Source organism: Vibrio sp. HI00D65 (assembly GCF_001635455.1).
Taxonomy (GTDB): domain Bacteria; phylum Pseudomonadota; class Gammaproteobacteria; order Enterobacterales; family Vibrionaceae; genus Vibrio.
On the sequence record NZ_LWEH01000552.1, the window covers coordinates 1 to 57,671 of the forward strand.

51 protein-coding genes and 3 pseudogenes (1 of these 54 running past the window's edge) are annotated in these 57,671 nt (G+C 45.5%); 15 read left to right on the forward strand and 39 right to left on the reverse strand.

Annotation, left to right across the window (positions count from 1 at the left end; genetic code table 11):
• Positions 1-23: 23 nt before the first annotated feature.
• A complete protein-coding gene (locus A3712_RS23395) occupies positions 24-611 on the reverse strand; it encodes a YjaG family protein (protein WP_004737084.1) in 588 nt (195 codons plus the stop codon).
• 71 nt (positions 612-682) lie between these two features.
• Here A3712_RS23395 and A3712_RS23400 point away from each other — a divergent pair.
• A pseudogene (locus tag A3712_RS23400) lies at positions 683-1,009 on the forward strand (D-2-hydroxyacid dehydrogenase); the annotation flags it as partial.
• Positions 997-1,362: pseudogene (locus tag A3712_RS23405) on the forward strand (DUF416 family protein); the annotation flags it as partial. The pseudogenes A3712_RS23400 and A3712_RS23405, both read left to right, overlap by 13 nt.
• Positions 1,363-1,443: 81 nt before the next feature.
• On the opposite strand, the gene A3712_RS23410 reads toward A3712_RS23405, so the two are convergent.
• The gene (locus A3712_RS23410) at positions 1,444-2,595 is read right to left on the reverse strand and encodes a CNNM domain-containing protein (RefSeq protein ID WP_063525201.1); all 1,152 of its coding nucleotides are present in this window, start codon (positions 2,593-2,595) and stop codon (positions 1,444-1,446) included.
• A gap of 270 nt (positions 2,596-2,865) precedes the next feature.
• Between A3712_RS23410 and hupA the strand changes: the two genes are divergently transcribed.
• A complete protein-coding gene (gene hupA, locus A3712_RS23415; RefSeq protein WP_004729753.1) occupies positions 2,866-3,138 on the forward strand; it encodes a nucleoid-associated protein HU-alpha in 273 nt (90 codons plus the stop codon).
• 47 nt (positions 3,139-3,185) lie between these two features.
• Entirely contained in the window at positions 3,186-3,890 is a 705-nt protein-coding gene (locus A3712_RS23420; RefSeq protein WP_063525202.1) for a DUF1481 domain-containing protein, read from the forward strand.
• Between the two features lie 160 nt (positions 3,891-4,050).
• Here A3712_RS23420 and purD read toward each other — a convergent pair whose 3' ends face one another.
• Together purD and purH are read right to left on the reverse strand one after the other, a co-directional pair.
• Positions 4,051-5,340 carry a phosphoribosylamine--glycine ligase gene (gene purD / locus A3712_RS23425; protein ID WP_063525203.1) on the reverse strand — a complete coding sequence of 430 codons (1,290 nt, stop codon included), beginning with the start codon at positions 5,338-5,340 and terminating at the stop codon, positions 4,051-4,053.
• A gap of 85 nt (positions 5,341-5,425) precedes the next feature.
• The gene (purH, locus tag A3712_RS23430) at positions 5,426-7,018 is read right to left on the reverse strand and encodes a bifunctional phosphoribosylaminoimidazolecarboxamide formyltransferase/IMP cyclohydrolase (RefSeq protein WP_063525204.1); all 1,593 of its coding nucleotides are present in this window, start codon (positions 7,016-7,018) and stop codon (positions 5,426-5,428) included.
• Positions 7,019-7,343: 325 nt separating this feature from the next.
• Between purH and zntR the strand changes: the two genes are divergently transcribed.
• Entirely contained in the window at positions 7,344-7,775 is a 432-nt protein-coding gene (zntR, locus tag A3712_RS23435) for a Zn(2+)-responsive transcriptional regulator (RefSeq protein WP_063525205.1), read from the forward strand.
• 128 nt (positions 7,776-7,903) lie between these two features.
• Here the strand turns inward: zntR and fis are convergent, their stop codons facing one another.
• From fis to A3712_RS23480, 9 genes and pseudogenes are all read right to left on the reverse strand, one after another.
• Complete coding sequence (gene fis / locus A3712_RS23440) at positions 7,904-8,200, reverse strand: DNA-binding transcriptional regulator Fis (protein ID WP_004729744.1); 297 nt, start codon at positions 8,198-8,200, stop codon at positions 7,904-7,906.
• 23 nt (positions 8,201-8,223) lie between these two features.
• Positions 8,224-9,192, reverse strand: coding sequence for a tRNA dihydrouridine synthase DusB (dusB, locus tag A3712_RS23445; RefSeq protein ID WP_008219544.1), 969 nt, complete (start codon positions 9,190-9,192; stop codon positions 8,224-8,226).
• Between the two features lie 139 nt (positions 9,193-9,331).
• Positions 9,332-10,219: a 50S ribosomal protein L11 methyltransferase gene (prmA, locus tag A3712_RS23450; protein ID WP_063525206.1), complete on the reverse strand. Its 888-nt coding sequence runs from the start codon at positions 10,217-10,219 to the stop codon at positions 9,332-9,334.
• A 189-nt stretch (positions 10,220-10,408) separates the two neighbouring features.
• A complete protein-coding gene (gene accC, locus A3712_RS23455) occupies positions 10,409-11,752 on the reverse strand; it encodes an acetyl-CoA carboxylase biotin carboxylase subunit (RefSeq protein WP_063525207.1) in 1,344 nt (447 codons plus the stop codon).
• 15 nt (positions 11,753-11,767) lie between these two features.
• A complete protein-coding gene (gene accB, locus A3712_RS23460; protein ID WP_063525208.1) occupies positions 11,768-12,235 on the reverse strand; it encodes an acetyl-CoA carboxylase biotin carboxyl carrier protein in 468 nt (155 codons plus the stop codon).
• A 72-nt stretch (positions 12,236-12,307) separates the two neighbouring features.
• Positions 12,308-12,757 carry a type II 3-dehydroquinate dehydratase gene (gene aroQ, locus A3712_RS23465; RefSeq protein ID WP_063525209.1) on the reverse strand — a complete coding sequence of 150 codons (450 nt, stop codon included), beginning with the start codon at positions 12,755-12,757 and terminating at the stop codon, positions 12,308-12,310.
• A 318-nt stretch (positions 12,758-13,075) separates the two neighbouring features.
• The gene (gene acs / locus A3712_RS23470) at positions 13,076-15,025 is read right to left on the reverse strand and encodes an acetate--CoA ligase (protein ID WP_063525210.1); all 1,950 of its coding nucleotides are present in this window, start codon (positions 15,023-15,025) and stop codon (positions 13,076-13,078) included.
• A 218-nt stretch (positions 15,026-15,243) separates the two neighbouring features.
• Entirely contained in the window at positions 15,244-15,876 is a 633-nt protein-coding gene (locus A3712_RS23475) for a 3'-5' exonuclease (RefSeq protein ID WP_063525249.1), read from the reverse strand.
• A gap of 11 nt (positions 15,877-15,887) precedes the next feature.
• Positions 15,888-17,710 (reverse strand): annotated as a pseudogene (locus tag A3712_RS23480) (DUF294 nucleotidyltransferase-like domain-containing protein).
• A gap of 238 nt (positions 17,711-17,948) precedes the next feature.
• Here A3712_RS23480 and A3712_RS23485 point away from each other — a divergent pair.
• Both A3712_RS23485 and A3712_RS23490 read left to right on the forward strand, forming a co-directional pair.
• Positions 17,949-19,130, forward strand: a complete 1,182-nt coding sequence (locus tag A3712_RS23485) for a 3-phenylpropionate MFS transporter (protein ID WP_063525211.1) — start codon at positions 17,949-17,951, stop codon at positions 19,128-19,130.
• A 130-nt stretch (positions 19,131-19,260) separates the two neighbouring features.
• Positions 19,261-22,692, forward strand: a complete 3,432-nt coding sequence (locus A3712_RS23490; RefSeq protein WP_063525250.1) for a hybrid sensor histidine kinase/response regulator — start codon at positions 19,261-19,263, stop codon at positions 22,690-22,692.
• A 94-nt stretch (positions 22,693-22,786) separates the two neighbouring features.
• Here A3712_RS23490 and A3712_RS23495 read toward each other — a convergent pair whose 3' ends face one another.
• The 4 genes from A3712_RS23495 to A3712_RS23510 all read right to left on the reverse strand — a co-directional run bounded on the left by A3712_RS23495 (position 22,787) and on the right by A3712_RS23510 (position 26,740).
• A complete protein-coding gene (locus A3712_RS23495; protein WP_063525212.1) occupies positions 22,787-24,172 on the reverse strand; it encodes a class II fumarate hydratase in 1,386 nt (461 codons plus the stop codon).
• A 12-nt stretch (positions 24,173-24,184) separates the two neighbouring features.
• On the reverse strand, positions 24,185-24,571 hold the full coding sequence (locus A3712_RS23500; RefSeq protein WP_197465906.1) for a hypothetical protein: 387 nt from the start codon (positions 24,569-24,571) through the stop codon (positions 24,185-24,187).
• Between the two features lie 188 nt (positions 24,572-24,759).
• The gene (locus A3712_RS23505; protein WP_063525213.1) at positions 24,760-26,463 is read right to left on the reverse strand and encodes a sodium:solute symporter family protein; all 1,704 of its coding nucleotides are present in this window, start codon (positions 26,461-26,463) and stop codon (positions 24,760-24,762) included.
• A gap of 10 nt (positions 26,464-26,473) precedes the next feature.
• On the reverse strand, positions 26,474-26,740 hold the full coding sequence (locus A3712_RS23510; protein WP_008219570.1) for a DUF4212 domain-containing protein: 267 nt from the start codon (positions 26,738-26,740) through the stop codon (positions 26,474-26,476).
• A gap of 401 nt (positions 26,741-27,141) precedes the next feature.
• On the opposite strand from A3712_RS23510, the gene A3712_RS23515 reads away from it, so the two are divergent.
• Positions 27,142-28,893: a potassium/proton antiporter gene (locus tag A3712_RS23515; RefSeq protein ID WP_063525214.1), complete on the forward strand. Its 1,752-nt coding sequence runs from the start codon at positions 27,142-27,144 to the stop codon at positions 28,891-28,893.
• On the opposite strand, the gene A3712_RS23520 is transcribed toward A3712_RS23515, so the two are convergent.
• From A3712_RS23520 to aspA, 11 genes are all read right to left on the reverse strand, one after another.
• The gene (locus tag A3712_RS23520) at positions 28,890-29,519 is read right to left on the reverse strand and encodes a response regulator (RefSeq protein WP_063525215.1); all 630 of its coding nucleotides are present in this window, start codon (positions 29,517-29,519) and stop codon (positions 28,890-28,892) included. The two genes, A3712_RS23515 and A3712_RS23520, sit on opposite strands and share 4 nt — an antisense overlap.
• 209 nt (positions 29,520-29,728) lie before the next feature.
• Positions 29,729-31,558: a protein-disulfide reductase DsbD gene (locus tag A3712_RS23525; protein WP_063525216.1), complete on the reverse strand. Its 1,830-nt coding sequence runs from the start codon at positions 31,556-31,558 to the stop codon at positions 29,729-29,731.
• A gap of 174 nt (positions 31,559-31,732) precedes the next feature.
• Positions 31,733-32,221, reverse strand: a complete 489-nt coding sequence (locus tag A3712_RS23530; RefSeq protein ID WP_063525217.1) for an arginine repressor — start codon at positions 32,219-32,221, stop codon at positions 31,733-31,735.
• Positions 32,222-32,548: 327 nt separating this feature from the next.
• On the reverse strand, positions 32,549-33,013 hold the full coding sequence (pyrI, locus tag A3712_RS23535) for an aspartate carbamoyltransferase regulatory subunit (RefSeq protein WP_063525218.1): 465 nt from the start codon (positions 33,011-33,013) through the stop codon (positions 32,549-32,551).
• A 15-nt stretch (positions 33,014-33,028) separates the two neighbouring features.
• Positions 33,029-33,958: an aspartate carbamoyltransferase gene (pyrB, locus tag A3712_RS23540; protein WP_063525219.1), complete on the reverse strand. Its 930-nt coding sequence runs from the start codon at positions 33,956-33,958 to the stop codon at positions 33,029-33,031.
• 481 nt (positions 33,959-34,439) lie between these two features.
• The gene (locus tag A3712_RS23545) at positions 34,440-35,450 is read right to left on the reverse strand and encodes an ornithine carbamoyltransferase (RefSeq protein ID WP_063525220.1); all 1,011 of its coding nucleotides are present in this window, start codon (positions 35,448-35,450) and stop codon (positions 34,440-34,442) included.
• A 141-nt stretch (positions 35,451-35,591) separates the two neighbouring features.
• The gene (gene arcC, locus A3712_RS23550) at positions 35,592-36,503 is read right to left on the reverse strand and encodes a carbamate kinase (protein ID WP_008219582.1); all 912 of its coding nucleotides are present in this window, start codon (positions 36,501-36,503) and stop codon (positions 35,592-35,594) included.
• A gap of 71 nt (positions 36,504-36,574) precedes the next feature.
• Positions 36,575-37,798, reverse strand: coding sequence for an arginine deiminase (gene arcA, locus A3712_RS23555; protein WP_063525221.1), 1,224 nt, complete (start codon positions 37,796-37,798; stop codon positions 36,575-36,577).
• A 767-nt stretch (positions 37,799-38,565) separates the two neighbouring features.
• Positions 38,566-40,014: a YfcC family protein gene (locus A3712_RS23560; protein WP_063525222.1), complete on the reverse strand. Its 1,449-nt coding sequence runs from the start codon at positions 40,012-40,014 to the stop codon at positions 38,566-38,568.
• A gap of 508 nt (positions 40,015-40,522) precedes the next feature.
• Positions 40,523-41,830 carry an anaerobic C4-dicarboxylate transporter gene (locus A3712_RS23565; RefSeq protein ID WP_063525223.1) on the reverse strand — a complete coding sequence of 436 codons (1,308 nt, stop codon included), beginning with the start codon at positions 41,828-41,830 and terminating at the stop codon, positions 40,523-40,525.
• Positions 41,831-42,009: 179 nt separating this feature from the next.
• Positions 42,010-43,461 carry an aspartate ammonia-lyase gene (gene aspA / locus A3712_RS23570; protein ID WP_063525224.1) on the reverse strand — a complete coding sequence of 484 codons (1,452 nt, stop codon included), beginning with the start codon at positions 43,459-43,461 and terminating at the stop codon, positions 42,010-42,012.
• A gap of 284 nt (positions 43,462-43,745) precedes the next feature.
• Between aspA and A3712_RS23575 the strand changes: the two genes are divergently transcribed.
• A complete protein-coding gene (locus A3712_RS23575) occupies positions 43,746-44,270 on the forward strand; it encodes an FxsA family protein (RefSeq protein ID WP_063525225.1) in 525 nt (174 codons plus the stop codon).
• 134 nt (positions 44,271-44,404) lie between these two features.
• Here the strand turns inward: A3712_RS23575 and trmL are convergent, their stop codons facing one another.
• From trmL to A3712_RS23595, 4 genes are all read right to left on the reverse strand, one after another.
• Positions 44,405-44,884 carry a tRNA (uridine(34)/cytosine(34)/5-carboxymethylaminomethyluridine(34)-2'-O)-methyltransferase TrmL gene (trmL, locus tag A3712_RS23580; RefSeq protein ID WP_063525226.1) on the reverse strand — a complete coding sequence of 160 codons (480 nt, stop codon included), beginning with the start codon at positions 44,882-44,884 and terminating at the stop codon, positions 44,405-44,407.
• A gap of 77 nt (positions 44,885-44,961) precedes the next feature.
• Complete coding sequence (locus A3712_RS23585; RefSeq protein ID WP_063525227.1) at positions 44,962-45,579, reverse strand: superoxide dismutase; 618 nt, start codon at positions 45,577-45,579, stop codon at positions 44,962-44,964.
• A 76-nt stretch (positions 45,580-45,655) separates the two neighbouring features.
• On the reverse strand, positions 45,656-47,035 hold the full coding sequence (gene cpxA, locus A3712_RS23590; protein WP_063525228.1) for an envelope stress sensor histidine kinase CpxA: 1,380 nt from the start codon (positions 47,033-47,035) through the stop codon (positions 45,656-45,658).
• A complete protein-coding gene (locus A3712_RS23595; RefSeq protein WP_063525229.1) occupies positions 47,035-47,724 on the reverse strand; it encodes a response regulator in 690 nt (229 codons plus the stop codon). The genes cpxA and A3712_RS23595 overlap by 1 nt, the downstream gene beginning before the upstream one ends.
• A 180-nt stretch (positions 47,725-47,904) precedes the next feature.
• Between A3712_RS23595 and A3712_RS23600 the strand changes: the two genes are divergently transcribed.
• The 3 genes from A3712_RS23600 to pfkA all read left to right on the forward strand — a co-directional run bounded on the left by A3712_RS23600 (position 47,905) and on the right by pfkA (position 50,764).
• Positions 47,905-48,414, forward strand: coding sequence for a CpxP family protein (locus A3712_RS23600; protein WP_063525230.1), 510 nt, complete (start codon positions 47,905-47,907; stop codon positions 48,412-48,414).
• A gap of 162 nt (positions 48,415-48,576) precedes the next feature.
• Positions 48,577-49,485 carry a CDF family cation-efflux transporter FieF gene (fieF, locus tag A3712_RS23605; RefSeq protein WP_063525231.1) on the forward strand — a complete coding sequence of 303 codons (909 nt, stop codon included), beginning with the start codon at positions 48,577-48,579 and terminating at the stop codon, positions 49,483-49,485.
• A gap of 316 nt (positions 49,486-49,801) precedes the next feature.
• Positions 49,802-50,764 (forward strand): 6-phosphofructokinase, encoded by a 963-nt coding sequence (gene pfkA / locus A3712_RS23610; protein WP_063525232.1) that lies wholly within the window; start codon positions 49,802-49,804, stop codon positions 50,762-50,764.
• A 148-nt stretch (positions 50,765-50,912) separates the two neighbouring features.
• Here pfkA and tpiA read toward each other — a convergent pair whose 3' ends face one another.
• Positions 50,913-51,683, reverse strand: coding sequence for a triose-phosphate isomerase (gene tpiA / locus A3712_RS23615; RefSeq protein WP_063525233.1), 771 nt, complete (start codon positions 51,681-51,683; stop codon positions 50,913-50,915).
• A gap of 235 nt (positions 51,684-51,918) precedes the next feature.
• Here tpiA and A3712_RS23620 point away from each other — a divergent pair, with 235 nt between their 5' ends.
• Both A3712_RS23620 and A3712_RS23625 read left to right on the forward strand, forming a co-directional pair.
• Positions 51,919-52,266, forward strand: a complete 348-nt coding sequence (locus A3712_RS23620) for a 5-carboxymethyl-2-hydroxymuconate Delta-isomerase (protein ID WP_063525234.1) — start codon at positions 51,919-51,921, stop codon at positions 52,264-52,266.
• Between the two features lie 64 nt (positions 52,267-52,330).
• Positions 52,331-52,753 carry a DUF805 domain-containing protein gene (locus A3712_RS23625; protein ID WP_063525235.1) on the forward strand — a complete coding sequence of 141 codons (423 nt, stop codon included), beginning with the start codon at positions 52,331-52,333 and terminating at the stop codon, positions 52,751-52,753.
• 65 nt (positions 52,754-52,818) lie between these two features.
• Here the strand turns inward: A3712_RS23625 and A3712_RS23630 are convergent, their stop codons facing one another.
• The 3 genes from A3712_RS23630 to glpX form a co-directional block, all read right to left on the reverse strand.
• Positions 52,819-53,166: a DUF3135 domain-containing protein gene (locus tag A3712_RS23630; RefSeq protein ID WP_063525236.1), complete on the reverse strand. Its 348-nt coding sequence runs from the start codon at positions 53,164-53,166 to the stop codon at positions 52,819-52,821.
• A 117-nt stretch (positions 53,167-53,283) separates the two neighbouring features.
• Positions 53,284-53,910, reverse strand: coding sequence for a helix-turn-helix transcriptional regulator (locus tag A3712_RS23635; RefSeq protein WP_063525237.1), 627 nt, complete (start codon positions 53,908-53,910; stop codon positions 53,284-53,286).
• Positions 53,911-54,089: 179 nt separating this feature from the next.
• On the reverse strand, positions 54,090-55,097 hold the full coding sequence (gene glpX, locus A3712_RS23640) for a class II fructose-bisphosphatase (protein WP_063525238.1): 1,008 nt from the start codon (positions 55,095-55,097) through the stop codon (positions 54,090-54,092).
• A gap of 323 nt (positions 55,098-55,420) precedes the next feature.
• On the opposite strand from glpX, the gene zapB reads away from it, so the two are divergent.
• On the forward strand, positions 55,421-55,663 hold the full coding sequence (zapB, locus tag A3712_RS23645) for a cell division protein ZapB (RefSeq protein ID WP_004737134.1): 243 nt from the start codon (positions 55,421-55,423) through the stop codon (positions 55,661-55,663).
• Between the two features lie 94 nt (positions 55,664-55,757).
• Here zapB and rraA read toward each other — a convergent pair whose 3' ends face one another.
• The 3 genes from rraA to hslU all read right to left on the reverse strand — a co-directional run.
• Positions 55,758-56,276: a ribonuclease E activity regulator RraA gene (rraA, locus tag A3712_RS23650; protein WP_063525239.1), complete on the reverse strand. Its 519-nt coding sequence runs from the start codon at positions 56,274-56,276 to the stop codon at positions 55,758-55,760.
• A 73-nt stretch (positions 56,277-56,349) separates the two neighbouring features.
• Positions 56,350-57,267 (reverse strand): 1,4-dihydroxy-2-naphthoate polyprenyltransferase, encoded by a 918-nt coding sequence (locus A3712_RS23655; protein ID WP_063525240.1) that lies wholly within the window; start codon positions 57,265-57,267, stop codon positions 56,350-56,352.
• 189 nt (positions 57,268-57,456) lie between these two features.
• Positions 57,457-57,671 carry the final stretch of an HslU--HslV peptidase ATPase subunit gene (gene hslU / locus A3712_RS23660; RefSeq protein WP_004737137.1) on the reverse strand. The gene runs 1,126 nt beyond the window's last position, so 215 of the gene's 1,341 nt are visible here — the last part of the coding sequence; its start codon lies off the right edge, out of view — the gene reads right to left on this strand; it ends in the stop codon at positions 57,457-57,459.

The window sequence follows — 57,671 nt, forward strand, 5'->3', positions numbered from 1 at the left end:
TGTACTTTGGTTCGATTACGAACTTATAGAGTAACGCCAATGTTACTTACTGGCTCTTCACGCAGTTCGTGGCGTAAGTCTTTAATCAACTCGATATCACGTTCCGTCGCTTCACGCAGCGGTCGGAAAATGGCCCACTGAACGTCCCATTCTTCACATACCGCTTCGTTTTCTTTCTGATTTTCGTTAGTCACTTCTTCAGCGCCTTGAGCGAACTCAAGCTCAGCAACCGTTTTAACCGACTGTTGGCTTACTTTGATCACAGCTTCAAACATATGCTCGCGGTCAAGCAGACCATGAACAAGCGTTGCCAAACCTTGGCAAGCGTCCATTGCAGGGTAAACACCATAGAAGTCAAAATCGTCTGCGCTAGGGAAAAGTTCTTCAACCTTCTCTAATTGGCGTTCAAAGTTCACCTTCGCCGTTTTAACCGTTAGGATTTCCCAAATACTATCCAAAACATCACGATAGATTCGAGCTTCCGCAAATTCTGTATTCTCACAAAACATGGCATAGTTAGGGTACATACGCTCGCATAGACACGCCATAAAGGTAATTTGTTGCCAAGGTTCTAACTTTTCAAGACGAACCTGCAGTGGATTCTGAAGCATAGTCACTCAATAATTGCAGAAAAAGACAGCGAAAGTGTACTTGATAAACCCTGGGGGGAAAAGGTAAGCCGATGAACAATTTTACTAATAAGCTCTATATTGCTACTGAGCATGACGATACTTACGTACAACTGATTCTAAACCAAGATTTACCCGACCTAGAAATCACTCAAAACCCAGAGTCTGCAGAGCTCGTATTAGCCTCACCTCCCCTCATCGCTGATCGTCTGAATGAATTTACGCAGTTAGATTGGCTACAAAGTACCTACGCTGGTATCAATAAACTCACTCAGCCCAACCTGCGCCATGATTACACCCTAACTAACGTGAAAGGTATCTTCGGGCCAGCGATCGCAGAGTACGTACTAGGTTATACCATTAGTCACTTCAGACACTTTTCCCTAGCGCAGACGATTTTGACTTCTATGGTGTTTACCCTGCAATGGACGCTTGCCAAGGTTTGGCAACGCTTGTTCATGGTCTGCTTGACCGCGAGCATATGTTTGAAGCTGTGATCAAAGTAAGCCAACAGTCGGTTAAAACGGTTGCTGAGCTTGAGTTCGCTCAAGGCGCTGAAGAAGTGACTAACGAAAATCAGAAAGAAAACGAAGCGGTATGTGAAGAATGGGACGTTCAGTGGGCCATTTTCCGACCGCTGCGTGAAGCGACGGAACGTGATATCGAGTTGATTAAAGACTTACGCCACGAACTGCGTGAAGAGCCAGTAAGTAACATTGGCGTTACTCTATAAGTTCGTAATCGAACCAAAGTACATATCAAAACAAAGGCTCCCTTGGGAGCCTTTGTTTTATCTATTGATAACCAATTCAGATTAAGCGTCTTTTTTCTCTTCTTTAGACGGTTGCTCTTTGTCGGTTGCCTTCGAATCTGAAGTGTCGTTATCCGCTTGAGTTTCTTCTTCAAACTCGTCTTCTTCATCGCGGCTCTCAATTACGCCGTGTTTCTCTTTCCATTTTTCCCAGCGTTGGAATGCCAACTCTTGCATGTCGGTCGTTTTATCCGCTTCATCAACAATCTCTTCACCTACTAGGTGCTCAAAGATGTCTTCTAGGGTAATGATGCCCTGAATTGTGCCGTATTCATCAACAACAAGAGATAGCTGAAGGCGTTGAGCCATCATCTGATCGAACGCTTTTGGTAATGGCAGATTATTCAGTAACACGTGAATAGGGCGCATTACGTCACCCAGTGGCTTTTCGCCACAACCCGCTTGTTGCAGCTTAAACAGCTCTAAGCGGTGTACAAAACCGATGATATTGTCGCTTTGCTCGCTGTAAACCAGCGGGCGTGAGAATGGCGTGTCTTTATGGTCAGCAAGGAACTGATTGATGCTCATTTCAGCATCGACACGGAACACAACAGGTCGTGGTGTCATTACTTGAGTCACAGGCACATCTTGAATACCTAATAGGTTGCTTAGGATTTTCGATTCACCTTCTGCAAACTCACCACTCTCTTTTGCCAAAATCGCCATTGCAGATAGCTCGTCACGCATTTTTGGAGCTTCGTGGCCACGAGCCAATCGCTTAGTGATTTGCTCTGAGAACCACACAAACGGAGTTAGGAAGAACACCATCCAACGAAGTACGCTCGCCGATGCTGGCGCAAGTTGACGCCAGTAAGTTGCCCCAATTGTTTTTGGAACGATTTCAGACAGTACTAAGATACCTAGAGTCAGTACGGCTGAGAATACACCTAACCATTGGCTACCAAAAACTACCGCCGCTTGTGCACCTGCGGTCGCAGCACCAATTGTGTGCGCGATGGTGTTAAGCGTTAAAATTGACGCTAGTGGGCGGTCGATGTCTGTTTTCAGTTTGTCTAACGACTCTGCTGCAGGATGCCCATTTTGTTTTAGTTGAGCGATGTAGCTCGGACTAATACTCAAAAGTACAGCTTCCAAAACAGAACAAATGAAAGAAACTCCAATGGCGATGGAGACGTAAATAGTTAGCAGCAGCATGTTTGCCCTTAAATTAAATTGTACGCTTTATCAGCGATTCAGCGTGGATTATAGAGAAAAAGTAGTGGCTAGGTCATCATTAATTTTGCGCTCAGCCCCTTTTAAATAAGGGCTTGCTTAATAAAATCAGTAACAAATTGTGAGTTATTACTCATATTATGGCTAAAACTACGGCATTAGAGTCAAAGATCGGCGACAAACCTTTGCCAGATGGGGCATTTATGTTTTAGAGTGAATTGAATTCAAAAATACAAAGAAGGGAAACCTAAAATGAACAAGACTCAATTAATCGACTTTATTGCTGAAAAAGCGGACCTTTCTAAAGCACAAGCTAAAGCTGCTCTAGAAGCGACTCTTGGTGGTGTAACAGATGCTCTTAAAGATGGCGATCAAGTTCAGCTAATTGGTTTTGGTACTTTTAAAGTAAACCACCGTGCAGCTCGCACTGGTCGTAACCCAAAAACTGGTGATGAGATCCAAATCGCTGCTGCAAACGTTCCAGCATTTGTTGCAGGTAAAGCGCTGAAAGATTCAGTGAAATAATCTAAACTGTACCGAGGTAGTCGTATTCCACCTCGGTACAGGTTTTTATGAAAAAAGCATTTCTTCTCGTTTCACTATTATCTACATTTCTCATTGGCTGTTCTTCAACAAGCCCTCGCAAAAACCTAGAACAATTTGAAACTTACACCGGCGGCCAAGTTATGGGCGACGCGACAAGTTTTTACTGGGTGACCAACAAGCTCACGCAACCTCATACATCAGCAGATTACGTTACCGTCGGTGATTACGGTTGGTATCAAACTGATTACGCCTGGTCGGAAGGTGTGCTTCGCGAATTTATCCGTGAAGGCGAGCAGCGCAACGCATCGAATGAACTGGCTCCATATCGCGTTCATGTACGTTTCAACAAATCAGGCGAAGCTGTATACCAGCAGTTCCGCATTGCTGGCAAAATTCTACCTATCCGATCTTCACAGTTAGAGAGCTATAAGAAAGAAGCCTCACAGGTCTTAGAGACCACGGCTAAGCAGAATGACGAAGGATTCAAATTGGTCCAAGGCTATTGGAACGGTCAGTCTTTTGAAACTTGCTCGGGGAAAGAGTTTTCAAGCATCGATATCAACCAAGCTTTACCCAACTTTGTGATTAACCGTTTGGCATCAGTGGAAAGCTATGCGGCCTTTCTTGGCAGTGATTCACTAGGAAAAATCACTGTAGAGGAGCTATTGATGTTGGCGGAACAAAGCCATGATTGTGTTGTAAGACCATCACTGCTGAAGAGTAGCGAATAGAACATTAAAAGTATTTGGCCTACTGTAGGCTAAATACTTATTAGTCTGTACATTTGTACGTAGGATAATAAAAAAGGCGCCCATTAAGGCGCCTTTTTCTATTCTTGGCTTGCTGTCATTTACCTACTGTTATTGGAAAGTAAGCGAGTGACAACAGTGGTTACTGCTCTTGCTCGCGCGCAATCGCACGGTAACCAATGTCATTGCGATGGAACATACCATTCCAGCTCACTTGCTTAGTTAGCGCGTAAGCACGCTCCTGAGCTTCAGAGACCGTGTTCCCTAGTGCTGTAGCACAAAGTACACGACCACCGTTTGTCACAACATCGCCAGCTTCGTTATTTGCAGTACCAGCGTGGAAAATCTTTTGACCTTCAACTTCGCTTGTTGGCAGTGAAATTACGTCACCTTTTGCGTAGTCAGCAGGGTAGCCGCCAGCCGCAAGAACAACACCGATAGAAGCACGTGGATCCCACTTAGATTCTGCTTCGTCCAGCTTCTCGTCGATAGCCATTAGGCAAAGTTCAACAAGGTCTGACTCCATACGCATCATGATAGGTTGAGTTTCTGGATCGCCGAAGCGGCAGTTGTATTCAATAACTTTCGGAGTGCCGTCAGCGTCGATCATTAGGCCAGCGTATAGGAAACCAGTGTAAGGTGCGCCTTCTGCGTCCATGCCGCGTACCGTTGGGTAGATCACTTCTTCAAGGATACGGTTATGGATTTCTGGTGTTACCACTGGAGCTGGAGAGTAAGCACCCATGCCGCCTGTGTTAGGGCCAGTGTCTTTGTCGCCAACACGTTTGTGGTCTTGGCTGGTGGCCATAGGCAGAACGCTAGAGCCGTCAACCATCACGATGAAGCTTGCTTCTTCGCCTTCAAGGAACTCTTCGATAACTACGCGGCTGCCAGCTTCGCCAAATGCGTTGCCTGCTAGCATGTCTTTGATTGCGTCTTCCGCTTCTTCCAGAGTCATCGCAACGATAACGCCTTTACCAGCTGCAAGGCCGTCAGCTTTAACTACGATTGGTGCTCCTTGTTCACGAACGTAAGCGATAGCTGGCTCAATTTCAGTGAAGTTCGCGTAAGAACCAGTTGGGATATCGTGCCGAGCTAGGAAGTCTTTAGTGAATGCTTTAGAGCCTTCTAGCTGTGCTGCTGCTTGAGTTGGACCAAAGATAGGCAGACCCACTTCGCGGAAGGCGTCAACCACACCAATAACGAGTGGTGCTTCTGGACCAACGATAGTCAGTTCGATTTTTTTCTCTTGAGCAAACGCTACTAAACCAGCGATATCTTCAACGCCGATGTTTACGTTTTCTAGTTTTGGCTCAAGTGCAGTACCTGCGTTACCCGGAGTAACGAATACTGTTTCAACGTTTGGGTTTTGCGCTGCTTTCCAACCCAAAGCATGTTCTCTACCGCCAGCACCAATAATTAATACATTCATGTTTCAATCCTTAAGTCTTTAATTCTTAAAAGCCCCTCAAAGTTGAGAGGCTCGATAATTACTAATCGTTTCGATAAACAGGAAATTAGTGGCGGAAGTGACGCATGCCAGTAAAGATCATCGCCATGCCGTGCTCGTCTGCTGCAGCGATAACTTCGTCATCACGCATAGAGCCACCCGGTTGGATAACGCACTTGATGCCCGCTTCTGCAGCCGCGTCGATACCGTCACGAAATGGGAAGAATGCATCTGATGCCATTACACAACCTTCAACCTGTAGGCCTTCGTCTGCAGCTTTGATGCCTGCGATTTTCGCAGAGTAAACGCGGCTCATTTGGCCAGCGCCTACGCCGATAGTCATGTCACCTTTCGAGTAAACGATAGCGTTAGATTTCACGTACTTCGCTACTTTCCAGCAGAATAGGGCATCTTTTAGCTCTTCAGCGGTTGGTTGGCGCTTAGAAACGACTTTAAGGTCATCTTGAGACACCATGCCTTGGTCGCGGTCTTGAACCAGTAGGCCGCCGTTAACGCGCTTCACGTCAAAGCCAGTTGTCTTAGTTGTCCACTCACCACACTCAAGTAGGCGAAGGTTTTTCTTAGCAGCTACGATTTCTACTGCTTCAGCAGAAACAGAAGGAGCAATGATAACTTCAACGAATTGGCGCTCAGTGATAGCCGTTGCTGTTGCAGCGTCTAGTTCACGGTTGAATGCGATGATGCCACCAAATGCAGACGTTGGGTCTGTTTTGAACGCACGGTCGTAAGCTTCTAGGATATCTTCACCTAGTGCTACACCACATGGGTTAGCGTGCTTAACGATCACACATGCTGGCTCGTCGAACTCTTTCACACACTCAAGTGCTGCGTCAGTGTCGGCGATGTTGTTGTAAGAAAGCGCTTTGCCTTGGATTTGGCGAGCACTAGAAACTGATGCTTCTTCAGGGTTTGCTTCAACGTAGAATGCTGCTGCTTGGTGGCTGTTCTCACCGTAGCGCATGTCTTGTTTTTTCTCGAACTGTTGGTTGAACGTGCGAGGGAATTTAGACTCTTCATCACCTTCCTTGTTCTCACCGTAAGATGGAACCATAGTACCGAAGTAGTTAGCGATCATGCCGTCGTAAGAGGCTGTATGCTCGAATGCTGCGATAGCTAGGTCGAAGCGAGTCTCTAGTGTTAGAGATTTCTCGTTCGCGTCCATTTCAGCGATAACACGGTCGTAGTTGTGAGCGTTAACAACGATAGTTACGTCTTTGTGATTTTTCGCTGCAGAGCGAACCATTGTTGGACCACCGATATCGATGTTCTCAACTGCGTCAGCAAGCGTACAGCCTTCTTTAGCAACGGTTTCTGCGAATGGGTATAGGTTTACAACAACCATATCGATAGGGTTGATACCGTGAGTTTCCATCACGTCATCGTCTTGGCCGCGACGGCCTAGAACACCACCATGAACTTTTGGATGCAGAGTCTTAACACGGCCGTCCATCATTTCTGGGAAACCAGTGTAGTCAGATACTTCTGTAACAGAGATGCCTTTTTCAGCAAGCAGGCGAGCAGTGCCACCGGTAGATAGGATATCTACACCACGGTTAGCAAGAGCTTGTGCAAATTCAACGATACCAGTTTTGTCTGATACGCTGATTAGAGCGCGGCGAATTGGACGAGCGTTATTCATGCTTCCATCTTCCTCAAATTCATGGGGTTAAAATAAAGATATTTGCCAAAAAAGAACTTGTTTCTATCTTCTCAACGTGGATTATTCTAGATTCCAGTAAGAGATAAAATATTGGCCAGTTTTGGGAAAGACCTTTGAGGCTAGTCTTACGATTAAGCTATAAGATAACCAACTCCAAATTTGATGGCGCAGATTCTAACTAATTTATTACAAAAAAGCTCGCGCAATCGTTTGGCATCTCAAAAATAATTATGAAAAGTGCCATTTCAGCCTAAAAAGTAACGATAAGGTTAATTGTGAAATGGATGAAGGAATAGGGAAAAACATGTTTCAGATCGGTGAATTAGCGAAACGATGCGGTGTGACAGCCGATACCTTACGCTTTTATGAAAAAAATAATTTGATTGCTCCAGCGAGCCGCAGTGAATCGGGTTATCGCCTATATGATGAAAATAACCAAAAACAGGTGACCTTTATTCTCAAATCTAAAGAGTTGGGGCTGAGTTTAGATGAGATTAAAGAATTGCTCGAGATTCGCTTGGAAGCGACGCAACATAGCTGTGCGGAGGTGAAGTCCATCACCACCGCCAAGCTGGAGATGATTGATGAGAAGATTACTGAGTTAACTAAGATCCGTACAGCACTTAAAAAGATTAACGATGCGTGTTGTGGCCATATAGATGACAACGCTAGCCATTGTTCGATTCTGGCTGCACTAGATTCTGAAAATGTTGAAAAAGGGCGCTGCTGCAGCTAACAGGCCGCTCCGGTTAATGTGGAGCCTTATCACTCCCAACTTCTCTCTTCCTCAATCTACAAGCCCAAAAAAAAGCCAAACTCAATGAATGAGCCTGGCTTTCAATTCAATTAATTACGAAAGAACGATTAGTTCATGCCGTATTTTTTAAGTTTCTTGCGAAGAGTACCGCGGTTGATACCCATCATAGTTGCTGCGCGAGTTTGGTTACCGCGAGTGTACTGCATGATGGTGTCTAGTAGTGGCTGTTCAACTTCAGCTAATACTAGTTCGTATAACTCGCTGACTTCTTGACCGTTTAATTGAGCAAGGTAGTTTTTCAATGATGCTTTCACTGAATCACGTAGTGGTTTCTGCGTGATTTGGTCTTGTGATGTTACTGTAGTCACTGTCAATGCTTCTGAAGTCAGATTTTGTTCGAACATATTCGGTCTAGCTCTTCTCGTAATTATGGTGCAACGTTATCAAAATAACCTTCTAACGCCTCAAGCTGCAGATCACCTGCTTCGAGTGCGTTGAAGGTACGGCGAAACTCACTCGCTTGTTCATGTTCTTTTAGGTACCAACCCACATGCTTACGAGCGATGCGAGGGCCTAAAAACTCTCCATAAAATTCATGTAGAGCGTGAACATGGCCAAGCATGATGTCTTTCACTTCCGAAACCGGGAGTGGGTCCATCGTGGTGCCGTTTTCCAAATAGTGTAGGATTTCGTTAAAAATCCATGGACGACCTTGGGCTGGACGACCAATCATTAAAGCGTCAGCGCCGGTGTACTCCAGCACAAACTTAGCTTTTTCCGGGCTATCGATATCACCGTTAGCAATAACCGGAATAGATACAGCTTGTTTCGCCGCTTTAATGTGTTTGTATTCTGCCTCACCTTTGTACATACAAGCGCGAGTTCTCCCGTGTAGGGCAAGTGCCTGTATGCCGCAGTCTTCGGCTATTTTAGCGATTTGGACACAGTTTCTGTTATCTGTATCCCAGCCTGTACGAGTCTTTAACGTTACTGGAACGTCGACTGCGTTTACTACAGCTTTCAAGATCTCTTCAATGAGGTCTGGATACTGAAGTAGGGCAGAGCCCGCAAGCTTCTTATTCACTTTTTTTGCTGGACAACCCATATTGATATCGATGATTTGCGCACCGTTATCGACATTGAATTGCGCAGCCTCGGCCATAAGCTGTGGATCTGCACCAGCGATTTGTACTGAACGAATACCCGATTCGCCTTCATGTACCATACGCTGCTGAGATTTCGACGTTTTCCAAACCTTTGGATTGGAGGACATCATTTCACTGACTGCCATCCCCGCACCGTAGCGAAGACACAACTCACGGAATGGTCTATCCGTTACGCCAGCCATTGGAGCGACGATTAGATTGTTCTTAAGTTGATAATTTCCGATTTTCAAAACGTCATCACAGTTCTGTACCAGCAAGGGCGCGCATTTTACGCATTTTTTTGCCGCGTGAAAAGACTAATATTTGAGCATTTACAATTTGTTTTTGTAATTTGCATAAAATTCAATCAATTAGCGCCCAAAGTATTGTCTAGCCTTGCTTGCGACCAGAGATTCGACACCACTCTTGCTGCTCGATAATCGGATCAATGTGAAGCTCATCACGATAATAAGTCGCCACATCTTCAGCTTGTGTATCTAAAACACCCGACATCGCAAGCACACCATTTGGCTTAACTAAGCCTTTAATGATGCCTGAAAGATCGCGCAGTGGACCGGCAAGAATGTTGGCAACAACAACGTCTGCTAGTAAACCTTCAGGCTGATCTTGTGGCAAGAACACCTCAAGTTGCTCAGCAACGCCATTGCGTTCTGCGTTGTCTTTTGATGCAAGTAGTGCTTGAGGATCAATATCGATCCCGATAACTTTCGCTGCGCCTAGTTTGATCGCTGCGATCGCTAGGATGCCTGAGCCACAACCGAAGTCGATGACGGTTTTGCCTGTCAGATCTAATCCTTCAAGCCACTCAAGACACAATGCCGTTGTTGGGTGAGTACCAGTACCGAATGCAAGGCCAGGGTCTAGCATTACGTTTACCGCGTCAGGTTCAGGGATATCGCGCCAGCTTGGACAGATCCATAAACGCTCACCAAACTTCATTGGGTGGAAGTTGTCCATCCATTCTCGTTCCCAATCCTTGTCTTCAATTTGCTCGACTTTATGAGCAAAGTCTGCAGGGAACATGTTGCTTGCTTTAATCTGCGCTAGAACGACACCTGTATCAATCTCAGCGTCGTAAAGCGCAAGAATGTCAGTGTCACCCCAAAGGCGAGTTTCACCCGGCAGAGGCTCAAATACAGGGGTATCTTGTGCATCCAGGAAAGTTACAGAAAGAGCACCAGTCTCTTCCATTAACATGTCGCCGATTTGTTCGGCATTTTCATTGGTAGCATTAAGCTTGATTTGAATCCAAGGCATGGCTGAATCTTCTATATGAGAAAAAATGGATGGCGAGTCTAGCAGAAAATATGAGCAAATTCACCAAAACCCCAAGGAATATAATGGGGAATATTGATTGCGTTTTTTGGACGCTTAAAAACAAAAAATGCCCACCAAAGTGAGCATTTTATTTTGTTCATTTAAGAACAAATTACACGAGACTAGTTTCTATTGAAGACCAAGTTTCTTCTCAAGGTAGTGGATGTTTGCACCACCGTGTTGGAAGTTCTCGTCGTTCATGATCGACTCTTGTAGAGAGATGTTTACTTTGATGCCTTCTACAATCATCTCACCTAGTGCGTTCTTCATACGAGAAATCGCAACATCACGGTTCTCACCGTAAGTGATTAGCTTACCGATCATTGAATCGTAGTGTGGTGGAACTGTGTAACCCGTGTAGATGTGAGAGTCCCAACGAACGCCCATACCACCAGGAGCGTGGAAGCGCTCAATCTTACCTGGTGAAGGCAGGAACTTCTCTGGATCTTCCGCGTTGATACGACATTCGATCGCGTGGCCTTTGATTTTGATATCGTCTTGCGTGAAAGATAGAGGTTGACCTGCTGCAACACGCAGTTGCTCTTTGATTAGGTCAACGCCAGTTACCATCTCTGTTACTGGGTGCTCTACTTGAATACGAGTGTTCATTTCGATGAAGTAGAATTCGCCATTTTCGTATAGGAATTCAAATGTACCTGCACCGCGGTAGCCGATTTCTAGACATGCACGAGTACAACGTTCACCGATGTATTTACGCATCTCTTCAGTGATACCTGGAGCTGGCGCTTCTTCAACAACTTTCTGGTGGCGACGCTGCATTGAACAGTCACGCTCACCAAGGTGGATAGCACCGCCTTGACCGTCAGCAATTACTTGTACCTCAACGTGACGTGGGTTTTCTAGGAATTTCTCCATGTAAACCATGTCGTTGTTGAAACATGCTTTTGCTTCAGCACGTGTCATTGCGATTGCTTCTGTTAGTTCACCCTCAGTGCGAACAACACGCATACCACGACCACCGCCGCCACCAGACGCCTTGATGATCACTGGGTAGCCAATGCGCTTAGCATGTGCTTTGTTTGCTGCTTCGTCGTCGTTCAGTGGGCCGTCAGAACCAGGTACACAAGGTACGCCTGCTTTTTTCATTGCCGTGATAGCTGAAACTTTGTCACCCATGATGCGGATAGTTTCTGCTTTAGGACCTACGAAAATGAAACCGCTTTGTTCAACCTGTTCAGCGAAGTCTGCGTTTTCAGATAGGAAGCCGTAACCAGGGTGGATAGCAACAGCGCCTGTAACTTCAGCTGCACTGATGATACGAGGGATGTTTAGGTAGCTATCGATACCACGAGCAGGACCGATACAAATGGTTTCGTCTGCTAGCAGTACGTGCTTAAGGTCACGGTCAGCTGTTGAGTGAACAGCAACCGTTTTAATGCCTAGCTCTTTACATGCTCGCAGAATACGTAGTGCAATCTCACCACGGTTCGCGATTACTAATTTATCTAACATAATGAGGCTTCTCTATTATTCGATAATTACTAGAGCTTGATCGAACTCAACTGGTTGGCCGTCTTCAACAAGGATTGCAGTTACAACACCAGACTTATCAGCTTCGATTTGGTTCATCATCTTCATTGCTTCAACGATACATAGTGTGTCGCCAGCGTTAACTTGTTGACCAACTTTTACGAATGGTTTTGCGTCTGGGCTTGGTGCGCCGTAGAACGTACCAACCATTGGAGAAAGAACTTGGTGGCCAGTTACTGCTGCTGGAGCTTCAGCTGCTTCTGGAGCTGCCGCTGGAACCGGAGCTGCTGCAGGAGCTGGTGCCGCTGCTGGAGCCGGAGCTGCTGCGTATTGAATTGGTGCTGCTACAGGTGCAGTGCCGTTGCGGCTGATGCGTACTGACTCTTCACCTTCAGAGATTTCTAGTTCTGCGATACCAGACTCTTCAACCAATTCGATCAGCTTTTTGATTTTGCGAATATCCATCGTTTCTTTCTCTTTTGTTAATTAACCATGCTCTATGACTAGAGCTGGTGTCTATTAGTTCGGTTATGTTCGTTATTTTGACTGCAACTTGTGAATCGCAGCAGTCAAAGCAAATTGGTAGCCTTGTGCGCCTAAACCACAGATTACCCCTTCTGCTTTATCTGAGAGGTAAGAGTGGTGCCTAAAAGGTTCACGTGCGTGAACATTCGATAGGTGCACTTCAATAAATGGGATCGCTACGCCAAGTAGTGCATCACGCAACGCTACACTGGTATGTGTAAAGGCCGCTGGGTTGATGATAATGAAATCAATATCTTGATATGCACTATGGATAGCTTCGATCAGTTCATACTCACGATTTGACTGTAAGTGAGATAGCTCAACATCTTGTGTTTTCGCTTGCTCTGTTAGTGAGCTAATAATCTGGTCAAGTGTTTGAGAGCCGTAGTGTGCCGGTTCTCTTAGGCCTAACAAGTTAAGGTTTGGGCCATTTAAAACTAGAATACGAAACTTTGTAGACATCGTGGGGCTATCTTCCTTTATCGTGATTACGACCGTGAATGTTGCCATTTTATTGAAAATTTGGGGTTAATTTCCAGTGAGAAAAACCCAAATTTAAAAATTAGAACCAGATTATAGCTAATTCAGCGCAAATCGCAGCAATTTACTGGTCTAATCTCCTATTGATAGCAAGTGAAATTGTTACCAACTTAACAAAAAAGCGTTATTGCCATAACCACACTGTGGATATTTGAGAGCAAGATCAGCCATAAAAAACCGCCACATAGGTGGCGGTTTGGAAGCAATCTGTTTTAAACAGTGATTCTGGTGTGATAGCTGTTATGCCAATTCAGCTTTCTCGGCAATCAGCTTATCAACCACACTTGGGTCAGCTAGCGTTGAAGTATCACCAAGGTTGCCGGTATCGCCCGTTGCTATCTTACGTAGGATACGGCGCATGATCTTACCTGAACGTGTTTTCGGTAATGAGTCGGTCCAGTGCAGTACGTCTGGTGTCGCAATAGGGCCGATTTCTTTACGCACCCAGTCTTTCACTTCTTTATGAAGCTCTGCGGTTGGGAACTCGCCATCATTGAGCGTGATGTAAGCGTAAATCGCTTGGCCTTTGATGTCGTGAGGAATACCGACAATCGCAGCCTCTGCAATCTTGTCGAATGCAACGAGTGCCGACTCAATCTCAGCAGTACCCATACGGTGACCAGATACGTTCAGTACGTCATCAACACGACCAGTAATCCAGTAGTAGCCGTCTTCATCACGACGAGCACCATCACTGGTGAAGTACATGCCTTTGAAGGTAGAGAAGTATGTTTGCTCGAAACGGTCATGGTCGCCATGAACGGTACGCATTTGACCCGGCCACGAGTCTAGAATGACTAGATTGCCGTCGGTTGCGCCTTCAATGATGTTACCCATGTTATCTACTAGCGCAGGTTGTACACCAAAGAATGGACGAGTCGCTGAGCCCGGTTTTAGGTCGGTAGCGCCCGGTAGTGGGGCAATTAGGATACCGCCCGTTTCGGTTTGCCACCATGTATCAACAATTGGAGATTGCTCGTTACCAATCGTTTTGTAATACCACTCCCACGCTTCTGGGTTAATCGGTTCGCCTACCGAGCCCATGATTCTTAAGCTGTCACGAGAGGTGCCTTCAACCGCTTCATTGCCTTTTGCCATCAGTGCACGAATAGCCGTTGGTGCAGTGTAAAGAATGTTGACTTGGTGCTTATCAACCACTTCACTCATGCGGCTTGTATTCGGGTAGTTTGGTACACCTTCAAACAGGATTGTCTTAGCGCCGTTAGCCAGTGGCCCGTAAACCAGGTATGTGTGGCCAGTAATCCAACCCACATCAGCAGTACACCAGAAGGTTTCGCCTTCTTGGTAATCAAATACGTATTTAAAGGTCATCGTTGCGTAAACAAGGTAACCACCGGTAGTGTGCATTACACCTTTTGGTTTGCCTGTTGAGCCTGATGTATAAAGGATGAATAGTGGGTCTTCCGCATTCATCTCTTCTGGTGGGCAGTCTGCTGATACGTTTGCCGTCGCCTCATGCCACCAAATATCACGGTGCTCATGCCATGCAACATCACCGCCAGTACGCTCAAGCACCATCACTTTTTCGATGGTTTTCACTTCTGGGTTAGTCAGTGCTTCGTCGACGTTTTTCTTAAGAGGGACAGCTCGGCCGCCACGAACGCCTTCATCGGCTGTAATCACTACTTTAGCATTCGAATCGATAATACGACCGGACAGTGCTTCTGGTGAGAAACCACCGAATACTACGGTGTGAACCGCACCAATACGAGTACACGCCAACATAGCAACCGCAGCCTCAGGAACCATTGGCATGTATAAACAAACCACATCGCCTTTACTTACGCCTTGCTCTTTTAGAGCGTTAGAGAATAGGCACACTTCTTTGTGCAGTTCATTAAAAGTGAGTGTTTTATCATTAGCAGGGTCGTCGCCTTCCCAGATGATTGCGACTTCATCACCGTGCTCAGCAAGGTGGCGGTCAATACAGTTCGCCGACACATTCAATGTGCCATCTTCAAACCAGCGAATATCGATGTGGCCTGGGTCGAAAGAAGTATTTTTTACTTTTGTGAATGGCTTAATCCAATCCACAATTTTTCCGTGCTCCCCCCAAAAGCCTTCTGGGTCAGAAACAGATTGTTGGTACATGGCTAGGTAAGTGTCATTATCCGCGTGTGTGGTTGATTTAATATTTTCTTTTACCGGATAAACGTGGGCTTCACTCATTGCATCTCTCCTTGTGCCTACATTCCTAATGAACTGGCAACTTCCTTTGTGTTCAGTTTCTAGGTCTATTACAGAACCGTCTTTGTGTTATCACTCTCGGTTAGGACGGCGATTTCCACAATTAGACTTTAGGATGAGACGTCGCTTTTCACTTATAAAATAGCGAGTTAAGTTCATTTTTGAGATGTTGCTCTCTATGTCGAGATGCAGGGGTTGAATTAGGTGTATGAAGAGTTGAAATGGGGTAGATCGCCATGTTTCAGACGAACAAAGATCAGCGCAGCAGAGGTAGCGTCTTGTAATGCATCATGTTTATTGACTGGAATTGGTAAGTCGAGCTGGCGACAAATCGCATCCATACTGAGGTCGAAATAAGCATTCGGCAGCTGTCTTGCCAATTTATCTTGATAGAGCAGGCTCACTTCGACTAACCGGTTAGGCAGCGGGAATCCGAGTTGTTTCAAGCAGGCGCGGTCGAGAATCTTTTTGTCATAGCGAATGTGATAGCCGACTAAAGGACGATTTCCAATGAAGTAGAGTAATTCAATTAGGGCCTGTTTCTCTTCGATGCCATGTTTTAAATCTTGATGGCGAATACGGTGAATTTTGATTGAATTACAGTCGAGGGATTGAGGGGCTCGTAGCCGTACTTCGAAGGGCTTACTGGTGATGATGCGGTTGCCGATGATCTTGGTCGCGGCGATGGTGACTAATTCAGCATGATTAGGGTCGAGGCTGGTGGTTTCACAATCGAGTGATACATACTCTTGATGAACAGGCGCAGTAAACAGAGGCTGGTAGGGAGAGCCTTTGAGCTTGTAATACCAATAATAGCGAGCCAGTCTATTCATCGTTAAAGTGCCTAATCTCTTATCTGATAGTGGTATCCAAGCCATTGTTTGAACTTCTTAACCACATGCAGGCTATGACGAAGCAGATCTCTATCTGCTCTCTCCATCAGTTTGACGTCTATTTCGTTACTGCTGTGCTGTTGTGACAGGCGTTGTGCTAAGCGCCACTTAAAGAAGTGTTTGAAAGCTTCACTGAGGTTATCTGCGGTGCTTTGCTCCAACACTTTCTTGTTCACCAGTTGTTCAATGCGTTCGAAGGTATTATTGGCCGTCACGCCGTGTTCAAGGCTCAGTGCTCTTACACCGTGGACGATTGGGAAAATACCGCCTTGTTTGATGTCTAGTCCCGACTTGGACTGTTTCACGTTGCCAAATAGAGTGAGGGGCACTGAGAAGTTCAATGTAGGACGGCAGAATTCGGTCAGAATCAGCTCTTGCCCGAGCATTAAATCACTCAAGTGCTGCTTAACAGGGAGCAGCAGGTCTCTATTGCTTGCAACAGCATGTGCATCCGCCATAATGGCAATATCCATCACCGTATCTGGTGTTGCCTTTTTTACCCAACTCGTCAGAGTCTGTTTCCACTCTTGTTCAGAGTGAACCCACTCCGGGTTGTTGACCATTACGTTGCCAGGACACAGTGGATAACCTAATTGTTGCAACGTATGAGTGAGATCATTCATCGTATTTTGACATTGGTGCCACTCTAGTCCGTCTTGAATGATCAACGCATTGTCTTGATCGGTTTTGAGTATCTGTTCTCCGCGTCCCTCTGAACCCAGAACGATGAGACAGCAATGGCTGTGTAGCGCAGGGGGAATAACCAGCTCAAATGCCTTTTCAATAATCTGTTCATTGACGGCAGAAATCAGCTCCATGATGAAACGTGTGCGAATACCATTATTGAGCAGGCTTTCGACCAGTTGACGTTGCTTGTTGGAAGCCATCGCCAATTCTTCAATGCTGGTGGCTCGAGCGATACGCAAAGTAAGAACATGTGAGTGGAGAACGCACTGAGTATTTGTGTCATATCTACCATGCCGACCGCATTGAGCCCATCACACACCATTAGCCTTTTTACACGATTCCTTGTCATGTTAATCATGGCGTTAAACAAGAAGTCACCATGATTAACATGCAAAACAGGGAAGGTTGCTATCTCGCCGACAGGTGTATCGCGCGGACGATCATCGAGCATCACCGCGTGTAATAAATTGGTCCGTGTGACGATTCCATACGGGAAGGAGCATGATGTTCCAAAAGCTTTTGGTTCATCATGTTCCAGATGAACCAAGGCCGAGTCTAAGCCTTGCTGTTTAAGGATTTTAGTCACTTGATTGATAGGCTGATCGGGTTCAAGTATCAGTGGTGGGTGATAAATCGAATCATCGACTTTGGTCAGTATGAACTCGGCAAGATTCTGCTGTTGCTGAGCGGCTTCAACCAATGCTTTTCGGGTCGAGAGGTTGCTATCAAAGTAAGCGGCGAATTGGCCGTTAGCGTGGTATAGCTCAAGAAAAACGTCGCTTGGTAATAGATAACTTAGTGTGTCTTCCAGTGCGATATATTGATGTTTGGTGTGAGGCTCAAACTGACTGCGCACATCGAAGATATCGTCATTGGCATAGTGTGCATAGATCTCTCCATCGCTGCTGGAACGCTCTTCAACAGCACCTTTAATCAGAATATGCAGGTGTCGACTCGGGCGGTCTGCTTCCAATATCACTTCGTGTGCTCGGTAGTAAACCACGTCCAAAGCCGATCGCAGCGTTAACTGTTCAGCCTCAGACAAGCTATTGAAGGGCGGGTGCTGCATATTAAATTTATCAGGCATAAGCAATGGCAAAGAAATAGGAATCTCTTTTCAGTCTGACCAATTACTCGCGAAGCTCCAGACGACTTTAGTCTAAGTGAGAGAGTGGCGATTTGGGGAGCTTAGATATCTTGCTGAAATGCGATATCTGAACTAATTGAATATGGGAATACTATCCCCGCAATAATTCCCTTTTTCATCTTTTGTGACCTAGGCATAATTGGCGCTCCCTTGTTCCACACACTTTTATAGGTCGCCTATGTTTAATCCCTCCCCTTATGGCTGGATATCCCAGTATTTTCTTGGTTTCTTTTTTGCCTATGGCGTTTATTTGCCATTTTGGGCGCTGTGGTTTGAAGACCAAGGCGTGTCTGCAGGGGACATTGGCGTATTGATTGGGGTAGGCTTGGCTACGCGTTGTGTTGCTAACTTTGTCATAACACCACGTATCTATAAAGTTGAGCATTTAATGCCAGCATTGCGTTGCCTCAGTTTTGTCGCGCTATTATTCGTTGGTTTCCATTTCTTTACTGGTGGTAGCTTTTTATTGATGCTGCTAGCAACGGTGATGTTCAACCTCTGCTATGGACCGATTATTCCGCTTTCTGATGCAATGGCGAACCATTACAGCCGTCTCAAAATACTCGATTATGGACGTACACGTTTGTGGGGATCAGTGGCATTTATTGCGGGTTCTACCGTGGTTGGTTATCTGGTGGCTGAATTTGGCACGGATATGATTTTGTATACTGCACTGGCAGGGGTGTTGGTTTCTCTGTTGCTCGCGATGAGAAACCCAAACGTGATGCCGGTGACAGAGTCTGAGCAAGTTGCTGAAAGACCTAAACTTGGCCAACTGTTACGTGAATCATCGGTAGTGAAGTTTCTTACATTGATGGCACTGCTTCAAGGAAGCCACGCCGCGTATTACAGCTTTAGTGCGATTTACTGGAAAGAGGCGGGGCACTCTGAGGCGATCATCGGTTATCTGTGGAGCTTGGCTGTGGTTGCTGAGGTGGCAGTATTTGCTCTGAGCAAGCGATTGTTTGCTGGATTATCATTGCGCACTCTGTTTGTGATTGCTGGCATCGGAGTAATGGCTCGTTGGGGTATTACGGCATCAACGACTGCGATTCCAGTATTGATACTGGCCCAGCTGCTGCACGGGGTGACATTTGCGATGGCACATATCGCTGCGATTCAATACATTCAGTCTCAAGAGTCGAACAAAATGGTGGCACTGCAGGCACTTTATAATGCGATACCACTTGGTGCCTTTATCGCGTTAATGACGACCTTAAGTGGTTGGGGTTACGAACTGTGGGGCGCGAATATCTTCTGGGGAATGGCTGCGATGGGTGCCATTGCCCTGTTTATCAAGCTTGATGAAAGAAGCTCTGTGGTTGAAGTTAATCAACCTGAGTCAGAAGTTCATAGCTGATAATCAATCGTGATTATTAGAGTCTAAAGCACAGAATTTAAGCGATGCGATTGAGTTAATGATTCATCCTTAGTTAAATGAAACCTCTCCCTTATGGAGAGGTTTTTTATGGATGAAGAAAGGGTTTTCAATGCAAGGATGGGTAGTAATTCCAGTCTCTTTAGCCTACTTGGGCGTGTTATTTCTGATCGCTTGGTATGGAGACAGGCAGGTTCGTTGGCTATCGCGTTGGCGACCGTGGATCTATAGCCTTTCTATTGCGGTGTATTGTACCTCGTGGACCTTCTATGGAACGGTGGGTCAGGCGAGTAATAACCCTTGGTCTTTCTTACCCATCTATCTTGCACCGATTCTGGTCTTCACTCTTGGGTGGCGGATCTTAGCGCGATTGATTCTGATAGCAAAACGGGAACACATTACCTCAATTGCCGACTTCATCGCGGCTCGTTATGGCAAATCTCAAGGTTTAGCAGTAGCGGTGACGGTTATCGCTGTGATCGGTATTTTGCCTTATATCGCGTTGCAACTGCGTGGTATCACCATGGGGCTGGATATTGTTGCTCCAAGTCTGGCTCAAGATTTCGGCTATCAGGATTACCATGTTTCCTGGTTTGTGGTTGGTGCGCTAGCTATTTTTACCATGTTGTTTGGTACAAGGCACATCGATAACACGGAGCATCACCGTGGCATGATGATGGCGGTGGCGTTTGAGTCGATCGTTAAGCTGGCGGCATTTTTGATTGTTGGTTTGTTTATCATGTATTTGGCGATGAGCAGCGACAAGATTGACCTGCTCGACGTGGCGGCGAGCACTTATGAATCGCCGAATATTCCGACCTTAATTATCCATACTGTTTTGACCATGTTGGCGATTGTCTGTCTACCGCGCCAGTTTCATACCATGGTTGTTGAGAATGAACGCCCTCAAGATCTGCATACCGCTCGCTGGTTATTTCCGCTTTATCTGATTTTGATGGGGCTGTTTGTTCTGCCAATTGCATGGGCGGGGCAAGGGCTGCTTCCAAGCATGCCTGCAGATACGTATGTGATTAGCCTGCCGATGGCTGAAGGTGCCAATAACATTGCCTTGCTTGCGTTCCTTGGCGGTACATCAGCGGCCAGTGGTATGGTGATCGTATCGACCATCGCGTTGGCGATCATGGTGTCGAACGATCTAGTGATGCCGCTATTGCTGCGCCGAATGCGCCTCACCCAAAGGACTCACCGCCACTTCTCTGGGTTACTATTGGTGATTCGTCGTGGGCTTATTTTACTGCTTCTCCTTGGTGCTTGGTTGTTCTATCAGGCGCTCGATACCATACATTCTTTATCCGCTATCGGCTTCCTTTCGTTTGCTGCGATTGCTCAATTTGCACCGGCTCTGATCGGTGGTCTGTACTGGCGTCCTGGTAATCGCAGGGGGGTTTATGTCGGTTTAATGGTCGGCTCGGTGATTTGGCTAATTACTTTGATGAGTCAAACCAGTATGTTGGCTGGCGACAGTCAAAGTAACTTGCTGCTGTGGATCATCACACCACCAGAGTTACTCAATAGTTGGGATATTAGCAGTTCAAACTGGGGGATAGTGCTGAGTATTGTGCTCAATACTTTGTGTTATGCCGTGGTTTCTATTTCGACTAGAGCAAGCCTAAGTGAGCGCTTACAATCGGCGGCATTCGTTGGTACGCCGCTGCCTGAAAATGAGAACATTAGCCTTTATCAAAGTCGTGTAACCGTGGCTGAATTAGAGATGTTGGCGTCGCGCTTTGTCGGTCGCAAGCGAGCGAAAAGTGCTATCCAAAGTTACTGGCAGCAGCAAGGTCAGCCATTACTTCCTAATCAGCAAGCGCCTGCAAGCTTGATTCGACATGCTGAGCGCGTGTTGGCGGGTGTGTTTGGTGCTTCATCTGCGAAGTTAGTACTTACTTCTGCTTTGCAGGGCAGAAATATGCAGCTTGAAGAAGTGGCGACCATCGTTGATGAAGCCTCGGAGTTGTACGATTTTAGCCGTGGTTTACTGCAAGGGGCGATTGAGCACATTGGTCAAGGAATTGCAGTGGTGGACAAACAGATGAGGCTGGTGGCGTGGAATCAGCGTTATTTGGAACTGTTTGAATTCCCTGCTGGCTTGATACAAGTGGGCAGGCCGATCTCCGATGTGATTCGTCATAATGCGCAGCAAGGTTTGTGTGGTCCGGGTGACCCGGAAGATCACGTGCGTCGCCGTGTTTATCACTTGGAACAAGGTACACGACATACCTCTTCTCGTATTCGTCCTGATGGTCGAGTGATTGAGGTGCAAGGTAACCCAATGCCAAGCGGCGGCTTTGTGATGAGCTTTACTGATATCACGGTATTTAGACAAGCAGAGCAGGCGTTAAAAGACGCGAATGAAAGCTTGGAATCAAGAGTACACGAACGAACTCAAGAGCTCGAAAAGCTGAACCATCGTTTGGTTAAAGCAACACAGATATCTGATCAGGAATCACAATCTAAGAGTCGTTTCTTAGCGGCGGTGAGCCACGATTTGATGCAGCCATTGAATGCGGCTCGGCTGTTTGCTTCGTCACTTTCTGAGGTGGCAAAAGAGCAAGAGGTGAAGCAGCTTTCGTCCCACATTGAAAGTGCATTGGGTGCGGCCGAGGACTTGATTGGCGACTTGCTGGATATCTCACGATTAGAGTCTGGCAAACTGGAGACCAACATTCACGCCATTGCGGTGCACGATGTACTTGCTAACTTGAATGCGGAATTTAGTGCCTTAGCGACGCAGCAAAAAATTGATTTCAAGATGATCCCATCATCTCTGTTTATTCACTCTGACCCTAAATTGCTGAGACGAGTGATTCAGAACTTTTTGACTAATGCCTTCCGCTATAACCCAGAAGGGAAAGTTGTGCTCGGAGCAAGACGAGTCAATGGGCAGGTTCGAATCGATGTGTGGGATAACGGAACCGGTATTGATGAAGACAAGCAACAAGAGATCTTCGAAGAGTTCACTCGTGGTAGCCAAGTGCGTTCTGATCAAGGCTTAGGGCTGGGTCTCGCGATTTCTAAAGGTATTGCTCATGTGCTTGGTCATCAAATATCGATGCGTTCATGGACGGGACGAGGCAGTGTCTTTTCTATTACTTTAGCAAGAGCGGAACAAGTGGCTCCGGTTGTGCAAGTTGCTTTGCCAGTGGCGAGCAGTGATATCGAGCATCTTAAAATCTTGTGTGTTGATAATGAACGAGAGATTTTGGTCGGGATGGAGAACCTGATTGGTCGCTGGGGTTGTGAGGTCAAGATGGCAGTTGATTTGGTCGAAAGCTTGAAGTGCCTAGATGATGACTGGAAACCCGATGTGATCTTTTCTGATTACCGTCTGGATAATGGCAGAACAGGCCTTGAGGTGTTGCAACAATGCCGTTTGCGCCTTGGTGACTCTTTTGAAGGAGTTATCATCAGTGCCGATAGAACCGATGAGATGTTGGCAGCGATAAAAGCCAATAGTTTTAGCTTTATTGCCAAGCCTGTGAAGCCGCTAAAACTCAGAGCGGTATTGAATCGCGTGAGTTAATTTAATTAACTATTTTCTATTAACTATTAGATCCCTAAAAAGGCCTCAGATGAGGCCTTTTTCGATCCAGTAGACTTGTTATGAATTACTGGCTTTAACCTGCGATACCACCTTGAGTGAGCGCGGTTGGGTCAAGTAGCTTGCTGAGTTCTTCTCGGCTTAGATCGGTTTCTCTTTCTGCAACATCAAGGATCGGCAAACCCTCTTTGTAGGCTTTCTTGGCAATATCTGCTGCCTTTAGGTAACCAATCACAGGATTAAGCGCCGTCACCAGAATTGGATTCTTTGACAGCGCTAAATCCAGATTGTCTTGGCGCACAGTGAAAGTTGCGATGGCTTTATCTGCCAGCGCAACAGAGCTATTAGCTAAAAGCTCGATACTTTCTAATACGTTATGAGCAATGACTGGCAGCATCACATTCAGTTGGAAGTTGCCAGACTGGCCTGCTATCGTAATAGTAGTGTCGTTACCAATCACCTGCGCTGCCGCCATCGCTGCGGCTTCTGGTATTACAGGGTTCACTTTACCGGGCATGATAGATGAGCCTGGTTGCAAGGCCTGCAATTCAATTTCTCCTAAGCCAGCTAATGGGCCAGAGTTCATCCAGCGAAGATCGTTTGCGATCTTCATGATCGCAACTGCTGCAGTTTTGAGCTGACCCGAAAAGGCAACGATCGCATCTTGGCTACTGAGGTTAAAAAAGAAGTTTTCACTCGAGTTAAAGCTGATCTTTGTCGATTGCGACAGGTTACTTGCAAACTTATCGGCAAAGCGGGGATCAGCATTAATGCCTGTACCTACCGCCGTTCCACCTTGAGCAAGCGCTTTAATAGCGGGCAGGGTGCTTTCAATCGCTTGTTTAGCGTGTTCAATCTGGAACTTCCAGCCACCCAACTCTTGAGCAAAGGTAATCGGCATCGCATCCATTAGGTGAGTACGGCCGGTTTTCACGACCTCAACAAGCTCTTGCTGTTTAATTGTCAGTATCTCAGACAGGTGGCTTAGTGCTGGTAGCAGCTTGTTTTCCGCAGTGAGTGCGACACTGACTTGAATCGCGGTTGGCACCACATCGTTGCTGCTTTGGCCCATGTTGACGTGATCGTTCGGGTTCACGTCGCCTTGTAAACTTCTTGATGCGAGTGTCGCAATCACTTCGTTGGCGTTCATGTTAGAGCTAGTACCAGAGCCGGTTTGGTAGACATCGATCGGGAATTGATCGAGATGTTTGCCATCGATGATCTCTTGGCTCGCATCGGCGATCGCATTGGCAATATCGCCTTCCAATAAGCCTAATTGAGCATTGGTATCTGCTGCAGCTTGTTTAATTAATGCCAGTGCTTGAATAAAGCTGGTGGGCATTTTGTGGGAGCTAAACGCGAAGTTATCTGCGGCACGTTGAGTTTGTGCTTGATACAGCGCATCAGCAGGGACTTTTACTTCCCCCATGCTGTCTTTTTCAATTCGAAATTGTAGGGTCATCTTCTATCCTTGTTAGCCAAGTGGGGCTTTGACTTGTTGTAGTGTCTGGCTGAGATTCAAAAAACGCGCCTGGCCATGTGGTTGCTGGCAGTAGTGGCGTTTTAGATAAAATAGTGGTGAGTGAATTGAGTCTAGGCAGATATAACGAAAGGTAAAACTGCGCTCAGGTGATTCAATCGCTTCAATCAGATGGAAGAAAACTTGGCGCAGGTACAGCTCGCACAGCAAGATATTTTCTTGGGCGGCGTGTTTTTCATAGTATGCGGCAAGTGTTTGTGCACACTCGATGTAGTCTCGAATTACAAACGGCTCGTGACCGTGAACTTGCTCTGAGGCGGTAAAGCGATCCTGCGCTTTGTAGAACCGCGAATAGAGGACCTGCTGCTCTTTCATCATCATCTTCATCTCTTTATTGGATGTTAATGATAATTATTATCAAATGTGGTTTTAAACACAACCCTTTGTTTCTGTTTTTATAAAACGGTAGGCAAAAGAAAAAGCCGATACATAACGTATCGGCTTTCTGAGATTCAGTACCTAACCCCAACAATGCAAGTACTGATTGATTTATTGTTAAACATCTTTGTTTAGTGGTCGTGAGCTTCACCTGCACCTTTCGGGTAACGGATGTTTTCAACCATCTCTTGCACGTCTTGTGGTACTTCAGCAGTCATTTTGTTTACCGCAATTGAAACTACGAAGTTTAGACACATACCTAGCGTACCTATGCCTTCTGGGCTGATACCAAACCACCAGTTTTCAGGTGTGCTTGCTGCTGGGTTAACGAACTTGAAGTAGATGATGTAACTTGCTGTGAAGGCAATACCTGTCAACATACCTGCAATCGCGCCTTCCTTGTTCATCTTCTTGTAGAAGATACCTAGGATAATGGCTGGGAAGAAGGATGCTGCGGCTAAGCCGAAGGCAAACGCTACTACCTGAGCTACGAAGCCTGGTGGGTTAATACCCAAGTAACCAGCACCGATAATCGCGACAATTGCTGCCAAACGAGCGGCTAGTAGCTCCTGCTTGTCGGTCATGTTTGGTCTGAAGCCTTTCTTCAACAAGTCATGTGAAATCGATGTTGATATTACCAGTAGCAGACCTGCGGCTGTTGATAGTGCGGCTGCTAGGCCACCTGCTGCCAGTAAAGCTACAACCCAGTTTGGTAGTTTTGCTAGCTCAGGAGAAGCCAATACGATGATGTCACGGTTAATCTTCATCTCGTTGCGCTCATCGCCCGAGTAGAACATTTTGCCATCGCCGTTCTTATCTTCCCAACCTACTAGGCCAGTGCTTTCCCAGTTTTTGTACCAGCTAGGTGCGTCTGCTGCTGTGACACCTTGCATGTCTGGGCCGTTAATCGTTTCAATCATGTTGACACGAGCGAAGGCGGCAACGCCCGGTGCTGTTGTGTATAGCAATGAGATGAACAGTAGCGCCCAACCTGCTGAGATACGAGCATCACGTACTTTAGGTACTGTGAAGAAACGGATGATTACGTGTGGAAGACCCGCAGTACCCACCATTAGAGCTGCACAGATGAAGAATACATCCACCATACTCTTGTTACCTTCGGTATAGGCGGTAAATCCGAGTTCTTCAGTTAGTCCATCCAGTTTATCGAGTAGGTAAACGTCTGTGCCTGAAATCGTTGAACCCATACCAAGTTGTGGAAGTGGGTTACCTGTCATCATGATTGAAGTGAAGATCGCTGGAACAAGGAAGGCGAAAATGAGGACACAGAATTGAGCTACCTGCGTATAAGTGATGCCTTTCATGCCACCAAGTACTGCGTAGAAGAACACAATACCCATACCAATGATGATACCTAGGTTAATGTCGACCTCTAGGAAACGAGAGAATACTACGCCTACACCACGCATCTGGCCTGCAACGTATGTGAATGATACGAAGATTGCACAGAATACTGCTACCATACGTGCTGTTTTCGAGTAGTAACGTTCACCGATAAAATCAGGAACCGTAAACTGACCGAACTTACGTAGGTAAGGTGCTAAACATAGTGCAAGTAGTACATAACCACCTGTCCAACCCATTAGGTAAACCGCACCGTCGTAACCAACGAATGAGATGATACCTGCCATTGAGATGAATGACGCGGCCGACATCCAGTCAGCGGCTGTCGCCATACCGTTTGCTACTGGGTGTACACCACCGCCCGCAACGTAGAATTCACTGGTAGACCCTGCACGAGCCCAGATTGCGATGCCGATATACAGTGCGAAAGTGATACCGACGAGAATAAACGTCCAAGTTTGAATATCCATGTTCTAGCCTCTAGTCTTCCTGTACGTTGTATTTTTTGTCGAGCGCATTCATGCGGACAACGTAAATGAATATCAGCGCCACGAAGGTGTATATCGAGCCTTGTTGAGCGAACCAAAAGCCGAGCTTGAACCCGCCAAACTGAACGGTGTTGAGGGCATCAACAAATAAGATGCCTGCGCCGTAAGACACTGCGAACCAGATCGCGAGCAGTGTTCCCATAATTCCCAAGTTTTCCTTCCAGTAGGCTTGAGCATGTTCCGTAGATTCGAACGCCATTGCCTTCTCCTTTATTCCGTTTCCGTAGAATGTCGTTGTGTTAACGTAATGTTACGATTTGAAATGTAGCAAGGATAAGTCAAGGGATCTGTGCAACTTTAGTCGGGACGGAATTATCCCTAACCCACTGAAATATAGGAGTCGGGAGACAAAATCATATAAAAATGTGATGTTATGAGGGTGTTAAATTAACCAAAGGTCTAACAAAAAGGGATGAATTAATGAGTGAATAATAAAATTTAACAACTAAATGACAGAGAATCATTATTTAGTCCTGCATATGACACGAAGGGAAATATAAGTTTGTTATAGTAATTACGCTGCTTTTAGAGCCCTTTTCTTGCTTAATAGCAGAAATTCGACATGCTTTAATCACGAGTTTTATTCTTTGGGGGAACGAATTGGACGCAATAACTATTAATCACTTATTTTTAACTGGTGCAGTGCTCATCGCCATCAGTGTGCTTTTCTCACAAGTGTCCTCACGATTGGGCGTTCCGATTCTTTTGATCTTTTTGTTTGTTGGTATGTTGGCGGGCGAAGATGGCCCCGGCGGTATCAATTTTGATGACTATTCATTAACTTACTTGGTGAGTAACCTCGCGCTTGCCGTGATCTTGCTTGATGGTGGTATGCGTACTAAGGTGGCGAGTTTTAAGGTCGCGTTTTGGCCCTCTCTGTCGTTAGCCACGATAGGTGTGGCTTGTACAGCTACTCTCACCGGCTTAATGGCGACTTGGCTCTTCGACCTATCATTGATGCAAGGTATTTTGGTAGGGGCGATTGTGGGCTCGACCGATGCCGCTGCGGTATTTTCTCTGCTTAAAGGACAGAGCCTTAACGAGCGTGTTGGTTCAACCTTAGAGATAGAATCTGGTACCAACGACCCAATGGCGGTCTTCTTAACGGTGACCTTAATCGCGCTACTTGGCACCCCAGATGCTGAGATGGGGATGAACTTCCTGCTTAAAAGCTTCGCGATGCAATTTGGTGTCGGTACGCTTGTCGGCCTTGGCGGTGGTTGGGTTCTGTGGAGTCTAATTAACCGAGTACAGCTGGCTGATGGTCTTTACTCGATTCTAGTACTGAGTGGCGGTGTGGCTCTGTTTGCTTTCTCTAACATGCTTGGCGGCAGTGGTATCTTGTCGATATACCTTGTGGGCTTGTTTATTGGTAATCGTCCAACACGTTCTCGACACTCGATTCTCAATGTTCTTGATGGCATGACCTGGCTAAGCCAGATTGTGATGTTCTTGGTTCTTGGTCTCTTGGTAACACCATCGACATTGATGGAGATTGCAATGCCTGCCTTGGCGCTAGCTTTCGGTATGATTCTGTTTGCTCGTCCGCTGTCGGTTTGGTTAGGTTTGCTGCCATTTCGACGTTTTACCATCAAGGAGCGTTGGTTTGTTTCTTGGGTAGGTTTACGTGGAGCGGTACCGATCATTTTGGCGGTATTCCCGATGATGGCGGGCCTACCTAATGCTCAGCTGTATTTCAATATCGCGTTCTTCGTGGTTATGGTCTCATTGATTGTTCAAGGTGGTAGCTTGATGAAGGTTGCGAGGCTGGCTCAAGTCACCTTGCCACCAACACCGACACCTATTTCGCGTACTGGTATCGAGATTTACCCGACCAGCGAATGGGAGATGTTTGTCTACAAGCTGAAAGAAGAGAAGTGGTGTGTCGGTGAGCCGCTTAAGCGCTTGTCGATGCCAGAGGGTACACGTATTACCGCGCTATTTCGACAAGACGCTTTGCTTCACCCATCGGGTAGCACTGTGTTAGAAGCGAACGATATTCTCTGTGTGCTTGGTCAAGACAAAGACTTAGACAGCTTAAGTGAATTGTTCAGTGAGGCGCCGGAAGCTGAAGAGGCTGCACGATTCTTTGGTGATTTCTTCCTTGAGGTTGGTTTGTCGATAGCGGCGGTGAGTGATTGCTATGGCATTGAGCTTGGTTCTGAAGAAGAGCGAGAGATGACGCTAAAAGAGCTGGCTGAACGCGAACTTGGTCCTCATCCAGTCTTGGGTGATAGTTTTGAGTGGCATGACATCAATTGGGTGGTTGCAGAGATAGAGGCTCATAAAGCCGTCAAGCTGGGTTTATGTTTGCCTAAGACGACTTTAGAAGAGGATGTCAGCGGCGCTTAATTATGGACTTCTTGCAGTAAGATAACCGCTTGAGTTCGGTTTTTTACGTCCAGTTTTCGGAAGATGGCTGTCATGTGCGCCTTGATGGTTGCTTCCGAAACATTCAATTCATAGGCGATTTGTTTGTTCAGCAGGCCATCGGAAAGCATCCCTAGCACCTTATATTGTTGTGGCGTCAGTGTGGCAATTTTTTCCGCAAGGTCGCTAAAAGCCGCATTGTTAGTAATCAGTCCTTCGGGGAAGAAGGGGTCGCCATTCAGCACTTGATTCAGTGCACTCACCAATTCACGCATGTCACTCGACTTTGGAATAAAACCAAACGCACCATGGCTTTTCACTTGAGTGACCACGCTAGCCTCTTCACTTGCCGAGATCACGACAATCGGTAGATCTGGGTATTCTGCACGAAGCTGAATCAGACCAGACATCCCATTGGCTCCCGGCATTTTTAGATCGAGCAGCAGTAGGTCGGGTTCATCTTCTTTTTTAAGCAGAGTCAGTAACGCGTCGAGAGAGTCGGCCTCAAGCAGGTTCGCACCGCTGATCGCCATATGAACCGACTGAAATAGGGCGTTGCGGAAGAGAGGGTGGTCATCAGCAATGATGATGGTGTAGGTCGAGTCCATGACGTTCATACTTTTAACAATTTAGTTAATATTTATTATCATCTTGATTGAGTATGTGGACAATATCTATGCGTTAAAAGTCTGAACCATATCGACTTTTATCCCCTTTCTACGAAAGCGTTTCTTGCTATAACAAAAAGCCGCACTGCCATCTCGTTATGAGGGGCGGTGCGGCTTTGTCTAGCAATGCATTTAGACCAATGTTGCCGTTATAGCTGGTGGTCTTGCATGTGTTTTAAGAATAGATCGGCAGGCATAAAACCAGTCACGCGAGCATTTGGAACATGGTTGCCCTCGCTATTCCAGAACTCAATGGTTGGTAAGCCAAGTACCTGCATCTGCCTCAGCAATTCAATGTCTTGAGGCATGTTTCGCGTTACGTCTGCTTGAAGTAACACGAAGTCAGACAGTTTGTTCTCGACATCTGCTTGATGGAAGGTGTACTTCTCAAACTCTTTACATGCCACACACCAGTCGGCGTAGAAATCGAGCATTACCGGTTTACCCAGTTTCTTCGCTTCAATGAGCTGGATTTCAAGCTCTTCAACAGTGTTAATGCGTACAAACTGGATCTGCTGTTCCACTACAACGCTCTTTTCTGCAAACCAGTAATTGAGTGCAGGTTGAGCAGAAGCAAACAGACCAAGCATCGCGATAATACCTACTGCACTTTGCTTCCAGCCACCAAATGGCAGTGCGCTCTTACTGTGATACAACCAACCGAAGGCGATGAAACCAAGGCCAGACCAAAGCGCGGTTGCCCATAGCTCAGGGATGATGCGTTCTAGTAGGAAGATTGGTGCTGCTAACAAGATAAAGCCGAATACGACCTTCACCTTGTCCATCCAGCTGCCCGCTTTTGGCAGTAGCTTATTGCCGAATACCGCCACCAAGATTAGCGGAATACCCATACCCATGGCTAACGCGTACAGAGCAATTGCACCGGTAAATAGGTCGCCACTTTGAGCAACATACAGCAGCGCACCCGAGAGTGGGGCTGTAGTACAAGGCGAACATACCAAGCCAGATATCGCACCCATAGCGAACACGCCCAAGGTATTGCCACCTTGCTGCTTGTTGCTTTGGTTGTTGAGCCAGGTTTGGACACTGCTCGGCAGTTGTAGGTTATATACACCGAACATCGACATCGCTAATGCTACGAATAGAACGCTTAACGCAATCAACACATAAGGATGTTGCATCGCAGCTTGGAATTGCATACCCGCAGACGCAACCACCAAACCCAGTAGGGTGTAAGTTAGCGCCATGCCTTGCACGTATATGAAGGACAACATCAACGCGCGACCTTGGCTGAGCTTGCCACCACCTAATACGATGCCAGTAAGGATTGGATACATAGGCAGAACACACGGTGTGAAGGCTAAGCCAACTCCTAGCGCCAAGAACAGCAATGGAGTCCACCAACTGTCACCGAGTTTATCGGCTAGGCTCGCTTCTTTTGAAACGGGTGCGCTTGATTGTGGTGCTGTGTTATTTGCCACATCTGCTTTTGGAGAAGCAACTTGTGGTGAGGTGTTCGCTTGGTTACTGGTAGTTTTAGCTCCAGTGTCGCTTGAACCCGTTGCTTCAAACGGTGCGATGTCGATGACGCGAGTCTCTGGAGGGTAGCAGAAGCCAGCTTCGGCACAGCCTTGATACTTAACGATCAGCTGAGAGCCCTTTTGGTAACTTTGTAGGGGAACTTGTACGAATAGCGGTTGAGTATAAACACTCACTTCACCAAAGAATTCATCTTGGTGTGGCTCACCATCTTCTAACTCAACATTGCCGATAGCGAGATTTTGGCCGCTAAAAGAGAGGCTATGTTGATAGAGGTAGTAGCCTTCTTTCACCTGCCAGTCGAGAAGCACCTTGCCATCTTGCTGGTAGTAATTGAAAGGGAAAGCTTGGTCTACAGTAACAAAACCGTTGTTATTGCCTCCGAAGCTTGGCTCGGCGTTGTCATTTCCAAAAAGCGCCCACGCAGGCTGGGTGAATAGGGAAATACAAACAAAAAGTAATGTGGCAAGTCGTCGCATACTATTTAGTCATTTAATGGAGTTATGGGTATCTTAACTCAATCAGACCGTAATAGTTTGCTATTAGTTTCATTGTCTAACAAATATCCCTTAGGGCGGGAAATCCACTTTCTTAGGTAATCGGGATAAGGTCAGCCTTGCAACAGGCATAGGAAGCCTTTACCAGTAACCCATTTAAGCGACACCTAGGCGTGCTTTTACTACTTGCTCGCAAGCATCGATATTGGTTGTGTCTTTTGGAATGATTAACACGGTGTCGTTGCCGCCGACGGTACCGATAATCTCGGTATGTGGGTCGATATCTACTAATCTTGCAACTAACTGCGCACAACCTGGGTGAGTTTTTACGATCACCATTGCTTGGTTATGAGTGATTAATTCGATTTGCGATGAGATGGAAGCATCGACACGTACAGGCGCGCTTTCAACCGTGATGCAGTAGACCTTTTTTCCACAGGCATTCTGAATTTTGACTACGCCGAGCTGTGACAAAATACGAGATACCGTCGATTGGCTAATACCGGTATAGCCGATTTCGACCAGCTTTTCGCGCAGCTGGTTTTGGGTAGAGAAGCTTTGTTGTTGTAGTAGGCGTTTGCACGCTGCAGTCAGTGTTTTATCTTCAGCTGAATATAAGCAACTGTGCTCATTGATCGGGTTCATGAACAACTCCTTAAGGTCAACAGTGATACCGCTTGTCCATAGCGTCGTGCGCACTCCTAAAGCCGTAGAGTACGATTTGTTAATTAGGGCTTACCGACGAATCCTGAAGTAAAGAAGGGTGGGTATGCGAGATGTATAATCATCTATGCATTCAGTCTACCACTAAAGGATAGTTATCTTTTTGAAGGTGATCACCAAACAAAATTCTGGGCATTTGCTTATATTTTGGTTCTTTATTCTTGAGGTGAATGGATATTTATTCCGCATTGGGAATAAATATCCATGTATTTCGCAAGGATTTGGCCTTGGTGCTAATTAAGATAAGGGTTAGCGAATTTCACTCATGATCTCGCGAGAGAATACTTTTTCACAGTAATGGCATTTTAGCTGTACATTTTCCTGTTTTAGCTGCACTTTAAAGCTACTTTCAACGGGTTCACCGTGTGAAATACAGTTGCTATTTGGGCATGAAAACACGCTGTTGATTTGCTCAGGCAGTACAAGCGTCAGTTTGTTTACGACCTTGTACTCTTCAATTTGATTGACCGTTGCTTGTGGCGCATACAGAGCTAATTGGTTCGCCTGCTCTTTGGTTAGAAAGATGTTCTCAATTTTGATCAGGTCTTTGTGACCCAGTGCGGATGACGGCAGGTTTAATCCCATGGTGATGCGTTTTTCGGTTTTGTGCATCTTGAACAGTTTAAGGATTTTGATACCTAGGTGAGCAGGGATGTGGTCAATGACGCTGCCGTTACGGATCGCTTCTACTTGTAGCTGAGTTTGTTTAACCATGACTGAGTCTCCTGCTTATAAAGTTTCGTTTAGAACTAGGGCTAATAGGGCTTCGCGAGCGTATACACCATTTTCAGCTTGCTCGAAGTAGTAAGCGTGTGGTGTTTTATCAACGTCGGTGGTGATCTCGTCAACGCGTGGCAGTGGGTGAAGCACTTTCATGTTTTGGCGGGCGTCTTTTAATGTGTCGGCGGTGAGGATGTAAGCCGATTTCATGTGTGCGTATTCTGATGCATCAAAGCGTTCTTTTTGTACGCGAGTCATGTATAGCACATCCAATTCCGGTACTACTTCTTCAATGCTGCTGTGGGTGCTGTATTGAATGCCCACCTCTTCCAGTTCTTCACAGATGTAATCCGGCATCGCTAATACTTCCGGTGCGATAAAGAAGAAACGTACGTTATTGAATTTTGATAGTGCTTGCGTCAGTGAGTGCACGGTACGGCCATATTTAAGGTCGCCGACAAACGCTACATTGAGGTTGTCGAGAGTGCCTTGTGTTTCGTAAATCGAGAACAGGTCTAGCAGGGTTTGAGTTGGGTGTTGGTTGGCGCCATCACCGCCATTCACTACTGGTACACCGTTAGAGAACTCAGACGCCAAGCGTGCTGCTCCTTCTTGTGGGTGACGCATCACAAAGGCATCAACGTACGATGAAATCACCTGCACTGAATCGGCAAGCGTTTCGCCTTTCTTAGCCAATGATGTGTTACCGCCATTATCAAAACCGATGACTGTGCCACCAAGGCGTTGAACTGCGGTTTCGAATGAGAGGCGAGTTCGAGTTGAAGGCTCAAAGAAACAGCTCGCAACGACTTTATTTTTCAGCAACTCTGGATTTGGTTCAGCCTTGAGCCTTGCTGCGGTATCGACGATAAGCTCCAGTTCATCACGAGAGAGCTCAGGAATGGAGATGATGTGCTTGTTAAATAACGAATGCGCCATAACGGGTCTTCCTTCTATGCATACAGTCAAATTGCGGACAAAAAAAAGCCCCCAAAAATAGGAGGCTTCGAAACGATTAATAGAGCAAAATAAAAATGACACCGACGCCACTCTTTGGCGTGTAGTTTGACAATCATGTGCGACAAAACTGCGGTTCATTTTTTACTCTCTTTAGACAAATTGCGGAGGATTATACTCAGATAAAAACAACGCGCAATAGTTTATGTAAAGTATTCATTTTATGGATATTTATGCCAAATTATCCTGCGTTTTTACTTCTTTTTAAGCTTTTGTTGGGGCTGAAGAATTTCGACTTTTTTAGGCAATAATCTTTTCAAATGAATGAAAAAAAATGCGGGTTTTATCCAAGGGAAAATTCCCATGCACGCCACCCGCATTTCCCTGTTATCGCACTCAACTTATCGACTGGTTTGTAAATACGAGAGTGCTTTGCTTCTAAGCTTTTTAACTGTTTGGCTTATTAGCTACCTAGTGTTGCAACCATCACAGCTTTGATGGTGTGCATGCGGTTTTCAGCTTCATCGAACACGATAGAGTATTCAGATTCGACCACTTCATCAGTCACTTCCACACCGTCTTTTAGCTGTGGATATTCTGCAGCAAGCTGTTTCCCTACCGTGGTATCTTCGCCATGGAAAGCTGGTAGACAGTGCATGAATTTCACGTGTGGGTTACCGGTTGCTTTTAGCATCTCCATGTTCACTTGGTAAGGCATCATTAGGTTGATGCGCTCAGCCCACGCTTCTTTCGCTTCGCCCATCGATACCCAAACGTCAGTGTATAGGAAGTCACAACCTTGTACGCCTTCTTGAACATCTTCAGTTAGGGTGATTTTGCCGCCAGTGTGCGCTGCGATTTCACGGCATTGAGCCAATAGCCCTTCTTCTGGCCAGAATTGCTTAGGAGCAACAAGGCGAATGTCCATGCCCATTTTTGCTGCGCCAACCATTAGAGAGTTACCCATGTTGTTGCGAGCATCGCCTAGATAAGCAAACTTGATTTCATGCAGCTGTTTGCCACGGCCGTATTCGGTCATGGTCAGGAAGTCTGCCAAGATTTGAGTTGGGTGGAACTCGTCAGTCAGACCATTCCATACAGGTACACCAGCGTAAGAGCCTAACTCTTCAACAATCTCTTGACCGAAGCCGCGGTATTCAATGCCATCGTACATACGGCCAAGAACGCGAGCGGTATCTTTCATCGATTCTTTGTGGCCAATTTGAGAACCAGATGGGCCTAAGTAAGAGACGCGAGCACCTTGGTCGAATGCTGCTACTTCGAATGCACAGCGAGTACGAGTTGAGGTTTTCTCAAAGATAAGTGCGATGTTTTTGCCAGTTAGTTTTGGCTGTTCGTAACCGTTGTACTTCGCTTTTTTAAGCTCCATTGAAAGATCTAACAAGTGTTGAATTTCGCGTGGAGTGAAATCTAGTAGTTTTAGGAAGTTACGATTGCGTAGGTTAAAAGCCATGATGTATTCCTTCTTAGATTTAGGCGCTTTCCTGTTACAGGGAAAGAAAATTCAAGAAAGCGCGATTCAATTTTTGTGTATTAATTTCAGTTCAAACGGTGATTCAGTTTTCTCGCAAGCTTTGAAAAGCTCGCGAGTAGGTTAATCTTTGGTGATGTTGGTACCCGCTTGGCCTTGCAGAATTTGCAAACCATCTTCGAGCGCACCGATACCGACGACTTTGCCGCCTTGTTGGATGAATTCGCACGATGCTTCAATTTTTGGTCCCATCGAGCCGGCATCAAATTCAAACTTCGCTAGTTCACCTGGTGTAGTGCTGCGCAGTGCGTGTTGAGTCGGCTTGCCCCAATCTAGGTACACCGCGTCTGCGTCTGTCAGAATCAGTAGTGCATCGGCATTCAATTGTTTTGCTAAGAAAGCAGCTGACATGTCTTTGTCGATAACCGCTTCGACACCAACCAATTTGCCATGCTCTTTCTTCACTGGAATGCCGCCACCGCCAGTACAGATCACTAGGTGACCCGCTTCGATAAGCTGGGTGATCGCTTCATGTTCAACGATGCCGGTTGGTCTTGGGCTTGGTACAACACGACGGAAGTGTTGGCCGTCTGGTTTTACGATCCAGTGGAACTTCTCTGCCAATTCACGCGCTTCTGCTTCTTCGTAGATTGGGCCAATCGGTTTGGTTGGATCTGCAAATGCAGGGTCATTTGGATCAACCGTCATTTGGGTCAACATGCATGAGATGTTGCGGTTTGGCAGATAGTTTTTGAACTCTTGCATCAGCATGTAGCCGATCATGCCTTGCGTTTCGCTGCCCAATACATCCAGTGGGTATGGATTTACTTTCTTGTATTCCAAACCTTGCAGAGCAAGTAAGCCAACTTGTGGACCATTACCGTGCACTAACACCACGTTGTACTCTTTGGCGATTTCAGAGATGGTTTTCACCGCCGTTTCAATATTACGGCGCTGAACGTCGGCTTCTAACGGCTCACCGCGACGAAGTAGGGCGTTACCACCGAGTGCAACAACAACAGTTTGTTTAGTCATAATTGTGTTCTCTCATTGTGGCCAAGTTGAGGTTATTTGAATTCGTCAACTTGGCCGTTTCGTCTCAGTGATTAGATACCATCACGCTCAATAGGGCAGCTCATGCAGCGTGCGCCACCGCGGCCACGACCAAGCTCGTCTCCAGAAATTGGCAGTACTGTGATGCCAGCTTTGTCGTATTTCTCGTTGGTGTAGGTGTTGCCCTCGTAGCCAATAACGACGCCAGGTTTCACCGTAAGAACGTTGTTCGCATCATTCCACTGCTCACGTTCTGCATGGAAGTTGTCACCACCAGTAGTGATGAGGTTTAGCTTGTCTACGCCCAATGCTTTTTCGATAGCGGTAACGAAGTAACCTTCTTCTTTCAATTTTACCGCACCAGACTCATCACCGGTTAGGTTCCAGCACTTCACATCTTTACTCACCACTTCAGGGTAAACAGAGAACGTATCTTCGTTCATGTGTGTCATTACCGTGTCTAGGTGCATGCAAGAGCGGTGTTTTGGTAGCTGCATAGCTATAACTTGCTTCGCTTGGCCGTGTTTGAACAGGTTTGACGCTAAGTGTTCAACACCTTGTGGCGTGGTACGCTCCGACATACCGATAAGCACTGTGCCGCGGCCGATAACAAGTACGTCGCCACCCTCAATCGTTGAGTTGTCGTAGTTGATGCTCTCTTCATCGCCGAAGTATTTAATGAAGTCTTGGCCTGCGAAGGTTGGGTGCCAACGGTAAATCGCACGCACGTGGTTGGTTTCGCGTTGACGTGCTGGTTTCGCCATTGGGTTGATCGATACACCACCGTAAACCCAGCAAGAGGTGTCGCGAGTAAATAGGTGGTTTGGTAAAGGCTCAATAATGAAGTCGGTTGGTGTGAACATGCCTTGCATCATTGAAGAAGACTTCATCGGCATTTCAGCGTAAGACAGACCGCCGGTTAGGATTTTTGCAAGCTCTAGGTTTGGTAAGTCACCTAAGTAGCAGCGTACGTCGTTAGCAAAAGTTTTACCCAAACGGTAATCAGACACTTGGCAGTTCAGTAGCCAGTCTTTCGCTTCCGGCACGGCTAGGGTATCTGCTAGTAGGTCAGTAAGAAGAAGAACCTCAACACCCTGATCACGTAGCGTTTGAGTGAATACGTCATGCTCTTTACCTGCACGCTCAACAGCCAGTACGTCATCAAACAGCAAATCGTGACAGTTAGATGGTGTTAAGTGAGTCAGTGCGCGTCTTGGGCGATGAACTAGAACACGACGCAATTGACCTATTTCAGAACCTACATAGAACTTACTCATGATCGTCTCTCTCTTATATATTTGAAATACTTTTATTACTAAGAGTAATTATTTATTTTCAGGTGAGAAGAATGAATTATTTATTCATATCTCTTGTCTGGAATTAATATTACGCCTGCTGCTCAGGTATTCTTAGAGATCTATCACAAATCATTTTTTATCCCTCAGTCCTTTAAAAATAAGGGTTTTAACAAATTTTATGCACTTTGAACTATCACCGATTTTTTCTAAATAGTTAATCCTGGGGGAACATTATTCATGTTTTTCTAACCCAGATTAGTAAAATATAAATAGTGGGGGTTTTATATGCAATGTACTTTAATTGATAAAAGTGAGCTTAAAGTGAAAGTATGCAGTGTTTTTATTTATATATTTAATTTTGAATATGGAATTAATTATATGTTAACAAGTTAAATTCGTATAAAGTTATTTTTGTCACATTTTAAAATAGGACTTATGAGGGTGTTTTTAGTTGGATTTGGCCATTTATTTATCTTTTTCTTTTACTTTTAATAAATCTGTAAATATAATTAACGCTAATACATGACTAAATATTTTACTATATATCACCTTGGTAAATAATAAGTGGTCTTGTTAACATTTTCTGTGATGTTTGCAGGTGAGTAGGAGTGTTGAGGTGGAGCTTCTCGGGAGCTGCTGAGTTCGCTATGGGCTGCAGTAACGGTAAAACTGGTTGAACTAGCTATAGAGCTAAAAAAGCCGCTATCGAAGCGGCTTTGAATGGAAGTGTGTCTACTTAAGGGGTGCTAGATAAGCGCACCAATACTCAGTACTACGATGCAGAACACGGTTAAGATACCGATCAATGGCATGACCCATTTTACCCAGCGTACGTAAGGTACACGAGCTATCGCCAAGCCACCCATTACCACAGCAGAGGTTGGGGTAATGAGGTTTACTAAGCCTGAAGCCGATTGGTAAGCGGTGATAACAAGGTCTCTGCCAACGCCTGCAAAGTCAGCCAATGGCGCCATGATAGGCATGGTCAGTACTGCTAGGCCTGATGTCGATGGCACTAAGAATGACAATAGAATTTCTAAGAAGAACATCACGTTAATAAAGATAGCGGATGAGAGCCCGGTGACCATCTGCTCTGCAGAGAACAGAATCGTATCGGTGATCATACCACGGTCCATCACCACCACAATACCACGTGCAATACCTATGATTAGCGCTACACCGAGCAGGTCACGTGCGCCGTCAATGAAGCTTGAGGTAAACTCTTCTTCGCTCATGCGAGCCACAATACCGACAATAATGGTCGCTGCTAGGAACATCGCAGAGATCTCCGCCATCCACCATCCAGCAACGGATACGCCGTAAATCATTACCGCGAATGAGCCACCAAAAATAGTTAGAATCAGTTTACGAGTCGCAGTGAATTCCAGTTTTTCTCCGCTTGAATTGTTAAGAAAGTGCGCTTTGTTTTCTTCGTACTTGTCATACACAATCGACTTGCTTGGGTCTGCTTGCACCATTCTTGCGTAACGCATGACGTAAGCGACACAGATACCCCAACCAATAATCAACATTGCCACACGCACCACAATACCGTCAGTAAATGGTATGCCAGAAGCGTTAGCCGCGATAACCGTTGCGAACGGGTTAATGGTAGAACCTAGTACCCCTATGCCCGAGCCTAGAAGTACAGTCGCTGCTGCCACTAGAGGGTCAAAGCGAGCAGCCATCATGACAGGCACAAGAAGTGTATAGAATGGGAGTGATTCTTCCGCCATACCATAGACAGTACCGCCAGCAGCAAACAGTGCCATCAGTATTGGTATCATCAACTCTTCCCGCCCTTCAAGGCGCGCGGTGACGCGTTCGATACCAGCATCAATTGCACCAGTCTTGGTAACTAGCCCTAAGAAGCCACCAATGATGAGAATGAACAGTGAAACGTCGATTGCAGCAGCTTCATAGCTATTGTGGTCGTAGAAGCCGTCAATCGGCGCTAGCAGTACGTCAATTACGCCTTGAGGGTTACCTTCAACTGCTTGATAGGTTCCGGTTACCGGCACTTCTCGGCCTAATTCTTCATTCATTGCTCGGTCGTATTGGCCCGCTGGAACAATCCAGGTCAGTAGAGCAACTAATGCAATTAAAATAAATAGAATGGTATAAGCAGAAGGGAATTTAAAGTTAGCAAAGAAGCCGCCCTTTTTTTTCTCGCTTGGTATCGTTTGAGTTGTCATGGCTATCTCCTTACATCATCTTAAATAAAACTGATGTGAATTAGCGACTAATGATTTATAGACTGTAAATACACTGAGACTTATAAATTACCCAACGATATAAATTTGCGGGCTTTAAATTAAAGTTGTTTGATACTTACTAATCCAGATGAAGTTGTATTTAATTTAGCTGCGGTTATTTTATTCTTTACTTAATCATTTAAGTTTGGTGCTGTTCACAAAAATAGTGGCCAGTAAAAGGGCTAAAAAATGTGAGAAAAATCGTAAGGTTTTTTGGTTAATTAGCTCGGATTAATATTCGGTTTGGTTAGTTGGTAAATAGGGGAGGGTTGATTTGATAGGTATCAATAGGGAATGGATTGGATAGTCTTGGAATTTTATTCAAAATTTATTTTTAAGTGAGTTTTAAAGTTTGTTATGGTTATTTGACGGGCATCAAAAATCACATTAAGCCATAAACAAAAAAGGAAGCCGAAGCTTCCTTTTAGAGTTATATCATCAGTGGTTTTTAGATAAATAGGCCACCGAATGCGAAGCCTAGTGCTACCGCAGTACTGATTGTTACCACACCAGGAATGAAGAACGGGTGGTTGAATACTAGGTTACCGATACGCGTTGAGCCTGTGTCATCCATCTCAACGGCAGCCAGTAGCGTAGGGTAAGTTGGAAGCACGAACAGCGCACTTACCGCAGCGAAAGAAGCAACGGCTGTTAGTGGTGCTACTCCAATTGCTAGTGCTGCAGGCATTAATGCAACCGTTGTTGCGCCTTGAGAATAAAGCAGCATAGAAGCGAAGAACAGAACAAGAGCCAGCATCCATGGGTAATCTGCCAGTAGCGCACCAGCAACGTCTTTGATTTCAGCAACGTGTGCGTTTACAAACGTAGAACCTAACCAAGCAACACCAAGTACACATACACACGCCGTCATACCAGAGCGGAATGTCGGTGCTGAAGAAATTTTCGTTGCATCGATCTTAGTGAACATTACGATTGCCGCTGCTGCTGCCAACATTACCGACATGATCGCTTCGTTACGACCTAGTGCAGGGTTTTCGATTAGGCCAACAGAGCTTGAGATAGCCGCTGCGTAACAAACCACGAAGCCAATCGCCGCTAGGAAGATGTATGTCGCTTTCTTCGCTGTAGGAAGGATCTCTCGCTTCTCATCTGACGCTAGTTTAATGAGACCTTTCTCTAAACGCTCTTGGTAAACAGGATCGTCTTTTAGTTCGCTACCCATGTAGTTAGCAACGACTGCACCAACCATACAAGCAATGAAGGTTGTTGGGATACAAACCATCAGCAGTGTTAGGTAATCAACACCGAATGGTGCAAGCATGGCTGAGAAAGCTACAACCGCTGCTGAGATTGGAGAAGCTGTGATCGCAATTTGAGACGCAACAACAGCAATAGACAGTGGGCGAGAAGGACGTACACCTTGGCCTTTCGCTACCTCGGCAATTACTGGCAGAGTTGAGAATGCTGTGTGTCCAGTACCCGCCATTAGCGTCATTAAAAAGGTCACAATCGGCGCATAAAAGGTGATGCGTTCTGGGTGCTTACGTAAAAAGTTCTCTGCAATTTGCACCAACCAGTCCATACCGCCAGCAACCTGCATTGCAGCAATTGCGGTGATAACCGACATGATGATCAAGATTACATCAATTGGGATAAAAGATTGGCTTGTTGGTACGCCAAGAATAAGTGAAAGAGCAATAACACCTGCACCACCGGCAAAGCCGATACCGATACCGCCAATTCTGGCCCCTAAGAAGATAAAGAGCAGGACGATAAATAGTTCTACTGCAATCATAATTAACACCTCATGTAGATTTTATTATGTGACCACTCGTCGAGAGAATGTTCAGATAATAGTTCTATGGTTTAGATTCAATTAAGCAAAAGCGCAACATACAGAAACCACAAAATAAACAGGGTTAACCGTATTGGAGCCTAAAAAAGGGCTCCGTTTGGAGCCCTTTCTAGCTAGCGTTATTCGTAGCGTTTCGCTTTATACTGAGGATGCATCAAATTTTCAACAGAGAAAATGTCATCAAGTTCTTCTTCGGTTAATAAACCGCGCTCTAGAACCACATCACGAACACTCTTACCTGTTTCTGCACAGATCTTACCAACAATGTCACCTTCGTGGTGGCCAATGTATGGGTTTAGGTAAGTTACGATACCGATAGAATTAAAAACGTGCGCTTCACAGATTTCTTTGTTTACCGTAATGCCGTCTACACACTTGTCGCGTAGGTTCACACAAGCATTAGTTAGGATGTCTAGAGACTCAAACATGCTTTGTGCAATAACAGGTTCCATAACGTTCAGTTGAAGTTGACCACCTTCAGCTGCGAAAGAAACCGTGTTGTCGTTACCTAGAACTTTGAAGCAAACTTGGTTTACTACTTCAGGTACTACTGGGTTTACTTTAGCTGGCATGATTGAAGAGCCTGCTTGAAGTTCAGGTAGGTTCAGCTCGTTCAAGCCTGCGCGAGGACCAGAAGACAGTAGGCGTAGGTCGTTACAAATCTTAGACAGTTTAACTGCTAGACGCTTAAGTGCACCGTGCGTCATTACGTACGCGCCACAGTCTGAGGTTGCTTCGATTAGGTCTTCTGCTGGAACACAGTTTAGGCCAGTTACTTCAGCTAGGTGTTTAACAGCAAGGCCTTGGTAACCTGGTGCTGCGTTTAGACCAGTACCGATTGCCGTTGCGCCTAGGTTAACTTCAAGCAGTAGCTTAGATGTGTATTCTAGGTTTTTGATTTCTTCATTGATGGTTACTCCCCAAGCGTGGAACTCTTGGCCAACCGTCATCGGAACTGCATCTTGAAGTTGAGTACGACCCATTTTCAAAACGGTGTTGAATTCTTTGCTCTTTAGCTCGAATGCACCTTTAAGGTATTTAATTGCATCGATCAGTTTTAGTACGCTATTGTAAACAGAGATACGGAAGCCAGTTGGGTAAGCACAGTTAGTTGATTGGCTGCGGTTTACGTGGTCGTTCGGGTTGATGAACTCGTACTGGCCCTTTTCTTTGCCCATAAGCTCAAGTGCAACGTTTGCTACAACTTCGTTCGCGTTCATGTTTACAGAAGTACCAGCGCCACCTTGGAAAACATCTGATGGGAACTGATCCATGCACTTGCCAGTGTCTAGAATTAGGTCACAAGCTTGGATGATGTATTTAGCCACTTCGCTAGGAATTACACCTAACTCTTTGTTTGCTAAAGCCGCTGCTTTTTTTGTCATCACCATACCGCGAACGAACTCAGGTACATCTGAGATTGTTACATTTGAGATGTTGAAGTTTTCAACTGCGCGTAGGGTGTGGATGCCGTAGTAAGCATCAGCCGGAACATGACGCTGACCTAAAAGATCTTCTTCGAGACGAGTAGCTTGAGGAGCATCAACTTGTGCTTCTGATAGGGTAGCCATAACAGGATCCTTAGAGAATAATTCTGATTATTTAATTAGTTATTAGCCTATTCTGTATGCAAATACTCCGTTCGCTAGAATATTGGGCTGATAAATCCGTCCTGACTTATGTCGCACATGATACTGTACCTAGCGCATAAAAATAGTAAGTTGATCACCTTTTTCGCTTTTGTTTAGTCAATATTTTGCAAAGTTAATGTGGGTCAATAAACACGCTTATTTACAGGATAAATTTGAGATTGGTAGACCTTTCAGCGTAAACTGAAAGCAACAAAGGAGGGCGTGTGTTTCCTATCTTATTATTACTATTTATCTTCGTACCCATCATTGAGATTGGGCTATTTATTCAAGTTGGTGGCTTCTTAGGATTGTGGCCAACTATTGCATTGGTTTTGATCACGGCATTTGTCGGTGCATCGTTGGTTCGTAGCCAAGGTATTCAAACACTGATGTCTGTTCAAGGTCGACTACAGCAAGGCGAGATGCCGGCACAACAGATCCTTGAAGGCGTGATGCTGGCGGTGGCTGGCGTACTGCTGCTGACTCCAGGCTTTATGACTGACGCTCTTGGTATGCTGGTATTGTTGCCAGCACCAAGAGCCATGATCGCTAAGAAAATGATGGAAAAAATGGTGGTTAAAAACATGTCTGGCGGTTTCCACGCTGGTGGGCAGGCTGGCTTTGGTCAGAGTCCATTTGGAGACGCTCCATTCAACCGCGACCCATTTGACCAATCAAAAGGCGGTAACACCTTTGAAGGTGAGTTTGAGAAGAAAGACGACGACAACGATCGTAACCGCTTAAACTAACCCTGCTGCTTAGATATAAAGACAACAACTGAAAAGGCTCTTACCTTTATCCTTCGCAAGAAAGAGATAATGGTAAGAGCCTTTTTTATTGCCTATTAGCGATTACAGATAACAGGTGTTTCAGTATTCGGCTATTATACCGCGCCTTCGAAGCCCATTTGTCGCCATGCTTCAAATGCGATGATTGCTACAGCATTAGATAAGTTTAGGCTGCGTGCGTCGGGCATCATTGGAATACGAATACGTTGTTCCATCGGCATGCTTTCGATGAACTCTGCAGGTAGGCCGCGTGTCTCAGGGCCAAACATCAACACATCGCCTTGTTGGAACTTGGCATCGACGTGGTGACCTGTGGTCTTGGTGGTACACGCAAAAATACGGTAGTCACCTTCACGTTCGTTCTCTAGATACTGAATAAAAGCTTCTAGGTTCTTGTGACGCTTCACACGCGCTAGGTCGTGATAATCCAAACCAGCACGACGCACTTTCTTCTCTTCAAAATCAAAGCCAAGTGGCTCAATCAGGTGCAGGTTTGCGCCGCAGTTAGCACATAGGCGGATGATGTTACCCGTATTGGGTGCAATTTCTGGTTCGTATAGAGCGATATCAAACATGTGGGTTCACAAGAGTAATCAAAGATAGCCAGAGTATACGGTGGCAAGCTGTGTGAGTACAGTTTGCCACCATCAACTTAGGCTTGCTTGTTGAGTGCCTGCGCGTAGTTTTCTGATACTGCACTCCAGTTGACCACGTTCCACCAAGCGTTGATGTAGTCAGGTCGGCGGTTTTGATAGCTGATGTAGTAGGCATGCTCCCACACATCTAACGCAAGTATCGGTTCACCGTTGCTTGCCACCGTATCCATCCAAGGATTGTCTTGGTTTGAGGTTGAGATAATCTTCAGTTGTCCTTCTTCTACTACTAACCAAGCGAAGCCAGAGCCGAAGGTATTGATTGCCGCTTGAGCGAACTGATCTTGGAATGCTGAAAAATCTCCAAATGTGCTTTTAATCGCCTCACCAAGCTCGCCAGTTGGTTCGCCACCGCCGTCTTGCGACATACAGTTCCAATACAAGATATGGTTGTAGTAGCCGCCACCATTGTTTCGCACAGCGGGGCTGTGTTGAGAAATATTAGCGAAAATTTCAGTGAGAGATTGCTGTTCAAGCTCGCTACCAGACACCGCAGCAACAAACTTGTCATAGTATGTTCTATGATGCTTGCTATAGTGCACTTCCATCGTTTTTGCATCGATGTAGGGTTCTAGAGCATCGTAGGCGTAGGGCAGTTCAGGGAAAATGTGAGACATGGTAAATCCTCCTTAATTAGAGGATTTACCATAATGATAATAACAATCATTATCAACTGTGATCTTTGTGGGGGTATTATAGTGGCAGGATAGGCAGAGTAATTTCGATCTGTAATCCACCGAGTTTACTGCGGCTCGCGGTAATTGTTCCGCTATGTTGACGAATCGCACTTTCGGTAATGGTTAGCCCAAGCCCTGTGCCGCCAGAATTACGGTCACGAGCGGTAGAAACACGGTAGAAAGGTCTGAAGATAGAATCTAGCTCATCATCAGGCACGCCATCACCGTTGTCATTGACGCAAATGGTCAGCTGATCTTGCACTACATGGAATTGCACATCGACTTGGTCTTTACCGTAGTAAATGGCGTTGCGCGTAATGTTGTCTAAGGCACTCATCAGTAGCTTAGGATTACCTGAAATTGAACGCTCAGGGATTTCTGAGAATGTCAGCTCTTTACCCATCTGTTCTGCTTCAAACTGCGCGTCTTTTAAGATCTCTTCCCACAAACTCGATATCGGCTGAACTTCACGAGTTATGTGACTATCAACTTGCATGCGCGAGAGAGTCAGTAGTTCACTGATCATCTGCTCCAAGCGTTGCGCTTCTGTATCAATACGCTCGAGTTCTGGGCTATCACCCTGTTTACGAATTGCCAGTGCGTTGGCCATACGAAGCCGTGTTAAAGGCGAACGTAGCTCGTGTGAGATATCAGAAAGCAGGCGCTGTTGCCCTGAGATCATCTGGTTTACGGCCTCAACCATTTGGTTAAAGCTTTCGCCTGTTTTTCTGAACTCTGCAGTCCCTACTTCTAGTTGAGGGTCAACTTCAAACCGACCATTTTTAACACGCTGTGCTGCTCGTTCTAATTTTCTTGCTGGTTGGCTTAATGCCCAAGCTAACCACAGTAATAATGGGGTACTCACTAGCATCATCGCGAGTAGTAATTGTGATGGGTGGTCGAAAAAACGCATAAAGATAGGTGGTGGTTTATTCCATTTTACACCAACAAACATCAAAAGTTTTGAATGAGCTATCTTTATTGGTACAGGGCCTGCAATCATATAGTGAGAGTATAGTTTTCGCTTGGCTTGAGATAGATCTTCAATGCTAGTAATAAAGTGAAGTACGCGAAGTTTTAAACCTTTTTGGTTGGGAATGCTTACGATATTTCTCTCAAGATCTGATAGTACGAGAAAGCGAGGCGGGTAATGCTGTTGATGTTGCTCTTTTTGAATATTTGCTAGAGCCCAATCTAGATTATCAGCTGTACTGTATTTTTCTTCAATGTTGTCACGAGCTTTGAGAATGCGCTGATATTGCTCCTGTGGAATGTCACCAACTACTCTTGGATCAAGATGAGGTAGGGAAAGTACGGCAATTAAAACCAGTAACATCGTGAACCAAAAGATGGCAAAGATACGTCCATATAAGCTAGTGATTTTAGGGATGCGCATTAATCTTCCTCTACCAATAGGTAGCCACGACCACGCAAGGTCTTGATGCGTGATTTGCTATCGCTGCGTTCTGGAATCTTTTTACGTAGGTTAGATATGTGCATGTCTATCGCACGGTCAAATGCTGCAAGCCTTTTGCCAAGTACATCTAAGCTTAACGCTTCCTTGGTGATCACTTGCCCCGGATTTTGAATAAGGTGGCTTAGTAGAGCGAACTCGGTAGTGGTCAGGTCGATGATCTCGCCATTGCAGTACGCTTCTTGTTTGCCAGGGAATACTTCAATGTCTTGATATTGGATTCTATCGCTGGCGGCTTTTGGAGTGCTCGTGGTTTGCGTGCGGCGCAAGATGGCGCGAATACGTGCGAGTAATTCTCGGTCGCTAAAAGGCTTTGGTAAGTAGTCATCCGCGCCAAGTTCCAGACCGATCACACGGTCGATCTCTTCCCCTTTCGCCGTCAGCATTAGCACAGGCGTTTCCCAATGTTCTCTTAGCTTTTTGAGTGTTTCCATACCGTTAAGACGCGGCATCATTACATCCAAAAGAATCAAATCAATCTCATCATTGATCGCTTCGAGCCCTGCGTAGCCATCATTGGCTTCAGAAACAGTGAAGCCCTCAAAGCTAAGAATGTCTTTAAGTAAGCTCGTTAGCTCGGTGTCGTCATCAATAAGAAGAATGTTCGCCATGGGAAAGCCTTAATCGGTAGTTTATAGGTTAATAATACTGCTAATTATTCGTCAGCTTTCACTCTTTACGATTCTTTACGCTTTCTAAACGTCACTTTACGAGGGAAAGACTAATCTATGTTCAAGCGCTGAGATACAGACGCAATACATGACTTATTATACCGAATTGAGGCAACAATTATGAAAATGACGAAGAAACGTGTACTGGCAGCTGCGGCACTTCCACTTATGTTAGGTACAGCAAGTGCGTACGCATTTGGCGGCGGTGATAAGGGCGACCACAAAGGCATGCACGGCAAATGTGGTGGCTTCGACAAGAAAGTGATGCGCCAACTAGACTTAACTGACGCACAAAAAGAACAGTTAAAAGAGATGCGTGAAGCGAACCGTGCTGAGATGAAAGCAAAACACGCGGGCAACAAGTCAGACAAAATGGCGCAAATGAAAGCGCATCACGAGAAAGTCCAAGCGTTGGTACTAGCTGACAACTTCGATGAAGCAGCGGCAAATGATCTAGCAAGCCAAATGGTTGAGAAGCAAACTGAGCGTCGTGTAGCAATGCTTAAGAAGCAACACGAAATGATGAGTGTGCTAACGCCTGAGCAAAAAACTCAACTGAAAGAAATCCAGCAAGAGCGTATGGCGAAATGTGCTGAAAAGATGGAAAAGCACATGAACCGAGACCAATAATTCAAAGCTTGATAAAGCAAGCCTGAATGAAAGTGTTTAAAAGAAGCGGCCGAGAGCCGCTTTTTTGATCCCTAAAAATGAATGTCTTACATCCTAGCTGTCATATTCAATTGATTGTTTGCAGGTTATACTTTGTGCTATCAGTCACTTTATAGCCAAGTTATGAAACAAGAATACGCACGTTTAGTTACGCTGGCCGCTTGGGCTGCTACCACCATTGCCACTATTTTGTTGATCGTAAAAGTCGCGGCGTGGTGGGTGACAGGTTCGGTGAGCCTATTGGCTTCCGTGGTCGATTCCATGTTAGATATTGCCGCTTCGGTCGTTAACTTATTGGTGGTCCGATATTCTCTTCAGCCTGCCGACAAAGAACATACCTTTGGTCACGGTAAGGCGGAATCACTCGCTGCATTGGCACAGGCGATGTTTATCTCGGGATCGGCCTGTTTCCTCATTCTTAATGGTGTCGAGCGCTTCTTTAGACCTCATGATCTCAACTCTCCAGAAATCGGTATTTACGTCAGCTTGTTTGCGATAGTGATGACGTTTGGCCTGGTTCGATTCCAAAAACACGTGGTCAAGAAAACAGGCAGCCAGGCTATTGCTGCGGATTCACTGCATTATCAATCTGACCTGTATATGAACGCTGCAATCATGCTGGCCCTTGGGTTGAGCTGGTTTGGCATTGGTCAGGCGGACTCAGTATTTGCGGTAGGCATTGGTATTTATATTCTTTATAGCGCTTACCAAATGGCGGTGGAGGCGATTCAATCTCTGCTTGATCACAAGTTGCCTGATAAAGAGTTAAAACAGATAAAAGAGACATCCTTGAGTGTGGAAGGGGTATTAGGTGTGCATCAGCTAAGAACTCGTCGTTCTGGTCCGATTCGTTTTATTCAATTGCACTTAGAGTTGGAAGATGAGATGCCACTTATTGAAGCGCATCGCATTTCTGATGAAGTAGAGGCCAAGCTTATTTCAGTGTTCCCTGATGCTGATGTACTCATTCACCAAGATCCGTATTCGGTGGTGTTTGGACCAGAGAAACAACAAAAATTTCATTCGTGGTAATGAGCACGAAAACTAGGTAGGAAATGGTAAGTGGATGGCTTTTGAACTAGAGTGACTAGAAACTGCGAACGCTTTGGTGATTCAAAAAACACCTTAGTAACAATTAATGTTGATTCTGATGTGAATCAACAAAGTTACTGAGTAAAACTGTAATACTCTTACAGAAGTAGAAATGTTACATAATTTTTCGCGATTTAAGTGCTATTCCTGTTGAGGAAATGTAACATAACGCACAAATATAGATTTAAAATCTTGTTGATATACAATCAGCAAGAACAAGAATTGAATAATAGATTCCCAAAAATCGAGGGTGAGCATGATTAAGAAGATCGGTGTTTTGACCAGTGGTGGTGACGCTCCGGGCATGAACGCAGCAGTTCGTGGCGTAGTTCGTACCGCGTTATCACTTGGCATTGAAGTTTACGGTATTTACGATGGCTACCAAGGCCTTGTTGAAAACCGTATCGTAAAGCTTGACCGTTCAAGCGTGTCTGATGTGATCAACCGTGGTGGTACTTTCTTAGGCTCTGCACGTTTCCCTGAGTTCAAAGACGTTGCCGTTCGTGAGAAAGGTATCGAGAACCTAAAAGAACACGGTATCGAAGCACTTGTTGTTATCGGTGGTGACGGTTCTTACATGGGTGCTAAGAAGCTGACTGAAATGGGTTACCCATGTATCGGCCTTCCAGGCACAATCGATAACGACATCGCTGGTACTGACTACACAATCGGTTACCTAACAGCGCTTAACACTGTTATTGATTCTATCGACCGTCTACGTGACACGTCTTCTTCTCATCAACGTATTTCTATTGTTGAAATCATGGGCCGTCACTGTGGTGACCTTACGCTTATGTCAGCAATCGCAGGTGGTTGTGAGTACATCATCACTCCTGAGACTGGTTTAGATAAAGAGCAGCTAATTGGCAACATCCAAGATGGCATTGCTAAAGGTAAGAAACACGCAATCATCGCTCTAACTGAGCTAATGATGGATGCGAACGAGCTGGCTAAAGAGATCGAAGCAGCAACGGGTCGTGAAACTCGCGCAACGGTTCTTGGTCACATCCAACGTGGTGGTCGTCCTACTGCGTTTGACCGTGTACTTGCTTCTCGCATGGGTAACTACGCTGTTCACCTTCTTCAAGAAGGCCACGGTGGTCGTTGTGTTGGTATCGAGAAAGAAGAGCTTGTTCACCACGACATCATCGACTGTATCGAGAACATGCAGAACCCAGACCGTTCGGAGCTGTTCCGCGTAGCAGAAGAGTTGTTCTAAGCCACGCCGAGCGTAAGCTTATAGAATTTAAAAACCGCTGATTAACAGCGGTTTTTTTGTGTTTGCTTGCTTGAGTTCATAAGTAGTAAGCAATAAAAAAGGTCAACTTAAGTTGACCTTTCATTCAATTTAAACAGTGATGTTTAAATTAAGCTTTTGCTTTAGCAGCAGCTTTAGCGATAGCTGCGAAACCAGCGGCGTTAAGAGCTGCACCGCCAACTAGAGCACCGTCGATGTCTGGTTGTGCGAAGTAAGCTTCAGCGTTTTCAGGCTTAACAGAACCACCGTATTGGATGATTACTTGCTCAGCTACTGCTGCGTCTTTTTCAGCGATCATTGCACGGATAGAAGCGTGGATGCGCTGTGCATCTTCAGCTGTTGCTGCCTTACCAGTTCCGATAGCCCAGATTGGTTCGTAAGCGATGATTGCACCGTTTAGAGCTTCAACACCGTAAGTGTCGATAACTGCGTTGATTTGACGTGCACATACTGCTTCAGTTTCGCCTGCTTCGTTTTGTTCGTCAGATTCACCGATACAGAAAACTGGCTTCAGGCCGTTCTCCTGTAGGAATTTGAATTTCTTAGCGATGAACTCGTCTGATTCGTTGTGGTATTCGCGACGCTCAGAGTGACCGATGATGATGTGAGTCGCACCGAAGTCTTTCAGCATTTCTGGAGACATGTCGCCAGTGAAAGCACCGCTGTTGTTTAGGTCAGTGTTTTGAGCACCTAGGATGATTTTGTTACCGCCTTCAGCGATTAGACGCTCAGCTAGATCGATGTAAAGTGCTGGTGGAGCTACTGCTACGTCTACACCTTCAACGCCTTCAAGTTCAGCGTTAAGACCAGTTAGCAGCTCAGTTACCATTGCTTTGCTACCGTTAAGTTTCCAGTTACCCATCACTACAGGACGACGCATAGGAATATCTCCGTATTTAATCAATTAATGTAAAAAATCTTCGTAAGAATATAACAGATAAAACGCGTTAGATCATGACTGTGGTCATGTCTTTATGGGATCTTATCGATTGGTCAGAGTAGATACTGACCTTATATCAGTGATCCGACAGACAGAATAATAGCTAACTTCTCGGTTTTTTCATCGTTAGTTGGTATTAAGGGACAAACGTTTGCGTTAACAATAGGAAGTAATAATGCCGAATCTAGTTCTAGAGTACTCAAATTCAGTGGACGAGCGAGTGAATATCCAAGGTTTACTAGAAGATCTTCATCAAGTTACATTAAACTGTGGCTTGTTTGATGTTCCGTCTGTGAAATCACGTTCTCTACGTTGTCATAACTGGCTAGTCGGTGATGAAGAAGACAATGTGGACTTTATTCATATCAGCTTTGAGTTACTTTCCGGGCGTACCGAAGAACAGAAACGGGAATTGTCGCGCTCGTTAATGCAAATCTTACAAGAACAGGCGAGCCATGTTCGAAGCTTAACGGTTAACATTCGCGATATGGACAAAAGTTGTTTTCAGAAAGTGATTAACTGATTCGTGTAATAAAGTATTTGCTACTAACTTTTTGGTAGCGTATAAATTTTTTGGGTATTTTTAGATGTCGATGAAAGCTTTACTACTCTCTTTCAAAGGGAGAATTGGTCGTAAGACTTACTGGATGTGGAACATTTTCTACTATGTTGCGATTACCGGTTTTGCCTCCGGTATCTCGGTACTGTTTCCTGCCTACTCTTATATCCTACTGCCTATCTTCTTGTTGCTCCTGGTGATTCCAGACTTAGCGGTAACGGCCAAGCGCTGGCATGATCGTAACAAGTCTAACTACTGGCTACTATTGAATGTTCCGTTGGTACTAGGGCGCTTGGTTTCACCTGCTGCTGTAACAACAGCGGATTCGGTATCACCAATGCACATGGTGGCAACGGTAGCAGCATTAGTGTGTGGCTTATGGATTTTGATTGAATGTGGTTTATTGAAAGGTAGTGAAGGCCGCAACGATTACGGCGAAGATCCAGTATAAGAGTTTTCAGCCTTTAACATAAAGGGAGCATTAGGCTCCCTTTTTACTTTCTTGATCTGTCTGAACTAGTACATTTTGGGGTCAGTGTTAGGTCTGAATGGAACCACATTTTCAGGCTGAGGTTCTTCTAAAGTACAGCGCCCTTGGAGCGCGTCTTGGAACTTGCAAACCTGGCAGCGTAGCTCTTGCATGAGCACGACATTGACATGGTGAGGGTTTTTACAACGGCTGACGACTAAATCGAGATGGCTTTGCTGAGCGCGAAGTCTGCCTTGCATATTTTCAGAAGCGGAGCAGATCATCTGCTCACACATCTCGTGTTTGAATTGGTTGAATGCTTTAGGATCGTTTTGAGCAAGTTGAACCAGTTCATCAAAAGGGGGCAGTTTCTGCTCTGGTTGTGGATGTGCCATCATTCCTTCCTTAGCACTAAGCATGTTTCATATACTTAAAGCTTAAGAAAGATTTTTGTATGAATTTTGTTCGATCTTTTAATTTCTCAATATTGAGACAAGATCAATGACCTAGCGTTAAGCGGTAGCGACAGGGACTAAGGTGTAGGTACAGCGTCGTTCGCCAGTAATAATATGCTCAGTTCGACTGACGTGGCACTCATCTTTTAGTAGTTCGGTGAACACGTTGAGTTCAGATTGACACAAGCTCGGGCAACGAGTCGCCGCCTTACAAATAGGGCAGTGGTTTTCAATCAGGATGTAGTGATCGTCCTGTTCTTTCAACTCTGCCATATAACCTTCGTCTTCACGAAGTTGGGTGAGCTTTTCTAACTTACTGACTAGATTATCACAATCAGACAGGGCAGATTGATACTGTTTTAAGGTGTGTTGTTCACGCTCGGCAGCGACTTTAGCTAAGCCTTCTTTTCCGAACAGATTCTCTACCGCATCGATGACTTGAATCGTAAGTTCACCATGACGGTCTGAAAACTGACTATGGCCTTGCTGAGTAAGAGACCAGTGGCGGGTTGGACGACCGACTTTCACTTTGACGTCATGAAACGCGAGAATGCCATCATCTTCCAGGCTTTGCAGATGTTGCCTTGCACCCATTGTCGTCATACCAAACTCTTCTGATAGCTGTTTGGCCGTTACTGCGCCTTGACGCTTAATGGTCTGTAAGATTTTGTCGCTTGTTTTCATACTATCCCTACCTCATGAACCTTACTATTATGAGGCAAGGTGTTTATAAAGCAAACCATTTACTATTTTGACAGTTACTGACCTATCAATAGCAAGGGTGAGAATCTGACAGGGCAATAGAATAAAAGGCTGATACTTGGTATCAGCCTTTGAATATTCGGTTTTACTCGATATGAGGATTACAGGATGTGACCAACCACTTCTGGATCTTTACGCTCTAGGTAGTGGATTGATTTGATGCGGCGAATGGTACGGCAGCGGCCACGGATCAGCAGGGTTTCGGTTGTCGCGATATTGCCTTGACGAGAAATGCCTTCTAGCAGGTCACCCTTAGTGATACCCGTTGCTGAGAATACAACGTTGTCGCTGCGAGCCATGTCTTCCATCTTTAACACGATGCCAGCGGTTACGCCCATTTCAGCACAACGCTCTAGCTCAAGCTCACCGTGTTTACGGTTCTCTTCTGTATCGCCTTTCACTTCGTGGCGAGGCAGTAGACGACCGTGCATGTCACCGTCTAGCGCGCGAATTACTGCGGCAGAAACAACACCTTCAGGTGCGCCGCCAATGCAGTACATTACATCGACTTCGCTGTCTGGCATACAGGTTAGGATAGATGCTGCTACATCACCATCTGGCACTGCGAATACACGAACGCCCATCGCTTGCATCTCTGCAATCACTTGATCGTGACGTGGCTTAGCCAGTGTGGTTACTACCAATGTGTCGAGTGTTTTACCCAGAGCCTTAGCAATGTTTACTAGGTTTTCTTTTAACGGTAGAGCTAAGTCGATAGCGCCTTTAGCTCTAGGGCCAACTACTAATTTTTCCATGTACATATCAGGCGCTTTTAGGAAGCTACCTTTCTCGCCTGCAGCCAATACAGCCAATGCATTTGATTGGCCCATTGCTGTCATGCGTGTCCCTTCAATTGGGTCAACTGCGATGTCGACAGGGTCGCCGCCTACACCTACGTTTTCACCGATGTATAGCATAGGCGCATCATCGATTTCGCCTTCACCAATAACAATTTCACCGCTGATCTCGGTTTTGTTTAGTAGGCTACGCATGACTTCTACAGCAGCGCCATCTGCAGCGTTTTTGTCGCCACGGCCAAGCCACTTGTAACCAGCCAGTGCTGCACCTTCTGTGACACGAGAGAATGACATTGCTAAATCGCGTTTCATGCGGACTCCAAAATTTTCAAAGGGGGAATAGAAATTTCGCGGCGGATTTTACCATATCCAAAAGGAAACGTTTGCCTTTTTGCTTTTTGCAGATTGCTTTTGATCAATGAGCAGTAAAAAACCACTAATATTCATCAAAATAATTGGTTTGCGAGTGTGACTGTAAGAATTAACGTCAATATTCGGTAAAAGCGCTGTTTTTTTCATCGAATGGCGCAAAATATCGAATATATTGAGTGTTTATCCTTGCTCTGCTGAGTAGAATGGGGAAATAAGTGGAGTGAACCTTCACCATCAAATGGATAACTTAAAGGTAGGCCAGAATGTCTTTTGAAGTACTAGAGCAACTAGAAGCAAAAATTCAAACAGCAGTAGATACGATTGCACTTCTTCAAATGGAAGTGGAAGAGCTTAAAGAAGAGAAACAAGCACTAGCAACAGAAGCTGGTGAACTGAAAGCAAGCCGTCAAGAGCTAGAGCAAAAAACTCAGCAGATGCAAGAAGAGCACTCTGCATGGCAAGATCGCATCCGTAACCTTCTTGGTAAAATGGATGAAGTAGAGTAATTCACTCTTCAGATTAAAAAACGCCCGCTACTTAGTAGCGGGCGTTTCTGTTTGTGTTCTAGGGTTATTGTGAGTGACTTATGAAGAGCTAGGACTACTCGACTTCTTCTTCATCAGCGTCGAGATCAAGCTCAACGTCTAAAGGTTCGGCTGAAAGAATAATGCCCGTATTGTCGGCGTAAAGGTAATCTTCCGGTAAGAAGGTTACGCTGCCAAAGTTAACGGGTACATCTAGCTCACCAACACCATCTTGACTAGCTCCAACGGGAATGGAAGCCAGAGCTTGAATACCTAGGTTCATGTCTTCCAGCTCATCGACTTCGCGAACGCAGCCATACACCACAATACCTTCCCACTCATTGTCTTCGGCAAGTAGAGCCATTTCGGCATCAATCAGTGCTTTACGCAGTGAGCCGCCGCCATCGATTAACAACACACGCCCTAGACCGTCTTGCTCTAGTATAGAGCGAATCAAAGCGTTGTCTTCAAAGCACTTTAATGTCGTGATCTGTCCTGCGAAAGAGGCACGTCCACCAAAGTTGCTGAACATTGGCTCCACGACATCAACTTGATCTAAATATATGTCGCACAGTGCTGAAGTGTTGTATTCCATTAGTATACCTTTTGAACAATGAGCTTACTTTGAGTATATCGGTGCTTGATCGCTTTGCAATGATTAGTCTCAATTAACTCAATAGAGTTTGAGCTACGACAACCCCTGCAAACAATAGGTTAGTGACCAGCGAGCATTTCACGATAACAGGCATCATAGGTGCAATTTGAGCGGGTTTTTCTGTTTCCCAAACCGCTTTACCATGTTTGTAGACAATAATAATACTGAGTAAAAACGGCAGGCTGATCCAAACGGGTTTTTCTTGAATCAGTAGGTAAATCGCAAAAGAGACAAGTGCACAACCAAGCAGAGCAAAATGGTATTGCTTAGCTTTACGTTGCCCCAAGCGAACAGCCATGGTGCGTTTACCACATTCACTGTCGTTTTCGATATCACGCATATTGTTGATATTGAGTACCGCAACCGCCATCAAGCCACAGCCTAACGCAGGAAGGAACAGGCTTGGTTCAACATGACCAGTATGTAGGAAGTAAGTACCTGAAACGCCTAATAAGCCAAAGAAGATAAATACCGATAAGTCGCCAAGGCCAATATAACCATAAGGCTTATTACCCACGGTGTAAGCGATAGCGGCAACAATGGCTAATACGCCTAGCGCGATGAAAGACAGAATGCTCTCAATTGACTTTAAGGCATGAAAAATCAAAATCAGTCCAGCAATCATGGTAAACACGATGTTGAGGATGATTGCTTGCTTCATGGTTTGAGCCGTCACCGCACCGGATTGCATGGCGCGCATTGGACCTAAGCGGTTTTCGTTGTCTGTACCTTTTACCGCATCACCGTAGTCATTCGCCAGGTTCGACAAAATCTGTAATAGGGTTGCGGTTAAAAAGGCCAACAGAGCGATCGATAAAGAGAACTTACCGTTGGCGAACGCTAAACTACTTCCTGTAAGAATAGAGACGAGTGCGAGAGGCAGAGTTTTTGGTCGTGCGGCATCAAGCCAAATCATAAGAGATTGTTTCATCGTAAGTCTATTTCGTTGTAAGGACACCTTGATTAGCAGGGCGCCTATATTGTAAGTATTGGTTTCATGCGGTGATTTTAGTATACGCCCATTTTTCAGGTAATAAAAAGCCCACTCGAAAGTGGGCCTTGAATTCGCTTATTAGCTGCTATTTCTTTGAGATAGAGCAATAAGTTGGAGTTTCGTGTGCTACAGGATGAAGCGGCTTAGGTCTTCGTCTTCAACGAATTCACCAAGCTTTGAGTTTACGTAAGCTTCATCGATCACTAGCGTGCTACCTGCTTTGTCTGTTGCATCGAATGAAATCTCATCCATTAAACGCTCCATCACAGTGTGTAGACGACGTGCACCGATGTTCTCAGTGGTTTCGTTTACGCGCCATGCTGCATCCGCGATCTGGTTGA

Coding starts and splice junctions, on each gene's coding strand:
- A3712_RS23395 (WP_004737084.1), bottom strand. CDS start 611: ATGCTTCAGAATCCACTGCAGGTTCGTCTTGAAAAGTTAGAACCTTGG.
- A3712_RS23410 (WP_063525201.1), bottom strand. CDS start 2,595: ATGCTGCTGCTAACTATTTACGTCTCCATCGCCATTGGAGTTTCTTTC.
- hupA (WP_004729753.1), top strand. CDS start 2,866: ATGAACAAGACTCAATTAATCGACTTTATTGCTGAAAAAGCGGACCTT.
- A3712_RS23420 (WP_063525202.1), top strand. CDS start 3,186: ATGAAAAAAGCATTTCTTCTCGTTTCACTATTATCTACATTTCTCATT.
- purD (WP_063525203.1), bottom strand. CDS start 5,340: ATGAATGTATTAATTATTGGTGCTGGCGGTAGAGAACATGCTTTGGGT.
- purH (WP_063525204.1), bottom strand. CDS start 7,018: ATGAATAACGCTCGTCCAATTCGCCGCGCTCTAATCAGCGTATCAGAC.
- zntR (WP_063525205.1), top strand. CDS start 7,344: ATGTTTCAGATCGGTGAATTAGCGAAACGATGCGGTGTGACAGCCGAT.
- fis (WP_004729744.1), bottom strand. CDS start 8,200: ATGTTCGAACAAAATCTGACTTCAGAAGCATTGACAGTGACTACAGTA.
- prmA (WP_063525206.1), bottom strand. CDS start 10,219: ATGCCTTGGATTCAAATCAAGCTTAATGCTACCAATGAAAATGCCGAA.
- accC (WP_063525207.1), bottom strand. CDS start 11,752: ATGTTAGATAAATTAGTAATCGCGAACCGTGGTGAGATTGCACTACGT.
- accB (WP_063525208.1), bottom strand. CDS start 12,235: ATGGATATTCGCAAAATCAAAAAGCTGATCGAATTGGTTGAAGAGTCT.
- aroQ (WP_063525209.1), bottom strand. CDS start 12,757: ATGTCTACAAAGTTTCGTATTCTAGTTTTAAATGGCCCAAACCTTAAC.
- acs (WP_063525210.1), bottom strand. CDS start 15,025: ATGAGTGAAGCCCACGTTTATCCGGTAAAAGAAAATATTAAATCAACC.
- A3712_RS23475 (WP_063525249.1), bottom strand. CDS start 15,876: ATGAATAGACTGGCTCGCTATTATTGGTATTACAAGCTCAAAGGCTCT.
- A3712_RS23485 (WP_063525211.1), top strand. CDS start 17,949: ATGTTTAATCCCTCCCCTTATGGCTGGATATCCCAGTATTTTCTTGGT.
- A3712_RS23490 (WP_063525250.1), top strand. CDS start 19,261: ATGCAAGGATGGGTAGTAATTCCAGTCTCTTTAGCCTACTTGGGCGTG.
- A3712_RS23495 (WP_063525212.1), bottom strand. CDS start 24,172: ATGACCCTACAATTTCGAATTGAAAAAGACAGCATGGGGGAAGTAAAA.
- A3712_RS23500 (WP_197465906.1), bottom strand. CDS start 24,571: ATGATGATGAAAGAGCAGCAGGTCCTCTATTCGCGGTTCTACAAAGCG.
- A3712_RS23505 (WP_063525213.1), bottom strand. CDS start 26,463: ATGGATATTCAAACTTGGACGTTTATTCTCGTCGGTATCACTTTCGCA.
- A3712_RS23510 (WP_008219570.1), bottom strand. CDS start 26,740: ATGGCGTTCGAATCTACGGAACATGCTCAAGCCTACTGGAAGGAAAAC.
- A3712_RS23520 (WP_063525215.1), bottom strand. CDS start 29,519: ATGGACTCGACCTACACCATCATCATTGCTGATGACCACCCTCTCTTC.
- A3712_RS23525 (WP_063525216.1), bottom strand. CDS start 31,558: ATGCGACGACTTGCCACATTACTTTTTGTTTGTATTTCCCTATTCACC.
- A3712_RS23530 (WP_063525217.1), bottom strand. CDS start 32,221: ATGAACCCGATCAATGAGCACAGTTGCTTATATTCAGCTGAAGATAAA.
- pyrI (WP_063525218.1), bottom strand. CDS start 33,013: ATGGTTAAACAAACTCAGCTACAAGTAGAAGCGATCCGTAACGGCAGC.
- pyrB (WP_063525219.1), bottom strand. CDS start 33,958: ATGGCGCATTCGTTATTTAACAAGCACATCATCTCCATTCCTGAGCTC.
- A3712_RS23545 (WP_063525220.1), bottom strand. CDS start 35,450: ATGGCTTTTAACCTACGCAATCGTAACTTCCTAAAACTACTAGATTTC.
- arcC (WP_008219582.1), bottom strand. CDS start 36,503: ATGACTAAACAAACTGTTGTTGTTGCACTCGGTGGTAACGCCCTACTT.
- arcA (WP_063525221.1), bottom strand. CDS start 37,798: ATGAGTAAGTTCTATGTAGGTTCTGAAATAGGTCAATTGCGTCGTGTT.
- A3712_RS23560 (WP_063525222.1), bottom strand. CDS start 40,014: ATGACAACTCAAACGATACCAAGCGAGAAAAAAAAGGGCGGCTTCTTT.
- A3712_RS23565 (WP_063525223.1), bottom strand. CDS start 41,830: ATGATTGCAGTAGAACTATTTATCGTCCTGCTCTTTATCTTCTTAGGG.
- aspA (WP_063525224.1), bottom strand. CDS start 43,461: ATGGCTACCCTATCAGAAGCACAAGTTGATGCTCCTCAAGCTACTCGT.
- trmL (WP_063525226.1), bottom strand. CDS start 44,884: ATGTTTGATATCGCTCTATACGAACCAGAAATTGCACCCAATACGGGT.
- A3712_RS23585 (WP_063525227.1), bottom strand. CDS start 45,579: ATGTCTCACATTTTCCCTGAACTGCCCTACGCCTACGATGCTCTAGAA.
- cpxA (WP_063525228.1), bottom strand. CDS start 47,035: ATGCGCATCCCTAAAATCACTAGCTTATATGGACGTATCTTTGCCATC.
- A3712_RS23595 (WP_063525229.1), bottom strand. CDS start 47,724: ATGGCGAACATTCTTCTTATTGATGACGACACCGAGCTAACGAGCTTA.
- A3712_RS23600 (WP_063525230.1), top strand. CDS start 47,905: ATGAAAATGACGAAGAAACGTGTACTGGCAGCTGCGGCACTTCCACTT.
- fieF (WP_063525231.1), top strand. CDS start 48,577: ATGAAACAAGAATACGCACGTTTAGTTACGCTGGCCGCTTGGGCTGCT.
- pfkA (WP_063525232.1), top strand. CDS start 49,802: ATGATTAAGAAGATCGGTGTTTTGACCAGTGGTGGTGACGCTCCGGGC.
- tpiA (WP_063525233.1), bottom strand. CDS start 51,683: ATGCGTCGTCCTGTAGTGATGGGTAACTGGAAACTTAACGGTAGCAAA.
- A3712_RS23620 (WP_063525234.1), top strand. CDS start 51,919: ATGCCGAATCTAGTTCTAGAGTACTCAAATTCAGTGGACGAGCGAGTG.
- A3712_RS23625 (WP_063525235.1), top strand. CDS start 52,331: ATGTCGATGAAAGCTTTACTACTCTCTTTCAAAGGGAGAATTGGTCGT.
- A3712_RS23630 (WP_063525236.1), bottom strand. CDS start 53,166: ATGGCACATCCACAACCAGAGCAGAAACTGCCCCCTTTTGATGAACTG.
- A3712_RS23635 (WP_063525237.1), bottom strand. CDS start 53,910: ATGAAAACAAGCGACAAAATCTTACAGACCATTAAGCGTCAAGGCGCA.
- glpX (WP_063525238.1), bottom strand. CDS start 55,097: ATGAAACGCGATTTAGCAATGTCATTCTCTCGTGTCACAGAAGGTGCA.
- zapB (WP_004737134.1), top strand. CDS start 55,421: ATGTCTTTTGAAGTACTAGAGCAACTAGAAGCAAAAATTCAAACAGCA.
- rraA (WP_063525239.1), bottom strand. CDS start 56,276: ATGGAATACAACACTTCAGCACTGTGCGACATATATTTAGATCAAGTT.
- A3712_RS23655 (WP_063525240.1), bottom strand. CDS start 57,267: ATGAAACAATCTCTTATGATTTGGCTTGATGCCGCACGACCAAAAACT.